Raw genomic sequence first — 57,671 nt, 5'->3', positions numbered from 1 at the left:
GACGTTGCTTACATTATAGCGCGCCGGCCCCCCTGGAGTCAAATAGAGGGGGCCGGCCCCTCACCCCGCGCTGCGCGCTCGCCCCTCCCCCGTTATACCGGGGGAGGGGCCTCATATAACAGAGGAATCGGAAGAGATCAGCCACATCGTCTCTGTGCACCAGCAAAGAAGAACCCCTCTCCCATCACATGGGAGAGGGGTCAGCGCGCTCTGCGCGCGGGGTGAGGGGTCGCGGCCTACGGCCGCGACTTCGACGGCTTCGCGGGCGCAGGGGCGGTCGTCGTGCTCTTATCAGACCCCTCGCCCGCCTGCGGGAGAGGGGTTCCCTGGGGTGAGGGGTTGCGCGATGCTCTTCGAGCATCGCGCAGCCGCACGACGTCGTTGTAGGTGGCGAAGATGAGCACCGAGACGAGGAAGACGAGCCCGATCGAGTTGGCCACGGACATGGCCTTCACCGTGAGCTTGCGGCGGCTGAGGCCCTCCCACACGTAGAGGACCGCGTGCCCGCCGTCGAGCAGGGGGACGGGGAGGAGGTTGAAGAAGCCGATGGCCACCGAGATGAGCCCGATGAGGAAGACGAGGTCCTCGAGGCCCGAGTGCGCGGCCTTCGAGACCATCTGGACGATGCCGACGGGGCCGGCGAGGTCCGGGCGCTCGCGGTGGTGGATCTTCTGCATGAGCGTCTGGACGGTGTAGGCGGTCCAGAACCAGCACTGGTGAGCGGACTCTTTGGCCGCGCGCAAAAGGCCGACGCGCGCGTAGACCATGTTCGGCATGATGCCGATGATGCCGCGCCCGCTGGCGGGATCGCGCTCGGGCTTCATGTTCGCGGAGGCGACCTTGCCCTCGTGCTCGAAGCGGATGGGGATCTCGCGCTCGGGGCTGCGGTGGATGACCGCCGCCATGTCCTTCCAGGTCTTCACCTCGAGGCCGTCGACGGCGATGATGCGGTCGCCGGGCTTGAGGCCCGCCTTCTCGGCCGGCAGGCCGCCGGCGAGCTCGCCGACGACCGGGTCCGTCGAAGGCTCCGGCATGCCGCGCGCGAAGACGACGCCGAAGAAGAGGATGAAGGCGAGGAAGTAGTTCATCGTCGGTCCGGCCGCGACGATGAGCAGGCGCTGCCACGGGGAGCGGCTGAAGTACTCGTCGGGGTGGCCCGTGCAGTCCTCGAGCGACTCGCCGGCGGGCTTCACGTAGCCGCCCAGCGGGATCGCGCAGATGGAGAAGCGGGTGTCGTGCGAGGTGACGCCGAAGATCTCGGGGCCGAAGCCGAAGGAGAAGCGGATGACGCGCACGCCGAGCAGCTTGCAGAGGAGGAAATGTCCGCCCTCGTGCAGGAAGATGACCAGTCCGAAGGTCAGAAGGACGGCGAAAGTGCTCAGGAGCATGAAGACCTCATGGTCGAGTCTATGAATTTTTACCGAGCAGGACAACGAAGTAATAAAAGAGGGGGGCGAGGAGCAGGAAGGAATCCATGCGGTCGAAGATCCCTCCGTGGCCGGGGAGCAGCGCCGAGGAGTCCTTGGCCCCGCAGGCGCGCTTGACCAGCGACTGCGCGGCGTCGGAGAACTGCGCGACGATCCCGGTCATCGCCCCGAGGAGGACCGCGCCCCAGGCGGGCATCATGTCGGGGGTCCAGCGGGAGAGTCCCCATACGACGAGCGTGCAGGCGGCGAAGCCGGCGACGGCGCCCTCCCAGGACTTCTTCGGGCTGAGGATCGGGGCCAGGCGGTGGCGGCCCATCGCGGCGCCGGCGGCGTACGCGGCCGTATCGGTGGCCCAGACGCCGGCGAAGAGGAGGAAGGTCCAGGCCTCGCCGTGCGGGGGGAGCTCGCGCAGGAGCACGAGGTGGCCGAAGGGCCAGCCCACCATGAGGATGCCCAGCAGGGTGAGGCCCGCGCGGTCGAGCGAGTGCTCGCGGCGCAGCAGCTCGCGCAGCATCACGAAGACGAAGAGGGCGCTGAGCGCGAAGGAGGAGAGGCCGACGCCCGGAGCCTGCGCGCGCGGCAGGGCCGGGCCGGAGAGCCCGACGGCCAGGGCCAGGACGGCCGCGCCAGCGGCCGTCGTCCAGGTCTGCACGCCCCGGCCGCTCGCCCACAACATGGTCGCGTACTCGCGGGCGGCCAGGGCCGCCAGAGCGGCGACGAAGAGGAGGAAGGGGAGGCTCCCCAAGTGGACGAGCCCCAGCACGAGCGGTATCCCGACGACCGCCGTTAGTAGTCTTGGCAGCAACATATTAATCGCCCCTCTCCCGCCCCGCCGGGAGAGGGGCGAGCGCGCCCTGCGCGCGGGGTGAGGGGGGGCGGCTGAGATGCGGGCTCCGAGCGCATCTCAGCCGCCCCCCTTCTGCGACTTCTCGCGCTCGCGCGCGGACTCGACTCCGCCGAAGCGGCGCTCGCGGCGGCTGAACTCGAGGATCGCCTCGACGAGGTGCTGCGTCCGGAAATCGGGCCAGAGCACGGGCGTGACGTAGAGCTCCGCGTAGGCGGCCTGCCAGAGGAGGAAGTTGGAGAGCCGCATCTCGCCGGAGGTGCGGATGACCAGGTCGAGTTCGGGGAGCGCCGCCGTGTAGAGCCGGCTCGCGAGGGACTCCTCGGTGAGCTCCCGGGCGCCCTCGCGCAGCAGCGCGTTGGCCGCGTCGACGATCTCGGCGCGGGAGCCGTAGTTGAGGGCCAGGTTGAGCGTGAGGCCGGTGTTGCCGGAGAGCCGCTCGATGGAGAGCGCGAGCCGCTTTCGCACGCCTTCGGGGAGCGCCTCGAGGCGGCCCGAGGCCGTGAGCCGCACGTCGTTGCGCTCGAGCTCGATGGTGTCCTTCTCCAGCACCGCGCCGAGCAGGTTCATGAGGTCGGCGACCTCGGCCTTGGGGCGCAGCCAGTTCTCCGTCGAGAAGGAGTAGAGGGTCAGCGCCTTGACGCCCAGCTCGCCGCATGCGCGCACCGCCTCGCGCACGGACTCGACGCCGGCCGTGTGGCCGGCGAAGCGCGGCAGGCCGCGGGCCGCGGCCCAGCGGCCGTTGCCGTCCATGATGACGGCGATGTGCTTCGGGATCTCGGTTCCGGCGGGGAGTTCGGGCTTCATCCGGTGCGTCCCTGCGAGGCCCCGACCATAAAGCCCCACCCCTGCGGGGGAGGGTTCGGGTGGGGGGGAACCTTCAGCGTTTCGGTCTTCATCAACCCCCCTCTCCTGCCACGCCGGGAGAGGGGTTGGGGGTGAGTGGGCGCGAAGCGCCTCAGATCGTCGTGATCTCTTTCTGCTTGACGGCGACCATCTCGTCGACCTGCTTGACGTAGGAATCGGTGACCTTCTGGATGGCGCCTTCGGCGAGCTTCTGCTCGTCCTCGGAGATCTCCTTGTCCTTGGCGGCCTTCTTGACCTCTTCGAGGGCGTCGCGGCGCTCGTTGCGGACCGCCACGCGGTACTCCTCGGCGATCTTGCCCACGGCGCGCACGATGTCCTTGCGCCGCTCCTCGGTCATCGTGGGCAGCGTCATGCGCACGCACTGGCCGTCGATCTTCGCCATCGCGCCGAGGTCGGCCTTGTTGAGGGCCTTCTCGATCTCGGCGAGCTGCGCCTGGTCCCAGGGCCGGACCTCGAGGGTCCGCGCGTCGGGGGCGGAGACGGCGCCGACCTGCTTGAGCGGGACGAGCTGGCCGTAGTACTCGACGCGGACGCTCTCGAGGAGGTGCGGGCTCGCGCGGCCGGTGCGCACGCGGTTGAGCTCGTCCTTGAGCTTCTCGATGCGGCCCTTCATCTTCGTCTCGGCGTTCGTCTTGAAGTCCATTCGAATCCTCTTTATCTTCCGCTTTCTCTCGGTCCGCCCCTCGCCCGCCCCGCGGGAGAGGGGCAAGCGCGCTCAGCGCGCGGGGTGAGGGGTAGGGGCCTGCGGCCCCTACTCGTGGATCACAGTCCCCACTTTGGCGCCCGAGACCGCCTTCGCGATGTTCCCTCGTCCCGCGAGGTCGAAGACGACGATGGGCATGCGGTTCTCCATGCACAGCGTCAGCGCCGTCGCGTCCATGACGCGCAGGCGCCGGCGCAGGGCCTCCATGAAGGAGACCGAATCGAGCCGACGGGCCCGCTTGTTGCGCTTCGGGTCGTCGGTGTAGACGCCGTCGACGTTGGTGGCCTTGAGCACCGCGTCGCAGCCGACCTCGACGGCGCGCAGGGCGGCCGCGGTGTCGGTCGTGAAGTACGGGTTGCCCGTGCCGCCGGCGAAGATGACGATGCGGCCCTTCTCGAGGTGCCGGATGGCCCGGCGCCGGATGTAGGGCTCGGCGAGCTTGCTGATCTCGATGGCCGTCTGCACCCGGGTGGGCACGCCCATGTCCTCGAGGGAGTCCTGCAGCGCCAGCGCGTTGATGATCGTCGCCAGCATCCCCATGTAGTCGGCGGTGACGCGGTCGATGGCCTCGCCGCGGTCCTTCTGGCCGCGCCAGATGTTGCCCGCGCCGATGACGACCGCGAGCTGGACGCCCTTGCGGTAGGCCAGGCGGATCTCCGCGCTGATGTGGCGCAGCGAGGCGGAGTCGATGCCGTGCGGCTCCTTGCCGAGCAGCGACTCGCCGGAGAGCTTCAGCAGGACGCGTCGGTGTTTCTTGGTCACTCGCCGAGCTGGTAGCGCGCCAGGCGCTTGACCTCGACTTTGCCGCCCGCCTTCTGGCCGGCTTCCTCGACGAGCTTGTTCATCGGGGTCTTGTTGTCGCGCATGCTGGGCTGCTCGAGCAGGCAGAAGGCGCCGTAGAAGAGCTTGTTGAGCTTGCCCTCGACGATCTTCGGGACGGCGGCCTCGGGCTTGCCTTCCTGCCGGATCTGGACGGAGAAGATCTCCTTCTCCTTCTCGACGTCGGCGGGGGGGACCTCGGCGCGGGTGACCCAGCGCGGGCTCATCGCGACGGTCTGCATCGCGAGCTCGCGGCCGAGCTGCGCGACGGCCTCGTGCTTGGCCGCGGCGTCGGAGGCGCAGGAGAGCTCGAGCATCGCGCCCTTCTTGCCGCCGGCGGTGTGGACGTAGTGGACGATGACGCCGGGGCCGGAGAGCTCGAAGCGCTGCAGGCGGCGCAGGACGACGTTCTCCCCGATCTTGGCGACGACGGCGGCCAGGCGCGCGGCGGCGGCCTCGGGGGCGTTCAGGCGGCCCTCGGCGACCTCGCGGGCGAGCTCGTCGGCGAGCTTGCGGAACTCGTCGGTCTTGGCGACGAAGTCGGTCTCGCAGTTGACCTCGACGATGCCGCCCTTCTTCCCGTCGGGCGTCACGGCGCAGGCGACGAGGCCTTCCTTCGTGGTGCGGGTGCTCTTCTTGGCCGCGTCGGAGAGTCCCTTCTTGCGCAGGACCTCGACGGCCTTGTCGTAGTCGCCGGCGGCCTCGGTCAAGGCCTTCTTGCAGTCCATCATGCCGGCGCCGGTCTTCTCGCGGAGCTTGAGGATGACTTCGTTGGGGTTGGTGGCGGTGCTCATGTGTTCTCCTTTAGGAAGCTGGTCCGTGCTGCGCGACGGAGCCCGCCCGTGCACGGGCGGGCTCCGTCCGCGGCGGGCTTACGCCTGAACGGTGCCCGTGGAAGCGGCGGCGGCGGCGGCGGCCTGCTCGGGAGCCTGCTCGGCGCCCTCGGCCGGCTGCTCGGGAGCGACCTCTTCGGCGCCCTCGATGGTCAGGCCCGAGCCGGCGGTCATCTGCTGCTCGGCGCCTTCGACGCTCACCGCGGCCTTCGCCTTCTCGTGGGCCTGCTTGCCCTCGTAGATGGCGTCGGCGACGACGGAGCAGAAGAGCTTGATCGCGCGGGCCGCGTCGTCGTTGCCCGGGATCGGGTGGTCGATGAGGTCGGGGTCGCAGTTCGTGTCGCAGACGGCGACGACGGGGATGCCGAGCTTGCGCGCCTCGGCGACCGCCATCTCCTCCTCGGCCGGGTCCACGACGAAGAGCGCGTCGGGGAGCTTGTTGAGCGAGCGCACGCCGGTGAGCACGCGGCGCAGCCGGGCGAGCTCCTTGACGAGGCGGGAGACCTCTTTCTTCGTCATCACGCGGAAGACGTTGTCGCGCTCGAAGGTCTCGAGCTGCTCGAGGCGGTCGATGGACTTGCGGATGGTCTCGAAGTTGGTCAGCATGCCGCCGAGCCACTTCTCGGAGACGTAGGGCACCCCGATGCGCTCGGCCTCGGCCTTCACGATGTCCTGCGCCTGCTTCTTGGTTCCGACGATGAGGAAAGTCTTGCCCTCGGCCGCGAAGTCGCGCACCCAGGCGTAGGCCTTCTTGAGCTCCTTGACCGTCTTCTGGAGGTCGATGATGTGGATGTTGTTGCGTTCGCCGAAGATGTAGCGAGCCATCTTGGGGTTCCAACGGCGCGTCTGATGCCCGAAATGCACTCCGGCCTCGAGCATCGCCTTCATCGAGATGTTGACCATGGTCTTCCTGTCTCCTTTAGTTACCGCTGTTATGTTTGACGTTCAAACCGCAGGATACGGCGTTCATCAGTGGTCCTGCGGTCCCACTGACCCTTTGAGTATAGCAAATCACCGAACCCTTCCCCACTGTCGCCCCCCTTCGGGGGGCTGTAGGGGGGAGAGCCCCTGCTCTTCCTATATGACAAAGGCGAGATCTCACGGCCATGCCCCACGCCATCATCCCGCCCCAAAGGGAATCGAAGCTGCCCGAAAACTGATAGACTCTTCATCATGCCCCGAGAGCGCAGCGACCTTCATCTCACGGTCTGTGACCGCCACTCGCCGCCCTCCGATCTCGCCTATTGGCTCGCTCAGACGCCCGAGGCGCGCCTCGAAGCCGTCGAGTTCCTGCGCGGACAATGCTTCCTCGCCATGGGGCTCACGCAGACGCCTCGCCTCGTGCGCGAGATCCGCATCGTGGAGCGTCCGGCATGAGCCCGCATCCGGACTTTCACGACTTCCTCGAAGCCCTGAACAAGAACCGCGTCGAGTTCGTCCTTGTCGGCGCCTATGCGCTCGCTTTCCATGGACACCCCCGCGCCACCGGCGACATGGACGTCTGGGTGAAGCCCACCGCCGAGAACGCCCGCCGCGTCCTGGCCGCCCTGCGCGACTTCGGCTTCTCCTCGCTCGCGCTGAAGGAGGGGGATTTCCTCTCAGGGAAAGTCATCCAACTCGGGCACCCGCCCGTCCGCATCGACATCCTTTCCGCGCTCGACGGGGTCAGCCCCGAGCACATATGGACGCATCGTCGCCCCGGCGCCCTCGGGGATATCCCCGTCTCCTTCCTCTCCCGCGAAGACCTCATCGCCACCAAACGCGCCGTCGGCCGCCATCAGGACCTCGCCGACGTCGAATCCCTCGAACAGAAGTAGCGCGGCGAGCGCCAAGCCGCCCGCCGCGCTTTCTGTTTGCAATATTCAGAGCCGCCCGTTATAATCAGCAGTCGATGAAGCTCCTCGCGACGCTTTTGACGGCGATCATGATTTCAACGGCGGCTTCCGCCGCCGACAAGCCGGGCCTCCGCCTCGGCCCCCTCGAACTCCATCCGCGCTTCAAGATCGCCGCCATGTACGATTCGAACATCTACATGGTCCCCTCCGACCTCAACGGCGTCCAGAACGGCGGCGGCGTGCGCCAGGCGTCCATCTCCGAGAACCTCTTCGGCCTCGACTTCAAGCTGCCGCTCTCCGGCATGCACTCCTTCGCAGGCGGCTACGAGATCTCGACCCTCTTCTACTCCACCATGTCGAAGGCCAACGACATGATCAGCCAGAGCGCGAAGCTCAACTACGCCTACAAAGGGCCGATGGGCCTGAGCGCCAAGCTCGGCGACAGCTTCCTCAGCACGATGGACCCCGCTTTCTCCGAGAGCGCGACGCGCGAGCGGCGCTGGCAGAACACCGCGAGCGTCGCGGGAGAATACAGCATCGGCGAAGGCCCGCTCTTCATCGGGCTCTCCGGCGAGCAGGCGACGCACAAGTACCTCACCACCACGATGGGCGCCCTGCTCAACCGCTACGAGCAGACCTTCGGCGGCAAGGTCGGCTACCGGCTCCAGCCCAAGACCCGCGCCTACGTCGTCTACCGACGGAAGATCATCCACTACTCCGTGCACTCGACGGACCAGAAGAACAACAAGGCCCACGAAGCAGGTCTCGGCATCGAAGGACGCTTCTCGCCGAAGATCACCGGCAAGCTCGAGGGCGCGATGACCATGCGCCGCTACGACAACGACGGGGTCCTCAAAACCTCCGAGACCTTCCACCGCGGCATGAGCGTCGACGCCCAGCTCAACTGGAAGCCCGAGGAGCGCTGGGACGTGTCCCTGCGCGCGGGCCGCTCCATGCAGGAATCCACCTTCCAGGCCAACCGCTTCTACACCTCGAACACGCTCGGGCTCACCTACTCGCACACGCTGCCCGAAGGGATGAGCGTCCGTCTCGATGTCGGCTTCACCAGCGACCGCTACCCGCTCGCCGCGACCGTCAACGGGAAGACCGCCAACCGCCGCGACGACATCTACCAGGAGAAGCTGGACCTCGATCAGCCCCTGCGCGAGTGGCTCAGCGTGTTCTGCACCTATCTCCACCGCCAGAAGTTCTCCAACTTCTCCGGCCAGTACAACTACGACGATCACCAAGCGTCAGCCGGAGTGAAGTTGGCGTTATAGTCTCCGTTTCCTCAACTCCTCTCCCTTCGGGGGGAGGCTGGAGGGGGAGAACCCAACGGCCTCCTGCATCATCTGCCGAATAACTTCCGCCCAAAAAACGTCGCCTCTATCTTCATCTTCTCAATCTGATATGTTTGTCTATATAATTTAGCCATTGACTTATCTGCTTTGGCATATCATAATTTAAGGGAGCAGCCGGAGGCTCATCCATCATGAAAAGAACCCGCCTTCCCGTGTCCAGCGAACTTCGACTGGAACAGATCATCGCCTACGGCCGCAGGGCGCCGGCGGGACTGGAGTCCTTGCCCGCCCACGCCCTCATCCGCATGCTGCGCCATGCATTGCGAATGACCCAGGCCCAACTTGCCGCGCGCGCCGGCCTGCCGCAATCGCACCTGGCGGTCATCGAAACGGGGAAAGTAGACCTCCAGCTCGCCACTCTGCGGAGGATCTTCAAGGCGCTGGGCGGCGATCTGATGCTCGTCGCCCGGTTCCGCAAGACCCCTGCGGCCATGCTCGAGGAACGAATCCGACAGGTCGCGCGTAATAAGGTTGCGCGCGTCGCCGGCACCATGGCGCTGGAAAAGCAGCGCCCTGGCGACGCGATGACGCGACGCCTCATAAAGGCCGAAGAGGAACGCATGCGGCGAGAGCCCTCGTCCGATATCTGGGAGGAGTGATGGTCGGCTTCGACACACCCGAAGGAGCGACTCCGATCGAGGATGCCTCAGGCCTGCTGATCGAAGGCGTCCTCACTCACGCCGACCTCAACGCGGCGGAGACGGAGAACATCCTCCGCGCCGTCAACATGCACCTGCGTCCGCGCAAGCGCCGCGCAACCCCCTGGCTGACGGAAGAGTATCTCCGCCGCGTTCACCGCGACATGTTCGACGGAGTATGGGCGTGGGCCGGCCGCTACAGAGACGCCGAACTGAACATCGGCGTCCCGGCGGCCAGTATCCGGGAGGAAGTCGCCAAGCTTTGTCAGGATGTGGCCTATTGGGACGGGCAGAAGACGAACCCGCTCTCTGTACTGGAACGCGCCGCGCGGCTCCACCACCGATTATCCTGGATACATCCTTTCCCGAACGGCAACGGGCGCCACGCGCGCCTTATGTCCGATATCTACCTGCATGTCAACGGCTGCGCTCTGCCGGTCTGGCCCGCTTCCTCGATGAGCGGTCAAGGCGACGTGCGAAAAGCATACCTTCTCGCCCTACGGAGCGCGGACCGCGGAGATTTCGCCCCATTGATCGACTACACGACACGGTTCCTGCCGGCCCCGAAGAGATCCCGCTCCTGAGCGCCCCATCTAGCCTCCTCCGGACACAGCCGAGGAGGGGGAACCCTCGACAAAGGCCCCCGGCACCCCGCCGGAGGCCTTCCGCTTTAATGGAACTTTTCCACCCCCATGTCCGTAACTTCTGAGGGGGGGAGCCGCCTTCCCGATAGGACTAAGGGCCCTTAACGGGCGCCGGGAGGAACTGCTACCATGGAAGACGAGATGAGAAAAGCCGAGCTCGACGCTCCCGTCACGAGGCGCGACGCCCTCGCCTTCGCCACCAAGAAGGACCTCGAGTCCTTCGCCACGAAGAAGGACTTCTCCCGTCTCGCCGCCGCCATCGTCAAACTCCAGACCCAAGTGCGCGCCATCGAGGACCGTCTCCCCACGCGGGCCTACCTCGAAGGACTCCGCGAATTCATGCGACAAGCCCGTCTGAACGATCACGCCGATCGTCTCAAGAAGCTCGACCCCGAAACCCGCCACTGATAGAGGCCGCACATGCCTCTGCCCTTCGCCCTCAAAAGGGGCCTGCGCTTTTTCAGTCGCAGGATGCACTCGCAAGAGGATGCCGACAGAACCAGCTTCCTCGAGCGTTCTGGCTATCGCGTCCTTCGCTTTTGGAATTCAGAAGTCCTCGACGACATCGACGCGGTCCTGACAACCATCGGCCAGGCACTCCATTCCCTCCCGCCCTCATCTCCAATCGACACCCAAAAGCCCTGAGTCAACTGAATGCTGCTTATCAGCCGCCCCTCTCCCGCCACAGCGGGGGAGGGGCAAGCGCGCTCCCGCGCGCGGGGTGGGGGCACAGCGCCTGTGGCGCTGTGCCAAAAGTCACGCCCTACCAATCCCATTAATAGGACTTTTCCGTTTGCTTTATTCCCTGAACATGAATATAATCAACGCGCTCTTATCAATTGCCTTCCGTGAACTTCCAAAGGCAATGCGAGGAAAAATGACCAAGCGCATCGCCGCACTGACCGTGTCGCTGCTCGCCGTGTTCGCCATCGACATTTTCGCGGCTCCGCCGAAGCCCGCCGCGCCGCCGGCTCCCGAGCTGAAGGTCGTCAGCTTCACCGGCAGCATCCAGATCAAATCCCCCGACGGGAAGACCGTCACCATCGAGGCCGGCAAGCCCATGCCGCCCATCCCGGCCGGCTCGCAGATCGAGGTCAAGAGCGGCCAGGCCGTCTTCCAGTCCGGCGGCACCGCCATCTCGGCCAAGGCCGGAGACTCCTTCTCGTTCAACGCCACTCCCGCCGGCGCCGGCGGCCCCCAGGCCGTCCAGATCGCCGCGACGGGCGATAAGACCGAGCTCAAGGTCACCGTCGGAAAGAGCGAGGCCGTGCTCGGCAAGGGAGACGCCATCTCCGTGGCGGCCGCCCCCGCCGGCGGCGCGGGTGCGATGCAGGTCACGGCCGGCGAAGTCTCGGTGACCTCCGGCGGACAGACCACCACCGTCGCGAAGGGCCAGACCGTCGCCGGAACGCCCGCCGGCGCGCCCGCCGCACCGGCGGCCCCTGCCGCCCCCGCGGCTCCCGCAGCGCCGGCCACCGCGCCCAAGGCGCCGGCCGCGCCCGCGGCCCCTGCCGCTCCCGCCGCCCCTGCGGCTCCGGCGGCCGCCGCCGCTCCCGCGCCGACAGGCGCGCCCTCGGCGCCCGACGCGGGCTCGACCTTCGAAGCCCCGCCGACCGTCGAAGCCCCGCCGCCCCCGCCGCCGCCGAGCCCGGTCCAGGACCAGGCCGTATCTCCGACCTGCGATCCGACGGTGTCCCCGTCGGCGCCCGGCTGCCCGTAAGCGCACGATTCCAACGACAAGACCAGGAGAACATCGATAATGAGGACATTGAAAGCCGTCATCGCGCTCGTCGCCCTCATCCCCGCGCTCGCCTTCGCGCAGGGCAAGCCGGGCATCCGCTTCGGCCCGCTCGAACTGCACCCGTACGCGAAGATCGCGGGGACCTATGACTCGAACATCTACATGGTCTCCCCGGACCTCAGCGCGGTCCAGCAGGGCGGCGGCGTGAAGAAGGCCGTCATCTCCGATAACACCTTCGGAGTCAACGCCAAGCTCGCGCTCACCAGCATGCACACCTTCGAGGGCGGCTACGAAGTGGCCGCGCTGTTCTACTCGACGATGCCGAAGGCCAACGACACCATCAACCAGAAAGCGTCATTGAACTACGTCTACAAGGGGCCGATGGGCTTGAGCGCCAAGGTTGGCGACACCTACCTCAACACCATGGACCCCGCCTTCTCCGAGAGCGCGACCCGCGAGCGCCGCTGGCAGAACACGGCGAACCTCACGGGCGAGTACTCCATCCTCGAAGGCCCCGCCTTCGTCGGCGTCAACGCCGAGCAGGTCACTCACAAGTATCTGAGCTCCTCGATGGGCGCCCTCCTCAACCGCTACGAGCAGATCTTCGGGCTCAAGGGCGGCTACAAGGTCCTGCCCAAGACCCGCGTGTACGCCGGCTACCGCCGCCAGATCATCCACTACAGCGTGCACACCGACCTGCCCAAGGACAACAAGTCGCATTTCATCGACCTGGGCGTCGAGGGGAATATCGCCCCCAAGCTCACCGGCAAGATCGAGGCGAGCATGTCCTTGCGCGACTACGACAACAACAACGCCGGCAAGAGCACGGCAACCTACGTGCACAACTGGGCGATGACGACCCAGCTCGTCTGGAAGCCGCTCGAGCGCTGCCAGACGACGCTCGGCGTGACCCGCTCCCTGCAGGAATCGACCTTTGCCGACAACCGCTACTACGAGTCCACCGCCTTCAACCTCGGCCTCACCCACAAGCTCCCCTGGAAGCTCACGGCGACCATCGGAGCCGGCGCGACCTTCGACCGCTACCCGAAGCTCTCCGCCGTCACGGTGACGGGCCCCAACGGCACCTCGGGCACGACGGTCGGGACCCGCAAGGACCACATCTACAGCCAGAACCTCGGCCTCGACTACGAGATGAAGTCCTGGGCGACGATCTTCGCGAGCTACAGCCACAAGCAGAAGTTCTCGAACTTCTCCGGCCAGTACAACTACTGCGACCATCAGGTGTCCGCAGGCGTGAAGCTGGCCCTGTAGACCGTTTCCCTATCTCCCTTCCCTGCGGGGAAGGGCTGGGTAGGGGGGAACAGAAAGGCCCCCGGCTCCAGCCGGGGGCCTTCCCTTTTTAGTGACGCAGGTCACTTTAAGTACGCGCGCGCACGCGCGCGTACTTAGTATAATAAGCTCATGAGCCGAGAACTCCGCCTCCTCCCCATCATTTTCCTCCTTGCCGGCTGTTCGACCCTCTCCCAATCGACATCCGCATCAAATCCGACTCCCTCCGCCGACGCGCCAGCGTCGGCGGACAAGCAGACCGCCGCCGAGGCCGCCGCCATCGCCTCCGTCCTCCAGCAGCTCAAGCAGAAGGGCTCCGACTACAAGATCGGCGCCGCCGACCTCGTCGAGATCACCGTCTACCGCGAGGAGGAGCTCAACCGCACCGCCCGCGTCAGCCAGAACGGCAGCATCTCCCTGCCTCTCGTCGGCGCCGTGCAGGTGGGGGGGAAGACCCCCGCCGAGGCCGAGACCTACATCGCCGGCAAGCTCAAGGACTTCCTCGTCAGCCCGCAAGTCACCATCTTCATCAAAGAGTACGGCAACAAGAAGGTCTTCGTCCTCGGCGAAGTCACGAAACCCGGCTCCTACGAACTTCCACCGGAATCGAAGCTCACCGTCCTCGAAGCCATCTCTCTCGCGGGCGGCTTCACCCAGGTCGCGGCCAAGGACCGTACCAAGGTCATCCGCACGACCTCCGACGGCAGGAGCCAGAATCCGACCGTCGAAGTCTCCGCCATCACGACGCGGGGAGAGAAGAACAAGGATCTTCCTCTTGAGCCGAACGACGTCGTCTACGTCCCGCAGAGCTTCTTCTGACGCACGCGAGGTCCAATGTCCGAACTCGAATCAGAATCCCCTGACATCGAATTGACGCACTACCTCGAGGTGCTCCTTCGCCGGCGTTGGATTGTCCTTGCGACCTTCGCAGTCGTGATGCTGTCCTCCGCCCTCTACACCCTTACAACCCGCCCCACCTACCGCGCCACTGCCCTCCTACTGATCGAGAAGGAGCGCAGCGGGACAGCAGTCTTCACGAACGGCTCAATGATCGAGGCGAGCAACGAAGACTACTATCAGACCCAATACCGCCTCCTCAAAAGCGACACGCTGATCGAGCGCATCTATGACGACCTGCAGCTCGCGACAAGCGCTGACTTCCCCATGCCGGGCGGACCGGAACTTCTCAAGCGAGCCATCACCATCGCGCCCATCATGCGAAGCCGCCTCGTCAACGTCCATGTCGACTCCCATGATTCACGCACCGCAGCCGCCATCGCGAACGCAATATGCGATCGATTCGTCGAACAAAACCTTGCGAATCAGCTCTTCATCTCGAAAGAAGTGCTCCACGCCCTTCAGTTGAGCGGCACCGACGCGGAGACGCGCGCTCTCCATGAAGCATTGCCTTCCGTCGTCAATAACAAGCTGATCCAGGACCTCAAGGCCGACTATGCAAAGCTGCAGTCACAGTACGCCGATCAGTCTAGGCGCTACACCGAAAAGCACCCCGCGCTCGCGTCATTGAGGTCGAACATGGCCGCACTGCGGTCCCAGATTGATTCGGAGACGCTGAAGGTCGTCCAGAGCATGAAAACGGAACTCTCCGGTCAGCTCAAGGGCAACAATGTCAGGGTCGTAGACCCGGCGAAGGTTCCCGTAGCCCCATTCAAGCCGAAAGTCGGGAAGACCTTCCTCATCGGCATCATCCTCGGCGCATTCCTTGCAGCCCTCGCGGCATTTCTTGTCGAGGCGCTCGACCAATCCCTGCGCACGCAAGAGGACGTCGAGTTGAAGCTGAACCAGCCCTTTCTCGGGTCCATCCCGTACTCCCAGGATCTCGCGTTAAAAGCTCGCATCTACCAGCCGCTCGTAGAGAAGGAGAGCTCGCTCACAAGTGAGTCGTTCCGCAATCTGCGAACGATGGTCGACTTCGCCGGCGTCGCAGACCGCGCCCGCCAAATCATGGTCACGAGTACGATGCAGGAGGAGGGCAAGACCTACATCGCCTCCAACCTCGCCGTCGCGATTGCGCAACTCGGGGAGAACGTGCTCCTCATCGATGGGGACCTCCGCCGCCCGAAGCTCCATAGGAACTTCCACGTGACGAGTGAGCGCGGCGTCAGCGACTTCCTCGCTACCGGAGAAAGCATGGAAGAGGCGGAGACCTCCTTGCGCGAAGTCCCGGGAGTCCCGAACCTGCGGATCCTTCCATGCGGGACGCGTCCGCCGAACCCCTCCGAGCTCCTGAACACCCCGAAGCTCGCAGCTCTCGTGACTTGGGCAAAGTCGCGATTCGATCGCGTCATCGTCGACTGCCCACCGATGTTCCCAATCCACGATACCATGCTATGGGGCCGCCACATCCGCGCCGCGGTCTTCGTCGTCCGTTATGGGAAGACCCGCACACCGCTGGTCCGTAATGCCGCACAGCGGCTGAAAGCCGCTGGTGTCAAAGTCCTCGGCGTGAGCGTCAACGCTGCCCGCCCCAGCGGGCTGACATATGCGGCCTACGGCTACCACTATCAGCAATACTACACGGACTATACCACTGCAAAACCCGCGTCCGTCAAAAGCTGATGCAGGGGCTTGGGGAGGGGGAGGACTTTGAAGATGTCCTGCCTCCTTCGACGGTACTCTACTGGGCTGGGGCCCCCATCCTCCTGCTCGTGCTGGGCCCAACGCTCTATGGCTGCGTAGAGCCGTGGGCGCTCGGTTTCTTCTCAGCACTTGCGTTCATCCTGGCCCTCACGGCAATCATCGCCCAACCCACACATGATGTCGCAAAACCTGCGCTCATCGGCATCGGGATGTTCCTGATTCCACCCGTCATCCACTTGCTAACTCTTCCACCGGCATCTATGCGCTCAGGGGGACTGATGACGCAGATGCTCCCCACTCTACCCTGGATGGCGGCCGCCGCATGTGCCATCGTCGCCGCGGGAGCCTTTTCCATCCCCGCGGCGCAGCGTTTCTTCCCGCGAGCCCTCTTCGTTTCTGGAGCGACCCTTGCCGTCGTCGGCATCATCGGGAGAGGGCAGGGGAACCGCTTTTTCTACGAACTTCGGGGATTACCGCCGCATCCCGCCGCTTTCGGACCATTCCACAACCCGAATCACGCAGCAGCCTTCCTTGAACTCTGTTTCTTTGCAGGAATGGGCGTTTTCTTGGCCGACTTGTTCCGCTCGTCAACGACCCCGCACATACGAAGGCACGAACTTCCCGACCTCTGGGCAAAGAGAATCCTAACCTTGTTCCTGCTCACGATCATCGTCTGGGGCATCATCACGACCGGGTCACGAGGAGCCCAATTGACCATCTGCATCGGCCTCGCTCTATGGTCGATATCGGCGCTTCGTTCCGACAAGGGGTGGTCACTGCGTCGCGCCGCATGTGCCATCCTGCTCCCATTAGCCCTCTTCGCGATCTTCCGCGGCCTTTCCTCCCGCTCGTTCCCCATCGCAGATTGGAGACAAGACTGGTCTTTCTCAATACGCCATTCCATCTACCGTTCTGCGGTGCTGATGCTGGAGGACGACCCCCTGCTCGGAGAAGGGCTGGGAACTTTCCAGGACCGATTCCCCGCGGTCAAGGACCTGGAAATCCATGCTCGCGTCGATAACGCCCATGGAGACTGGCTCATGCTCGCGGTCGAAATCGGTCCGCCGGCGGCGCTCATCATGTTCTGTCTCTTCCTTGGCTTCGCCATCCATTTCCTCCATGGGGGGGCCGCCGACATTGAACGCTCTGCGCTCTCGGCCGCTGCGATATCGATATTTCTTCATGGACTCGTTGAGTCCATCCTCTGGGTGCCGGCACTGACTTCAACCATGGCGCTCTGTCTCGCATGGATCGCATCCCCGCGAGAAGCGCACGCCCCCCGCTCTCCGCTGACTTCGAGGCTCTTTCGCCCGGCTGTCCTGGCTCTCTGCCTGATTGGGATATCGTTCTCAACTCGGCCTCTTGCTGCCGCAATCCACACGCTCCAGGCGCGATCATGCCCGATGCCCGCGCGCCCCTACCATCTTCAGCGGGCAGCGGCATGGATGCCCACCTCGTCGAACTTCCTACACCTAGCCGAAGGATATCTCGACATCGCCCGCGTCAACCCCGAAGCCGCACAAATACTCATGCGCGAAGCCCTCGAGTCAATCCGTATCCCTACAAGGATTCATTCAGGAGACACTCACTGCCTTCGTCTTTCTGGAAGTCTTCTTCACTATATCGATCGAATCAGTGACGGCCGTCTCCTCGCACAACGAGCCCGCCTCTTGGACTACGCCGGGAAATGAGCGCTTCAGCCCCCTCTCCGCGCATGCGCCCCTTCGACATGGCGAAGGAGTACTCCCATCATCCTGTCGGTCGTTGCGGCCTGATCTACCCCGGCTACCTAGGGCTTCATCACTCCGTCGTGCGCGGCTTCGAAGCTCATGGCTGGCAGGTTGACTGCTGGGAGCCCTTTTACTGGCACGACCTCGCCCCACTCTCAAAGATCAACTATCGCATCCACCAATGGGTCGGGCGACTCGAGCTCTATCGTATCTCACAGAAGACCGCGTGGTTCAAGCGGAACGCACCGAGACTGCGCGACACCCACTATGATCTCCTCGTAATCCTGAAGGGGGACTGGCTCACCCCGGAAATCATGCGGGCGATCCGCGCGGCCACGCATGCCCCTATCATCGTATGGGCATACGACAGTACGCGTCGATACCCCTCGATCGCCGAGATCTGCCGCTATGCCGACCACACCTTCATATTCGAGCCAGAAGATGCTGCCCACCTCATGGGAACCGGCTGCCGCTCAGTCTCCTATCTCCCCGTTGGGTTCGATGATTCTGCATATCATCCGGCCACATCGGAATCGAAGCAGGACATCGACATATTCTTCTGCGGCAAGACGACACCGGGGTCCCGTAGATACAACTACCTCGCACGCCTCTGTCGCGAGGCACGCACTCGTGGATGGAACGTCCTTCTCGCTCTCCCCGCTTGGAGCCGGATCTTCGGGCTACTCGACTGGATGCGCTACCACTCCGACGGGATGACCGCCTACATCCGCAATGTCGAGCTCCGACCCGACGAGTTGTGCTCCTTCTATCATCGGGCGAAGATCTGCCTGAACATCCACGACGAGCAGTCCGTGCGCGGCTATAATCCCCGCACGTTGGACATCCTTGCGGCCGGATCGCTCCAACTCGTCGACGCGAAAGGCCAGATTCTCCAAGATTTCGTACCCCGCGAAGTCCTCGCGACCTTCGACACCGAAGATGACATGATCAAGCGGATTCAGCATTATCTGGACCACTCAGAGGAAAGGCTCGATATCGCCGCCCGCGCCCGTGCAATGGAGAAATCGCATCTCAGCATGCGGGCCTGTGTGAAGCAGATCATCTCGATGGCGTTCCCAGGATGGGACGATGCCCGCTGACAACGCCCAGGTCGAGACGTCCTCGACGTCATACCTCCTTGCCCGTGACCCCGGGATACCTCAAGCAGCCACGGGCGCTCAATCTTTTTTCAGGGAACTGCTTCCCCGCTGGCTGCTCATAGGGTCGGCGTTCTTCATCACCTGGGGGGACGGACTCCAGAAGACCGCGGAATTCGATTTCTCTAAGATATTCGTCGCATGCTCCACGGGGCTCATCCTCCACTGGGCGATCTTCTCATCCTTCTCAATGAGAAAGGCCCCGAAAGCCCTGAAATGGCTCCTCATCTACGGAGCGCTCCACACGCTCTTCGCCCTGTTCCTCTCGGAATCAGGATTCGCAAGTTGGCAGCCTTTCTACTTCGAGCAAGAGCTTCTCAACGAATTCATCCGCATCAATGAATCCCTCTCGCTGAACGTCATCCGCTATTTCTACTTCGTCCTCTTCGCCTTCGCCGTTGCGCACAGTCTAAAATCCGCAGCCCAACTGCGCGAGCTCTGCGTCGCCATGAGCCTTGGACTCCTGACCGTGATCGGCCTCGGCGGATATTCATATGAATCCAAATCCAACGAACTCATCCACGCGATGGGCTACCTCGACCCGAATTCCTGCGGCCGCGTCGCGGTCTTCGCGTTCTTTATTGGCCTCATGCATCTCGTCGATAAGAGCAAGAATCTTATTGCTCGGATACTGTTCGCGCTCTTCGCCATCACAGCGCTCTGCGTCACGCTCATGACGAGTTCCCGCGGGGCCTTCATGGGACTCCTCGCCGGCAGCGTCATTGCCATCCTCTACAGCCCTCGACTGCGAGGGAAATTCGTCATATCGCTCGTACTTCTCGCCTGCGGCGCCATCGTCGCCTATCTTCTGCCGGACAACGTCTACTACACGCGAAGCCGTTTCGCCCGCATCTCCGAAGACCGGGGCTCAAACCGCCTTGAGACTTGGGAAGTGTACCTCTCTCAAATCGACGAGTATGTGCTCACGGGTGTCGGAGTCTCGAATTCTGGGAAAATCGTCGAAGACAGCACCGTCGCCTCTGGAGCCCCCCACAACACCTACCTCCTCATGCTCGTCGAGCAAGGCATCATCGGGTTCTCCCTATTCCTGATCTTCCTCCACACTCTCTGGCGACGTTTAAGCGTCCTCACGAGACAGGCCACAAGATCGCAGTCCGCCGTTATGCTCGGCATGCTCGCTGCTTATCTGGCGAATTTCGTCTTCCTCGACAGCTTTCAAAGCCGCGACTTCTGTATGGCAGCCGGCATCATCATCGCGGCCACAGCCAAAGACTGGCGCCCAGTCGAGCCTCCCGGGGACTTGCCATGATCGACCTCAAGCTGAGCATCATGCGTGCATGCAAGAAGAACACCCTTCTTTTTCGCATGCTCCGAACGATCAACCGTCACTACGTGCATCGCTCTGGCCGCTTCAAATCCTTCTTTCGCCGGATTCGGAAGCCTCCATACGACATCCACGCTCTGATCCATGTCGACCCACTCAAAATCACACGCTACTGCCATTACTCGAGCAACAAGTTTCTTGACGCTGGAAAGATTCTCGACGGCGATTGGGATAGGGCTCTTTGGGATTTCGCTCAGTATCACGGGATCGGGCCGGCGTATGAGGCCCATTTCAGGCAGGGGATCCCATGGGAGAAGACGGAGTATTTCGCCTATCTTCTGAAGAAGATCACTGCCGGATACATCCATGTCGGAGCGAAGTCTCCCGATGAACTGCGTCGCAGATTCAGCCGTCAAGACGAGATTTACGACGACATCCGGCGCAACGGATATCGACTCCAGCGGGAGATACCGAATCCTGATGGAGGTCCGCTCCATGAAGGAGATGAGGTCGCCGTCCATGTCGGACGCGACGGGGATTTGCTTCTCGCTGACGGCGTCCATCGACTCATGATGACAAGGCTCTTGGGTCTTCGAAGCATCCCTGTCAGGGTCTCGATCCGCCACGCACACTGGGTGCGCTTTGTCGAAGAAATTCTGGATGTCGCGCGCTACAACGGGGACGGTCACATCTACCATCAGCTGACGCACCCGGATCTCGCCGCGATCCCCGCATCCCACGACGACACGCGTATGAGGATCATCCGCCAACATCTCCCGAATGGCGAGAAGCTGCGCGTCCTGGACATCGGGGCGCATTGGGGCCATTTCTGTCACCATCTCGAGGCGCTCGGACACGATTGCGTCGCCGTCGAATCCGACCCCCAACACATCTACTTCCTACGCAAGCTCCGCCTGGCGGAGAACCGCCATTTCGCCGTCATCGGCAAGTCAATCTTCGACCTGCCGCCCCTCGGGCACTTCGATGTGGTCCTCGCACTCAACATCTTCTATCACTTCCTCAAAACGCGTTCATCCTTCGAGAAGATGACGAGATTCCTCTCCGAACTAGAGGCCGATCACATCTTTTTCCAGCCCCATCTCACAGGAGAACTGCTCCCGGGAGAATCCTTTAAGGATTTCACACCGACGGCATTCGTTGATTTCGTCGCGCAAACAAGCGGGCTCCGCAAACAGACTCTCATCGGCGCGGATACGGACCAGCGCCCCATATATCTGCTATCCAAATGATCTCTCCAATGGCTTCGCAAAGCTCTCTTGACATCATCATCATCGGCTACAATGAAGGGACTCTTCTGCGAGACTGCATCCACTCAGCCAAACTCGCCGCTGCCGAGCTCAGAGATCGGACGGGCATTCCCGCTCTCATCACCTACGTCGACAGCGATTCGACAGATTCTTCCGTTGCTCTCGCACGCGCGGAGGGACTCCCTGTCCTGCGCGCCCCCCCTGGCTATCGGACGCCTGCCAACGCGCGCAACACGGGAATGTTCCTCACGCATGGAGACTTCGTGCAGTTCCTCGACGGAGACATGACCCTTGAGCTGGGCTGGCTCCCCGCGGGGATCGCCTTCCTCTCCTCCCGCTCGGACGTAGCGGGCGTGGCGGGATATCGCGACGACATCCGGCCGACAGCGCTCGGGCCGCTGCACATCAAGAACTACTATAAGAGTCCAGCCCACGCGCTCCCCGCAGGAGATTCCCTCGGCGGAGCGTTCCTCTTCCATCGCAGGGCGCTCGAAGCCATCCGGGGGTTCAACCCCGCATGCCATGAGGAGGAGCTCTACGCAAAGATGGCTTTCGCCGATCTCCGCCTCGGGCTTTATCGGATCCCGCATCCGATGATCGTGCATCACGACGAGAAAATCGCCACCTTTCGGCAGAAGATGGAGAACGCCTTCGGAGTGCGGAGCCGTTCCCAGGGGCAGATGTTGCGACACGCGTTCAAGTCCCTCGCTCGGCTCCGCTGCATCCTCTACGCGTACCGATGGATATTTCTTCATCTCTCCGTCCTCTTTGTTTTGGGACTCGGGGGCGCTGTCTGGAAATTCTCCACCCACGCGGGGAACGAATTGCCGTTCGCACTGGCCGCGATCGCGAGCATCTATACCCTCTGGCTCATCTACCAGCGAGAGGGGATATATCGTGGCGGCTTCGCCTGGCTCGCGCTCAGCGTCGAAGCCATCAATCTCGTAATCTACGCATTCCTTCCTATTCGCGACTTCTCAGAGAATACTGAGGCCAACACGGATTACCTCGCGAAGATTGAGGCCCTCAACAGGATGAAGAGCACCCCGCCGAGGAACCCATCTTGACTCCTCAGGCCCCGACGTCTTCGCCGGAGATCTCAGTCCTAGTGGTATGCCGTAACGAGGAGCCGCATATCCGACGTTGCCTAGAGAGCATCCTCGCACAACGATATCCACCAGAGCAGATGGAGCTTATCATCGTCGACGGATGCTCCACTGACCGGACGAAGGACATCGCAGAAGAGCTTCTCCGCACCAACTGCCGTTGCCTGTGGCGGTCGTTCATCAACCCACGGAAGACCCTCGCCTCGGGCTGGAACATCGCGATACGCGCCTCGAAGGGCCGTCACATCATCCGGATCGAAGCACATGGCGCTATCCCGGAGGATTTCATCACTGCGAACCTCCGCGCCCTACAGGCCTGCCCGACTGCAGCCGCCGTCGGAGGCATCCTCCGCACCCCGCCGCAAGAGGGATTCCGGCTCGCCCTATCCAAGGTCATGACCTCCCGTTTTGGCGTTGGGAACTCGGGGTTTCGGACGGGCACAGGCGGAGGGGAGACCGACAGCCTTTGGCAGGCTCTCTATCGGCGAGAAGTCTTCGACGTCCTTGGGGGGTTCGACGAGTCTCTTCCGCGGCATCAGGACAACGAGTTTCATACCCGAATGCGCAAGGCTGGCATGAAGCTCCATCTCGACCCCTCAATCCACTCGACGTACTACGGCCGCGATACGCTTAATCAGACCCTGCGTCAGATGTTCTCGAACGGACGGGTCTGGGGGGAGATGATCGTCCGGGGCAAACATCAGGCCCTCTCCCCTCGGCATCTCGTCCCGTTCGTCTTTCTATCCATCCTGTTCCTCCTGCTGGGTGCGGCTACGTTCTCTACGCACGCCCGCCTCGGTCTCATCCTGGTTCTCACGGCACATATGATGGGGGGGACCGCCGCCGCCCTGCGGGACCGCGGAGGATTGCCCCTGCGATGGGTCGTGCTCTTCCCTCCGATATTCCTTTCCGTCCATCTCAGCTACGGCCTTGGGACCCTCGCAGGACTTCTGACTCCCCTGCATGAGTTCGTTGCTGGCCGGGAGCCCGCGTTGTGATTCCAAACAGGCTCGCCATCGAAGGAGGCCGACCGTCGAGGGCACGCCTCCTCCCCTACCATAAGCCCGCTATCACCGCCAAAGAAATAAACGAGGTGTGCCGCACCCTGCGTTCCGGCTGGCTCACCTCGGGGAAAGTCGTCGCCCGCCTGGAGCGGGACTTCGCCGCATATCTAGGGGCCAAGCATGCCGTCGCCGTATGCTCGGGCACTGCCGCTCTCCACCTTGCGCTGGAAGCCATCGGTCTCAAGCCGGCCGATGAGGTCGTCGTGCCGACGTTTACCTTCACTGCGACTGCGGAGGTTGTCACCTATTTCGGCGCTCGCCCTGTACTGATCGATTCCCGCGCAGAGGACTTCAACCTCGACCCCGCCGCCTTCGAAGCCGCGATAACGAAGAAGACCAAGGCCGTCATCCCGGTTCATATCGGCGGATTGCCATGCCGCATGGACGCAATCCGCAGAATCGCCCGCCGCCATGACATCGCGGTCATCGAAGACGCCGCACACTGCGTACCTGGGAAGTTCCGCGGCCGTCCGGTCGGGCTCCTCGGCGACGCCGCAGCCTTCAGTCTTTACGCCAACAAGAATATTACCTCGGCGGAGGGGGGGGTTTTGGTTACTCAATCCTCCAGGATCGCCGACCGCGCACGTGTGATGCGTCTTCATGGGATGGACCGGGACGCCTGGAGGCGCTACGCTCCCGGAGGATCCTGGCGTTACGACATCGTTGCGGCGGGATTCAAGTACAACCTCACCGACGTCCACGCCTCCATCGCCGTTCATCAATTGGACAGAGCCGATGCGCTATGGCGCGATCGAGCCGCCATCGCACGCGCGTATGACGCAGCGTTCTCCCTCGTCCCGGAGCTCAAAACCCCCCCGAGAAGCAACGACAGCGAGCACGCCTGGCATCTCTATTCCCTTCGGATCATACCCGAGAAGCTGCGCGTTGGTCGCGATGCCTTTTTTAATGCGCTAAGAGCGGAGAATATCGGTCTGAGCGTGCATTTCATCCCGCTTCACCTCATGTCCTACTATCGGACGAATTGCATTCTCGCCGGGGCGCGCTTCCCCAACGCCGACCGACATTTCGAATCCCTCGTATCGCTTCCGATCTATTCCGGGATGAGCCGCCGGGACGTCAGCGATGTCATCACGGCCGTACAGAAGGTCGTCACCGCCTACCGAAGATGATCGAATCGAAACGAATCTTCGACCTCTGCGTTTCCATCCTCCTGATCTCCTTTCTTTGGCCGCTGCTGTTGATTATCGCGCTCATCGTGAAGCTCTCTTCGTCGGGACCGATCCTCTTTATCCAAGAACGAATGGGCAGGCACGGAAAGCCCTTTCGCATCATGAAGTTCCGCACGATGATTTCGAATGCAGACTCCCCCGGGCTGAGCCTGACACCCTTCAAGGACCCCAGGATCACCACATTTGGACGATTTCTCCGCTACACCAAGGCCGACGAATTGCCGCAGCTTTTCAATGTCCTGCGGGGTGAGATGTCTCTCGTCGGCCCCAGACCGGAACTCCCGAGATTCACGACGCACTACAGCTCCGAGGAGAAGCGCATCCTCTCCATCCGGCCCGGAATGACGGATTGGGCCTCGCTTAAATACATCGACGAAGACCGGCTCTTGGCGGATGCCGCGGATGTCGAAGCCATGTACCTTAAGACGATCATGCCAGACAAACTGAAGATCAACCTTGAATACCTGAAGAATCGTACGATGCTCTTGGACCTCCAGATTCTCCTGCACACAGGTCTTCGTCTGTTCGCCCGCAATCCTCTCCCAATGCCATGAGCGACCAGGTACGTCACCAATGACGTCGAAGCTGCCGCGAAGAATCGGCTTCTACACGTTGAGCATGGCCTTCTCCCATGCCTGCTATCTCCTTCAGGGTCTGTTCATCATGAGACTCTCGGACCCACTGACCCTTGGTCTGTGGTCCAGTCTCCTCCTCATCCAGAACTATGGGATGCAGGCCCACTGCGGGCTGCTACCGGCGATGAACCAGCAAGTCCCCTATCACGCGGGGAAAGGCTCTCCAGCAGCCATCCAGCGCATACAGGGAACGGTTCGCGGCAACTATTCCATCATCAATGCACTCTTCCTCGTCCCCATCATCACCGCAGCATTCATCCCGCGGATGGAGAGCTCCCTCAAGCTCGGGTTGATCTCCATCGGGATATCGACCATCTTCGCCTTCAACCTCGACTTCTACAACGTCCTTTTTCGCTCGACCGACCGTTTTGAGAAGGCCGGCAGCGTTTCCGTCACGAATTCCGTTCTCATGACCCTGGGGTTGCCCCTCGTCTACTTCTGGCAGTTCCACGGGCTCTGTGCGCGCGCGGTCATCGTGGGGGCCCTATCGCTCGCGTTCGCCTCGCTCCGGAATGATCTGAACATCGGACTCAGATTCGACAAAGAAGAGACGCTCCGCCTCCTCCGCATCGGCGTCCCCATGGTCGTCCTCAACTATGCGCTTGTGCTTCTATACACTGCCGACCGAATCGCAATCATCCGTTTCCTCGGATCGGAAGCACTAGGCTACTATCAAATCTGCCTGGCGATTTCGGGATCGATTGCCGTCCTTCCGACCGCCATCTCACAGTTCTACTACCAAAGCATGTCGTCGACCTATGGAGGGAGCGGGACGGCCTCCGCGGTGACTCCCATCGCGGTCAAGGCCGCGCTCCTCAGCGGTGCCGCCGTGACGCTCCTTTCCATTCCACTATACTTCGCCCTCCCGTGGCTCACCGAAGCCCTGCTCCCCAAGTATCTCCCCGGACTTCCCGCCGCAAGAATCGCGCTTTTCTCCTACGTCATCCGCTCGTTCTCCGTAAGTCCGGGATATTTCATGGTCGCCACGGCGAACAAACGCCAGCAAGGATTGCTCTGCCTGCTTTCTGCAGCGATTATCTTCGCCCTATGTGGTCTGTTCACACGTCTCGGCATGGGACTCCGAGGAGTCTCTTTCGCCGTTCTCGCAGGGAGCATCACCTACACCCTTGGGATATGGGCCATCCTCGTCCAGATATCATCGCGGACGCCCCCCGGACAGGATCCCCAAGATTCGCCGGAATACTTATGATGCGCGGCCGCCACGAGTCAGTCATACACCGCTACACTCAGATACCGAATGGAGTCTTCTGCCGATGAAATTTTCAATATTCATGCTCCTTCTCATCTCCACCATCGCACAAATCGCAGGTCAGCTCCTCCTAAAGCGCGCGTCGCAAAGTCTGTCGTTGGACTTCTCACGGCCGCTGGCAACGTCCGCTGCGCTGGTCACGAGCTTCTCAGTCTGGTCCTGGTTCGTCTTCGCGGTCCTAAGCACCGTCCTCTGGATGCGGGTCCTCCGAGACGTCAATATCAACATCGCCTTCCCCGTCTCCCAGAGCCTGGCATACCTCATGCTCATTTTTGCAGCCCAATATTATTTCGACGAACACCTGAACCGTACCCAGGTACTTGGACTGATCGTCATCTTGGCTGGCATCGCCCTGTCCGCCATCCCCAACTCGAGCCCCATCTCCCGATGACTGCGCAATGCGCTCCACTGAACGACGCCCGGATCAGCATCATCCTCACCTGCTACAACGAGGCAAAATACCTCGAACGCGCCGTCCGCAGAATCCGCGCATTGTTCGCCCACCTGAACCACGTCCATGAAATCATCGTTGTCGACGACGGGAGCAGTGAGCAAGAGTTTTCCCTGCTGACCGAGCTCCAAAGACGGGAGAACATCATCCTCCTCCGCAATCCGGAGAACTCCGGGCGGGGGGCATCCGTCATCAAAGGGTTCCAGTCGGCTTCTGCGCCGATCGTCGGCTACATCGACACCGATCTCGAAATCCCCGAAATTGGCATAGCGCCGCTCGTCATCGCCCTCTCTCAAGGCGCGTGTGATGCCGCCATCGGAGTGAGGATCGACGTCAGCCCCTGGTCCATGAGCACCGCCTTCAGGAGAATGCTCACCGCAGGGTACAAAGCCATCGTCAACACCCTCCTGCAGGCGCAAGGGTACGACACGACCTGCGGGCTGAAGTTCTTCAAGCGTAGCGCCATCCTTCCCGTCCTCGCCGAAGTCGAAGACATGCGCTGGTTCTTCGACACGGAACTGATCGTCCGGGCGATTCAGAAAGGCCTCGTCGTCCGGCAATTTCCCGTCATCCTTGAGAGAGATACCTCAAAAAAATCCTCAATGAGCCTCGCGCATGCAGCCATCTTCGAGCATCTGCGGCCCATCCTCCGATTCTGGTGGAGCGGTCTCGCGCGGCGCCGAGCAGAGCCCCTCCCAAAATGAACGTCCTTTCCTCCTGCGAGAAGCGCATCGCAGCCCTCGCGACCGGTCTTTTCGCGCTCGTCCCAGGACTCAACTACGCCATTGGAGATCAAAGCGCGTACATCCTTCCGGCGATCAGGCGACTACATCCCGATATGCTCGCTTTGGATTGGTACACAACGAAGGTGACGCACCACCACGGGGCATTCAGCTGGCTCGTATTCCTTTCCGGCAAGGCGCTGCCGCTTTCCTTCATACTCCCTGCATTGAACATAGCCGCCTATGCCGCCATCGGGGTGCTCGCGTACCGCTTTATCTGCCTTTTCTATAGACGCCCTTTCCCGATCTTTCTCTGCGCGCTCGTCACACTCGAGCTCATAACGAATCACCCTGTCCTCAGTGCTCCGTTCATGGCGGAATCTCTGACTCCTGCTTCGATCTCGAACGTGCTGTTCCTCCTAGGCTGGTACTTCTTCCTGGCTGCGCGCCCCTGGCACGCCGGCATCGCGCTCGGTTTCTGCGGACTCATGCACGCGAATTTCCTCGTGCTGAACGGCGGACTTGTCCTGCTAGTTCTCGCATTCAGCGCGGAATCGCGTTCGCCCAAAACCCTCATTGCCCTGCTCGTCCCCTTCTCATTCATCTCCCTCCCGACGACGCTCTCCTTGGTGCAGGATTTTCTCGGCGACGTGGCCACGAACACCATCCTTTACTCGATTCGCTCCCCACATCACTACGCCCCGACCCGATGGCCCCTTCAAGTCTACGTCGAGTTCCTGGCGACGATCGCGGCCGGCGCTGTCGGCCTCCGTCTCAGGCCGCTCGAGTCGGGCCCGCGCGCGCTTCTGGGGAAGCTGTTGCTGTCCATGTCGCTCATCACCGTCGGCTGGCTCTTCATCACCATCATCGCGCCGGTCCCGACGATCACCGCCCTCTTCGGTGTCCGACTAGCTCCTTTCCTGAGCATGTCGGCGTGCATCGCGTTCGCCGCAGGATTGGCGCAGACCATCGACCCGGACGTTTCCGCTGAAGAAAGAAGGAAGGGCCTCACCCTGCTCCCGGTGCTCGCTCTGCTCGCGTTCGGGGTCTCCCGACCATCGGACTACATTCTGCTCGCGTATCTCGGGACTCTCACAGCCATCATTGCGCTGCTTCCTGCCCTTGGAACGGGGGAACGCCTGAGCTCACAAGTGGCCTCGCCCATGCTCGCCCGAGGGACACTCATTATCCTCACTGCACATGCCGCCTGGGCTCTGTGCACGCGTTCGGTCGCCTTCTCCGAAGCGCCGGACACGGAGAAAGCCGCCGTATACGCCTTCGCACGCGAACGCACGCCAATTGACGCCGTTTTCGTCGTACCGCCGAACGTCTCCACCTTCCGCCTCTGGGCCAAGCGAAGCATCGTCGTCGACTGGATCTCCGAACCTTTCCGCTCCTCCCAGCTCGAGGAATGGCAGACCCGACTGCTTGCGGAGTCTGGCCTTGCCGAGATTTCGGACCTCCCACAGGCAATGGCCGGTTATCGCGAGATGGACTACGCACGCGCGACTTCCCTGAGGCACGCCTATGGGGCGACGCACATTCTGGTGGAATCGACGAAGCATCACGGGCGGCTCTCCCCGGCACGCCTCCTCTATCGGGATGCGAACTTCTCCATCTACGCGCTAGGAGGGGGACCCCCGTGACATCTGAGCTTTCGTCGTTGCTCAACCAGGATGCGGTACGCCGTTTCTTCGATTCGACGAGCTCGACCTACGACGAAAGGAGGTTTGGCTTCCTCCAGTGCCGCCGCGAGGCCCTAATCAAGGAACGGATCGTTGGGGGCCAGACCCTCGACATTGGATGCAACTGCGGCGCCCTGATGCGGCGCTACGGACAGGGCCTGCGCTGCATCGGTATCGATCTCTCATTCGCCTGCCTTGCACGCGCGAATAATCTGCGCGCATCCCAGCGACACTCTTTCGTACAGACGGCGGCATCCCACCTACCCTTCAAGGACGCCGCGTTCGACACTGTCGTATGTTCCGAAACCCTTTACTATCTCGATTCTCCCACCTCATGCCTGCTCGAGGCGCAGAGGACCTTGCGTCCCGGGGGGACCATCATCGTCATTTCGAGCAATCCGTTGTTCTATCGCCTCGGGAGGACAATCGGCGTATGGATGAGATTGACGCCGAGGGACATCAACCCACGGCCACATTCGGCTCATGAGCTTGTCTCCTTGCTGACTGAGTCAGGGTTCTCAACAATCGAAGTGCTCCACTACGACCCCATACCGATGCGTGGATTCGGGTTCCTCAACAGAGTCCCGCTACTCCGAAAGCTAGGCTTCCTCATAATCGTCGTCGGGCGAAAGGACTCCGAGGAAGTCCGCCCATGCTGAATCCGCGCCCCGCGCCTCCGGCAATCCAATGACTGACACTCCCGACGCGCCCGTTCTCCTCATCCGCCCTCATCCGGCGATGCTCGACGAGCATTTTTCTGATGGAACCGCGCTCATGGTCTACTCGAGACAAGTCTACCCACCGCTGGGCCTATGTTATCTGGCCAGCTCTCTCAAACGCGCCGGAGTCTCCTCGAGAATCATGGACTTCTGGACGCCTGCCGCCAACCTCAGCGCTCTCAGGAACACACTGCTGAAGTCCGCGCCCAAACTGGTCGGCATCTACACCCTTTCCTTCGATATCCAAACAATCAGCCGTCTGATCAAGCTTATCCGCGGATGCTGCGAATGCCGGATCGTCCTCGGCGGACCGCATATCACCCATCATCCCCAGTCCGTCGGCCTCCTAGGCGCGGACTTCGGCATCCGAGGAGATGCGGAAGATAGCCTCGTTGCCCTGTCAGAGCATATTCTGCTCGGGAAGGGAGCGCTCGACGAGATCGCCGGCCTCGTATTCTCACGAAACGGGCAGTGGACGAGCAAGGAACCTGTGATACTCAAGGACCTCGACTCGATCCCATTCCCCGACTTCAGCGTCCTGGGAGATCCCGCACAGTACCGCTTTCTAATGCTGGACGGGGCGGCCACATCGATGGTCTCCTCGCGCGGATGCCCATTCGACTGCGTCTTCTGCGGCATCACATTGAAGCGCCGCTTCTTCGCACGTAGTCCGGAAAACATCGTCGAAGAGATGGCCCACCTCGCGAACGCCGGCTATCGCTATATCGACTTCAAGGATGACTGTTTCTCCGCAAACAAGGAGCGTGCGAAGTCGATCTGCAGGATGCTCATCGATCGGAAGATCAGCATCCTCTGGGGTTGCGAGACACGAATCGACCGCACCGACAACGAGCTCCTTGAGCTCATGGCCCGTGCCGGCTGCCACAACATCCGCTTCGGCGTCGAATCAGTCGTCCCGCGCGTACGTGCGGTGATCGGGAAAGATTTCACATTGACGGGCCTCTCGGACATCCTCCGCTCATGCCGCCGGCTCGGAATCATCACCGTCGGGTTCTTCCTCGTCGGCCATCCCACGGAGAGCCTCGAAGAAATGCGGGCAACTGCCGATTTCGCCGTGGCATCTTCGTTTGATATCATCGAGTTCAATCTCGTGGTCCCCATCCCGGGCTCTCGCCTCTATGAGATTGCGAAGTCGGAGGGGACCTTGCCCGAGAATATTTGGGAAGACGTCATCGCAGGCCATTCGATGCCGACGTATGTCCCGAATGGTCTGACGTTGGTCGATATGGAATGCCTGAAGCGTCATGCCATGCTGAGGTTCTACCTAAAATTCAGCACGATACTCCGCTTCCTCCGACGGATCCGCTCGCTCGCAGATCTCCGCGTGCAGCTATCTACGGCGAAGGAGCTCCTCCTTTGGAATCTTTCCAGCAGGACAACGACATGACCACGCGCCCAAGGACTCCCATGAGAACGCCTAGCGTCTTCTACTCTCGATGCCCTTCAAGCGACAAGGTGGTGGCATGAACTTCTGGAGCGATTTTGAATACAACAAACTCAAGCTTCTCTTAAACCCCAAAAAGGTTCAGACCATCCTGGATGTCTACAACCGCACCGCAGACTACGATTCGCTCCCTCCCATCAGCATCGAGCTGCATCTCACCAACGTTTGCAACCTCAACTGCTCCTGGTGCACAGACCGACGGATCCGAGACAACCAGACCTCTCAACGCAAGGAGGACTTGCTCAGGCTGTTCACATATTGCGCCAAGAACAACGTCGGGGTCACGATTGAAGGCGGCGGAGAGCCCACACTGCACCCTGATTTCCTGGAGCTTCTCGCGCATGCGGCGACCCAAGGTCTCCATCTCGGGATGTTGACCAACGGTGTCAAGGACGTCTCTCAATTCGCCGGCCAGTTCGACTGGATCCGCTTCTCGCTCGATGCCGGCAGCAGAAAGGAGTTCCTAGTCGAAAAGGGCGCCGACATGTTCGACCAGGTCCTCACGAATCTCGGCCGGCTCGCCTCCGCCCGGGACCCTCAGAAGACCCACGTCGGCGTCGGGTACGTCCTGACCAACAGGAACATCGCGGCGATCTCGGAGCTCCTCGTCGTGCTCGACCGCATCGGCGTCGATTACATCTACTTCCGACCCATTGAGGAGACCCCAGAACTCCTCCCGTCGACCGCGAACCTCCTCGACCTCAAGAAGGCACTCATCGCATTTTCAGACATCTCGCGAATCCGGCCGCTCCTGACGATCAATGAGCGTCTGATCGCAAGTAACGATCATCTGCCCTGCGTCGCACATTCACTCGCATGCATCATTCATGCCGACGGGGACGTCGTCCTGTGTGAAAAGCGTCGTCATGACCCGATCACACTCGGCAACCTCCGGACGTCCTCATTCGAAGACATCTGGCACTCAGACATTCGGAGGAGCGCGACCCGCAAGCTTCTCCATGCGGAGAACCAATCCGGCTGCAGCGTATGCCGGATAACCTCGTTCAACAGAGTTTTCTGCGACGTCAACTCCGTCCATACGCGTCATTTCATTTAGCATCCGGCGACAAGACTTCCCTTCAAAATGATTTCGGGACATTACTGAATGTGCTCCATGGAAATGAACGACCTCCTCCGCGGGACCGTACTCAACATCGCCGACATCGGCGCATCTGGAGGTCTGCACCCGCGATGGGGGGACCTCACCAGCTGTCTGCATGCGATTCTCGTTGAACCGGACTCCCGCGCATCGCTTCCGCACGCGGATGGAGACGATTCGCATATCCTGAGGGTGGCGCTGACCCGCGCTTCAGGAAATGTTCGACTCTTCCAATGCCGCAAGCAGCAAGTCTCCTCGCTTCACGAGCCGCATTCCCCCTTCCTCCGCCTCTTCCATGCCCCGGAGCGTTATGAAATCGTCAACACCATCGATCTCACTGGAGACAACCTCGACAGACAGCTGAATCTCATTGGACGTGAAGACCTGGATTTCATGAAGTTAGACGTCCAAGGACATGAGTCCGCTGTCCTGGAGGGCGCCTCACGCACCCTCACCAACATCATCGGCGTCGAGAGCGAAGCTCGGTTGGCGCCCATCTATGGAGGCGGATGCTCGTTCGGAGAGATCCACGAGCGCCTGACCTCACACGGACTTCAACTCATCGATCTTCGTCGGCATTACTGGACCCGCGCGGACCTCCCGGCGAATCTCCGCAGCGCCGGGCAACTGACGGAGGTCGACGCCCTCTATTTCCTCCCGCCGGAAGTCGTGCTGAAGCGGTTCGCGTCGAACCCATTAAAGATCCTACGCGCCTTCGCGTGCTACCTCGCATACCGCTACTGGGATTTCGCCTTCCTGTTGACCCGTCAGGCCGAGAGTGAGCAGCGGCTCCCGGCGACTAAAACCGAGCATATGAGACGGATCCTGCGCGCATCGGGCAGTCTCCCACCCGCCGGCCTCCCCAGAAGCGAACGACTGAGCCGGTTGTTCCGCAGATGCGCCGCCTTCATCTCACCGCTCGATCCGGGATACCATCACGACCCGGATTGGGATGCACTCGACAACCTATGAAGCCTTCCGGAACGAACGCTACTCCGGGAGCAGACGTCGCGCAGGATGCCTTTCCATGCCGGATTTGCGGGAATGCCACCGGGAACGAATCGTTCTCAATCCATGAAATGTTCTTCGGAGGAAGAGAACCTTACACGTATGCCCTCTGCGGAGGCTGCGGGACGATGCAGCGCGCGGAGATTCAACTCCGTCCAGGAATCGCATACCCCGCGGAATACTACTCCTTCGACTCCACTCCGATGGGCCCACTGCATCCTCCGGGCTTCTTCGAGACATTCGCCCGCCGATGCCGTTCATGCTTCTGTCTTGGTGACGGATCCCTACCCAAGCGGATGCTGGGGGCGTTGATCATCGCCTGGCAAGGCTACCCCGAGCATTATCGGTGGCTCGAGTGGGCCGGTGCAGGCCGCAGCTCCCGCATCCTCGACGTCGGATGCGGGGGAGGTGGACTACTCCAGTCCCTCTACCGAGATGGGTTCTCGCATCTGCGCGGCATCGACCCATTCCTGCCGCCGACTGGGGCCTCCAGCGATGACGGCAGACTCGTGCTCCGCAGGAGCGCTCTCCCGGAATCCGCAGAGCGGTTCGATCTCATCCTGATGAACCATTCCCTCGAGCATGTGCCGGAGCCAGAGACGACCCTGATTGCGCTCTCGAGGTGTCTTGCCGACGAAGGGAAGATCCTAATTCGAACACCCATCCTCCCCAACTACTGTTGGGAGATCTATGGCCCGTCCTGGGTGCAGCTCGACGCACCGCGCCACTGCTTCATCTTCACGCGGAAGGCTCTCGAGCTGTTGGCGTCCCACGCAGGGCTCCGCATCGAGAGGTGGGGATGGGACTCGACGCAGTTCCAATTCATAGGCAGCGAGCAATATCGCCGAGACATACCCCTGATGTCCGATCGATCCCACATAAAGTCTCCGCGCAACAGCATCTTCACGAAGGAGGAACTGCGAAGATTCCGGTCGAATGCGCGCCAGCTCAACGAGGAGGGGAGAGGGGACCAGGTTTTCGTCGTCCTCGCCAAGGCGCTGCCCTCCGTCCCCCCAGAGAAACCATACGCGCGGGCATCCGCCCGATGAGACGCTACGAGCACGCGGCACCCTGCAGGGATTCCCGTCGAGAATATCTCCTCTACCGCAAGGTCCGCACCATACTGGATCGACAGGTCGACGCCGGCGTCGCGTATGGCGCTGCCCTCTCATATCACATCTGGACGACGATACATGCGGAATGGGGAGCACTCAGGACGATTCTCTTCCTCTGCTCGGGCCTGCTCCGTCTCCTGGCGTTTTCTCCCAAGCTCCGTTGGCTGAGACGGACGCCGTCGAAGAGCCCCCGCGTCATCCTCGTTCACGGGGAATTCCTTCGCTCCGATCTCGAGGAGACCTTCCGCAAGATACAGGCCCTCTCCGACGATGCCGACGTCCTCGACCTTCGGGGCTGGGAGGCATCCGCAAGCCCAGCGGGACTGCACTATCTCCTCACACAGCTGCTCCCGACCGCCCTCACGCTTCCGGCCGAACTTCGTCTCGACCAACGCCTCTACCTGTCATGCCTCCTTGGACAGCATGTGAAGTTCGCCGCCACTCTTCCCCGCGCGATATCTTTCAAGCGCTACCGCCTTGCCCTCGCCTTCAGCGACGCCCTCCCATGGCCGAATGTCCTGATGCAAGTGGCGAAAGCCCAGGGATGCCGCACCGCCGCGCTACAGCATGGTCAGATCATCGTCTACGATGAGAGCGACCCACACATCAACATGATTAATTACGAGTCTTTCGTCTCGGATGCGTTTCTGATCTGGGGAGAGTTCACTCGCCGTGAGCTGTGCAAGCGCATCCCCGCCGAGCGGTTGTTCATCATGGGACATCCCCGCTACCTGGATTTCGACCATGCGGCGGTGAAGGCCGCGCGAGCCGCACGACCGCCCTCCGGGGTCTTCGGCATCGCTTTCGAGCAGGAGATCTACAAAGGCAGCAACCGCCGGATGCTCTCCATCGCGGAGAAGGTCGCGGAGGTTCTCGATCTCCGATATGTCGTCAAGATGCACCCCTTGAACGTGCGCGCAGATTATCCGGAGGCTGAGGTGCTGCATCGTTGCGTCGGGATGGGGTCGCTCGATCTGGCGATGGACGACTTCGCCTCTCGAATCGATTTCTGCGTCGCACGGACATCGACCGTTTACAATGAGATGCTCGTCCGCGCCGTACCCGTCTTCCGATACAAGGATGCGGGCTATTACAGCATGGCGGACCATCCGGACGAATTCGAGGATGCAAGGGGGCTCCTGGGACTCTGGAACAAAGCGCGCGCGGCTCCGCAGAAGGAGGCGGCGGCCCTGTCGGAACTCGCGCAATTCTTCTTCTTCGGGCTGGGGGGGGAATCCCAGAAGCGTTACCGTACCCTTTTGAAGACGGGAGAGTTCCCGCCAGCGAAGACATGATGATCCGAGAGCCTTCCCGCGACTTCGAGGACGAAGAAGCGCGGATACGCGCGTCGTATAAGCGCCGAGAGAAAGCCGATGTACACGCCCGCTATTCCGACGACAATCCGGCGCACATCCTCATGACCCGTGAACGAAACGAAGCCGTCCTGCATGCGTTGCAGCGCATCGGCCTGCCCGAATTCCCCGGGATGCACGTTCTCGAGCTCGGGTGCGGCGAAGGAACCTGGCTGCTCGAGTTCATTCGATGGGGCGTGCGGCCGGAGAATCTCATCGGCATCGAACTCATCGAAGCGCGCGCCCGCGAGGCCCTCTACCGCACCGGCGGGAGCGTCCGCATCCTCTGCAGGAACGCCGCCCGGACTGGACTCCCCGACGCAGCATTCGACATCGTACTCCAAAGCACGATGTTCACCTCGATCGCGGACTCCGCATTAAAGGCCGAAATTGCTCGGGAGATGGTCCGCGTCCTTGCTCCAAATGGGACGATCGTATGGTACGACTTCCGCATCGACAACCCTTTCAACCGCGATGTCCACGGGATTTCTCGCGCCGAGATCTTCAGCCTCTTCCCCGATTCCACTATAGAACTGATTCCGATCACCCTGGCCCCGCCCATCACGCGAGCCCTTGCCCCGTACTCGCCGGCCGTCTGTGCGCTCTTGAGTCGCGTGCCGTTCCTGTGCACCCATTATCTTGCATTCATCCGTCCGCCATCGTCATGACTCTATCTGAACTGCCCGAGGGATGCCCCATTGGGCTGGTGCGCCGGGCCTCCTCGCTGGGAGGAATCGAAGGGCAGGTCCACCGCTGGGCCATCCATCTGCGCGACCGTCTGCACTGTCGCCCACTCCTCCTGACGGGAAGGGATGGGCCTCTAGCCCGGAAGTTCACCGAGACGGGCCTCGGCGTGCATGTGATACCCGAACTGATGTTCCGGCGCCCGTGGCCAGCGGCGGCACGCATCCTCGAACTCACCCGCCGCGAAGGCATCCGTCTCCTCCAATCGAACGCCTTTCGCGAGAGCATCGTCTGCCGCTTGGTCAGGCGGAGTTCCCCGGGGGTGCGTCATATCTTCCGCATGCACACAAGCCTCGACTGGTCCGACCGGCCAGCGTCCGTGTTGTGGGCATACCACCAGCTCGACCGTCTCACCCAGACGCATGTGGACGCCTACGCGGTGAACGGCGAATACCTCCGAGATGAGCTCATCCAGCGTTCCAGGATTTCCCCGACGAAGATCGCGTGCATCTACGACGGGCGTCCTCCTCTGGCGGAGCCAGACATCGTCCGCGCCGACGGAGAACCTCTCCCTCCGATATTAGCGGTCGTCAGCCGCATCACCGTACGGAAGGGCTTCGAGACTCTCCTGCGCGCGCTGGCATTGATCCGACGACGCGGACCCCCGCTGTCGGTCGTCGTTTATGGTTCCCACGAATCCGCCACGGACGGCGGGGGAGGCCTCTACTTCGACGCTCTCTGCCGCATGGCCGTCGCTGAGGGAGTCCGCGATTGGATACACTTCAAGGGTCACATCGAGGATGTCGCCGCCGCGCTCAAGACCGCGGACGTCGTCGCACTCCCATCGGAAAGCGAAGGCATCCCGAACAGCATCCTCGAGGCGCTGTGTCTGAAGAAACTTGTCGTAGCCACTGCCGTAGGGGGAGTCCCGGAAATAATCCAGGACGAGACCAACGGGTTCCTCATCCCGCCGAACGATCCCTCTGTCCTGGCGGATCGCCTTCTTCGAATCTTCGCCGCGCCGTCAGCCTCTCTCGCCGCCTTGCGGGAAGCCGGGTACCGGACCTGGAGCGAGAAGTTCAGCATGGCCCGATATGTCGAGAAGATGGGTGCATTGTATTGCGAGACCTTGGCAGGACGATGTCTTGAATCGGGACATCCGAGTATCCTCTCGATGCCGTCGAACTCCCACGCACCCGGCGCGTGAGTTGACGGCATGCCGCCCGTTCTCTCTTACCTTATAGCTGCATCAAACTGAGTCGGACGGGATTGCCTCATCGAAGAGGCAATTTTGTACGATTTCACGAACAGCATGGAGCATCCGGCGAGGCGGGAGGACCGATGAATATCGTCTCATTCCCCGATTGTCTTGTGGCCTCATACCTGCGCAAGGCCGAGGAGCTTTTTAAGACAGGCAAGGTCGCGGAAGGACACTTCTATCAGGAATCCTCCCGAGAGTTCCTTCCGGGGAAGGACTCGGTCCCCGTTTGTTCTGGAGGGGCCGCGATTTTCTGCCTGTTGGCATACTACAAATATGCCTGCTCGAAGACTCACGTCATCATCCAATCGAACACGATGCGAGCGCTCTACACGGTCCCGAAGCTGTTGGGGATGGAGGTCCTCGTCGCCGATTCCGCCACAAAAGACTTCCTGGCGATGACTCCCGAATCTCTTGCCTCGACGGTCGCTGCCCTCCCGGACCCACGCGCCGCCGTAGTCGTCTACTCGGTGATCGGAGGATTCCTATCACCCTCATACCGCGAGATCGAATCCTACTGCGAGAAGAACCGAATACCTCTCATCGTGGATGCCGCCCACGCACACTACCTCGAGGGAGTTCTCGGATCGGCGTATGCCGACCTCGCGTTCTCATTCTATGCTACGAAGATCCTCCCATCGGGAGAGGGAGGCCTCGTTTCCACACGGCGAGCGGACGTCTATTCCTGGGTCCGACGCTTCCTAATCTACGACAAGCATGACATGACGCTCTCATACGGACTGAATCTCCGTGCGAATGAACTGACTGCCTGCCTGATTCACATGCTGATGACGGGCCCTGAACTCCGTGAATACTACCGGGACAAACGGGTCGAGATCGCCTCCGCGTACAGGAGGCTTTGTGAAGCGCATGGGGTCGCGTATCTCGATTTCAAGAAGGCAGACGATTACAATGGCTACAAGTTCGTCATCCTTGACAAGTTCGAGGACGTCGCCGCCAAGAACACGCTTCTAACGCGATTCGGGAAGACCACGCCGGTGTTCGAGACGGACGTCCGCGGGGGGGATGGCACGCTCCCTCATTGGTGCCCCCCGACATATGTCGCACTCCATCACGAGATCTGCACTGCGGAGAGCCCGGCGAAGGGCTGACTACGCTAGAGCGAATCCCTCCATGCCAAACGGGAAGATGACGGTGCGCACGAAAGGCCACTGCGGCAGCGCCGCTCACCGTGTCATTCGCCTTGAAAACCCCCGAATGCACGCCGACATCCTTCCGGATTTCGGCGCGAAGATTTGGAGTTTGGTCGACAAGGCCACGGGAACCGAATGGATCTGGCGGAACCCGCACGTCGGCCTGCAGCGCCCGCACGAAAGCGCCGGATACGACGACCATTGGTCCGGCGGCTGGGAAGAGCTTTTCCCGAATGACGCGGAATGCTCGTTTCAGGGCCGAAGATTACCGGATCATGGGGAATGGTGGTCGCGGGCATGGGATTGCGAGGAGACAGAGCGTTGCGCTCAGATGACCCTGAGGACAGCCTCCGTCCCCGCCTACTGCGAGAAGACCGTCTCCATGGACCCGGAAGCGGCACGGATGGACATCCGCTACCGGATCCGCAATCTCGATGACAAACCCTTGCGCTTTCTCTTCAAACAGCACCTCCCCATCGCGGTGACACCTCATCATCGTCTAGAGCTCCCTGGAGGGACTGTCCTCCCCATCGAAGAAGGCTTCGGGACTCGAATCGTCTCTGGCGGGGGTTTCACTTGGCCGCTCGCCCCAGGCCCAGAAGGGCGCCGAGTAAACCTCGAAGAGCTGCCCTCTCCCGAGCATAAGCACCGCGATTTCCTCTGCGTCCGAGACCTCCCAGCGGGCTGGTGCGGAGTCAGGGATTCGCGTACGGGACGCCGCATCCGCCTGCACTTTCCTCTTCACGTATTTCCCTTCACTTGGCTATTCATGACCTTCGGAGGCTGGCGGGACCTTTACACCGTGGTCCTCGAACCTTGCACGAACATGCCGAAGGATCTGGGCGCGGCGCTCAAGAACGGCACTTGCGCGGAACTTCTCCCGGGAGGCACACTCGAATGCCAGGTCTCCGTCGAGCTGAGTTGAACCGCACGGATGCGGAGGTCCTCTGCGTCATCCCCGCGAGGATGGCATCGACCCGCTTCCCGGGGAAGCCGCTCGCCCGCATCGCCGGCCTGCCGATGATCGAGCATGTATGGAGGAGAGTCCGGCGCTGTCCGATGATCTCCAGAGTCCTCATCGCGACCTGCGACAAGGAGATCGCCCGCGCCGCCGCCGCCTTCGGTGCCCAGGCCGTGATGACCTCTCCCTCCCACCAGCGAGCCACCGACCGCGTCGCGGAGATAGCGCGGTCGCGCAAGGAGACGATCATCCTTATGGTCCAGGGCGACGAGCCGCTCATCACCACGCGGATGCTGGAGCAAGCGCTCCTCCCCATGCGGGAGGACCCGAAGGTCCAATGCGTAAACCTGATGGCCCCCATCGATGACGAGCGCGACTTCTCAGACCCCAACACGATCAAGGTCGTGACCGACGAGAGGGGGGACGCCCTCTACTTCTCCAGGGAGCCCATCCCGACGACGGCGCGCGTGAACTTCCGCGATCTGCGGGTCTTCAAGCAGGTATGCGTCATCCCATTCCGCCGGGATGCGCTCCTTGCTTTCGAAAGACTCGAGCCGACCGCCCTCGAAAAGGCAGAATCCATCGACATGCTCCGCTTCGTGGGACACGGGATCCCCGTCCGCATGATTCGCACAAAGGAACGGACACAGTCGGTTGACACGCCGTCCGACCTGCGTCGAGCGGAACGACTGATGCGCAGCGACCCCGCCTTCGCGCAGTACCGTCGAGAGGCATTCCGATGAAGTCTCGCGTCTTAATCTCCGCGCCGTACGTCATGCCCGTCCTCGACATCTACCGTAGGCGCCTCGAGGAGGCCGGTTGCGAGCTTGTCATCGCCAGAGTCCGCGAGCGCCTGACGGAAGGAGAGCTTCTCGAGCTGATCAAGGACGTCGACGGAATCATCTGCGGAGACGACCAGATCACCGCAAAGGTCCTGGACGCCGCTCCGCGACTCAAGGTCATCTCGAAATGGGGAACAGGCATCGATTCGATCGACAAGGTCGCGGCGGCGGCTCGCGGAATCCCCGTTAGAAACACACCCGATGCTTTCACTGAGCCCGTCGCAGACACTGTCCTTGGATACATGCTCCTCTTTGCGCGCGGTCTCGCCCGCATGGATCAGGATATGCGCAATGGCCTTTGGGAGAAGCCCCAACTCTTCGCACTCAAGGAAAAGACCTTGGGAATCATCGGGGTGGGAAACATCGGCCGGGCAGTAGGCCGCCGCGCGGCGGCATTCGGCATGCGCATCCTCGGCTGCGACCCTGTCATCCCGGAAAGAGGTTATCTGGACGCCGTCGGGATGTCGATTGTGAACCGGGAACGACTCCTCGAAGAGTCGGACTTCGTCTCCCTCCACCCCGACCTCAACGAGACCAGCCGCAGTCTCATCGACGCCGCGGCCTTGAAGAGGATGCGCTCTTCGGGGTACCTCATCAACACTTCGAGAGGCCCGGTCGTCGTGGAGTCCGCGCTGGCGCAAGCGCTCGACGAGAGACGACTTGCCGGAGCCGCACTCGATGTCTACGAGCGAGAACCGCTTCCGGCGGACAGCCCGTTGCGCCGCCACAGCAACTGCCTGCTTTCCCCGCACAACGCGAACAGCAGTCCATCCTCCGCGGCAAGGGTCCACGAGAATACGATCCTGAACCTCCTCCGCGTACTCGCTCCGGCCGCCGTCGGGCCCACCGATGCCTGAGACATCGATCATCATCCGCGCATTCAACGAAGAGCGGCATCTGCCGGTCCTGCTCGACGGCCTTGCCGCGCAAAGCTACAGAGACTTTGAGATCATCGTCGTGGATTCCGGCTCCTTCGACCACACCCGGCAAATCGCCTCGGAACGGACGCATCGCCTCGTTCGCCTGACCCGTCACGACTTCACCTTCGGGCACTCCCTCAACGTGGGGATCCAAGCGTCCGAGGGGCGCTTCCTCGCCATCGTCTCCGCACACACCGTTCCCGCGGGCATGCATTGGCTTGAAGAACTGATAAAGCCCCTCCGCGACGGGCGCACCGCGATGGTCTACGGGCGGCAATCCGGCGACGATCGCTCGAAGTTTTCCGAGCAGCTCGACTTCCAGCGCACGTTCGGCGTCGCAGACCGAATCCTGACACCTCCGGACTTCTTCGCCAACAACGCGAACTCGGCGATCCGCCGGGACCTCTGGGAGAAACACCCCTTCGACGAGACCCTGCCGGGGCTCGAGGACATCGAATGGGCGAAGCACTGGATGGAGCAAGGCTTCGTCGTCGTCTACGCCGCCAAGGCCGACATTCGTCATATCCATGACGAGAACTGGAGCCAGGTACGTCGCAGATTCTATCGCGAAGGGCAGGCCGCCAAGTGGATAGGCGTCTTGAACCGCCGGGATCTGCCGGTCGCGTTGGTCCAGGAAGCCCGCCGTACTGCGGGCGACCTTCGCAGGGCAGCGAGAGAAGGGAAACTCCTCACCAAGACCCCGGAGATCCTTCGTTTTCGCTGGGAGAAGCTCCGCGGGACCTGCGCAGGAGTCCTCGACGGCGCCGCGATGGACAACCCCCTCAAGCGCGAGCGCCTTTTCTTCGACCGTCGTTCGCGGGCCGTCGTCGTCCGCGGGCCGCGTGACGCGGCGTACGTCGACATCGAACTGCCAGAGATCCGCCCCGGAGACGTGCTCATCCGCGTCGCCTTCGAGGGCGTCTGCGGAACTGACCTCGACATCTACCACGGCTCCCTCGGATACTATAGGACCGGCCTTGCCCGTTATCCCATCGTCCCTGGGCATGAGTTCTCCGGCACCGTGGTCGCAGCGGGGCCGCGCGTCGAGAACGTCGCGGAAGGAGACCTCGTCGTCGCTGAGTGCATCCAGGGCTGCGGCGATTGCGGACCCTGCCAGCGCGGGAACGCCATTGGCTGTTCTCAAAGGGCTGAAGTGGGTGTGATGGGACGCGACGGCGGGTATTCCGAATACGTCGTCGTGCCGGGGCGATTCGTCCATCGCATCCCTCCAGAGGTTTCGCTTCGAGCGGCCTGTCTATGCGAGCCCACGGCGGTTGTCTTGAAGGCCCTGCGTCGCCTCGATGCTTCGACACACGGCGCTCGTGGAGTACTTCGCCATGCAGTCATCGGCGCCGGCCCCATCGGGCATCTCGCCGCGAAAGTCCTGTCACTGCGCGGCGAATCCGTGACGACCTTCGACCGCAACGAAGGACGCCTAAGCGTCCTCAAGGAGGCGGGAATCGCCGTATCGACAGACCTCGCAGCCCTTGCGGATTTCGACATCCTCATCGAGGCGACAGGAGATGTCGGCGCATTGCACTCGGCGCTATCGAAGAGCCGCGCGGGCGCCACCCTGCTCCTCCTGGGCTTTCCCTACGCAGAGGTCCCCTTCAATTTCGAGTCCATCGTCGGCAGTGACAAGTCCGTCATCGGCTCCGTTGGAAGCAGCGGGGAAGACTTCGAGGAGGCCCTGAAGATCCTAGCACGACTCTCCCCGGAATCTATGCTTTCCGAACCCCTCCCGCTAGCGGAGTTCTCGCGCGCATGGGAACTGTCGGAGTCCGGGGCTGGAGTGAAGACCCTGCTCCGCGTCGACAGCACCGCCCGGTGAATACTCCTCTATCCGCCGGATATGCTCACCCGAGCCGAACGGCTCGGCACCCGAGATACCTCGAGTTCTGCGACCATGTATAAGAGACTCATTGCATTCAGCCGCCCCTTAGTCCTCTTCGCGGACATCTCGGCTTTCCTCGTCTCCTACGCTCTTGCATTCCTTCTCCGATTCGACTTCCAGGTGCCCGGGCATGAGTTGAGCATCTGCGCGTCGACGATCGGGATCGTCGTCCTTCTCCGCACCGGAGCCTTCGCGTACTTCGGAGCCTACGCCGGCGTCTGGCGCTATGCGAGCATGTCGGACTTGAACGCCCTGTTCAAGGCCGTCAGCTCCAGCCAGATCTTCATCATCGCCTCGCTCATGCTCATCCAGCACCCGCGATTCCCGAGATCGGTGCTCTTCATCGACCCGCTCCTTACCCTCATCCTGGTCGGCTCGATCCGGTTCGCCATCCGGCTCACGCGCGAATGGCGCTATCAGCAGGACACTTCGAGCCTACCCAGAGTGCTCATCTTCGGCGCCGGAGACCTGGGGGAAAGCATCGTGCGCGACATGCAACGCCGAGACTACAAGACGCACAGGGTCATCGGCTTCATCGATGACGATCCTGCCAAGCTCCACCGGAGCATCCATGGAATCGCCATCCTCGGCTGCCGTCAAGATCTGCCGAGGATCATCGCCCAGAAGCAGATCGATGAGATCGTCGTGGCCGTGAACCACTCTCGCGGCCCGCTGATCAAGAGTCTTATGGAAATCTGCCCCCACTCAGACGGCTTCAAAGTCCAGTTCAAGACAGTCCCCACCCTCGAGGAAACCCTGCGCAAGGACAACTCTCAGCCCCGCGGCATGCGCAAGATCGAGCTCGCCGACCTCCTCCCTCGCAAGTCTGTGAAGACCGACCTCGCCTCGGTCCGAGGCATCCTTCAGGGCAAGACCGTACTGGTGACCGGCGCGGGGGGGACCATCGGCTCGGAGCTCGCTAGGCAGATTATGCGATTCGGTCCCTCGAAGCTCCTGCTTCTGGAGAAGCACAACACCGACTTGTTCTACATCGACCGGGAGCTTTCCGCCATGAACTCCGTCGTCACGCGCCTCGCCATCGCGGGCGACGTCGGAGACGCCGACCTGCTGGAAAACCTCTTCGTCACACACAGGCCACAACTGGTCTTCCATGCCGCCGCGCATAAGCACGTCCCGCTCATGGAATCGAATCCCCAGGAAGCGGTCAAGAACAACACCCTCTGCACCCATCTCCTCGCCGAGAAGTGCGCCCGGCACGGCGTCGAGCGCTTCCTCTTCATATCGACGGACAAGGCCGTCCGCCCCACCAGTGTCATGGGCGTCTCGAAGCGCATGGCGGAAATGATCATCCGGGCGTTCTCCGGGACGTCTTCGACGAAGTTCATATCGGTCCGATTCGGCAACGTCTTGGGGAGTTCCGGCAGCGCGATCAACATCTTCAAGGAGCAGATCGCCCAGGGAGGTCCGGTCACGGTCACGCATCCTGATGTGACCCGCTACTTCATGACCACGGAAGAGGCCGTCCAGCTCATCCTTCATGCAGCCTTCCTGGGCAGAGGCGGGGAGATCTTCGTGCTGAACATGGGCGAACCCGTCAAAGTGTTGGACGTCGCACGCAACCTCATCCTTCTCTCGGGATTCGAACCCGATCGCGACATCAAGATCGTCTTCACAGGGATGCGTCCCGGAGAGAAGATGTACGAGGAGCTGTTTCGTCCACACGATGTGCGCATGGACACCGGGCACCCCGACATCTTCGCCGCCGTCCCCGAAGAGGCCGACCTCTCGATCTTGCGCGACCAGATCAGCGAACTTAAGCGCTTGTGCTCGCTTGCGGACTCTGCGCCCATCCGGAACATGATGAAAGACTTGGTCCCTGCATACCAGCCCGCAGCACCCACCCGGTCGCCGTGAAGAGACTCTTCATCGGACTTCTCATCATAACCTGCGGCTGCTCTCGAAAACCGTCCGCCCCGGGGCAATGGTTCCCGCTCGGCCTATTTGGGGTCGACGACCCGGCTGCCGTCGCGCTACTGAGCAGGGAAGGTTTCAACGCGCTCCAGAGTTATTCGCGGGAGCCCTCGACCCTCCACGCGATTGCATCGGCGGCTCGGAAGGAGCGGATGCGGATTCTCGTCCATCCACACGAACTTCTGACCTCCACCGTCTCGACGAAAGGGTTCCCACTCGCCGCCTGGTATCTCCAGGACGAACCCGACGTCGCCAGGACCCCTCCGGAAGAGCTCGCCGCCTTCGAGCGTAAAGTGAAGGGCTGGTCCCACGGAGCGCCCACGGCCTTCGTCGTCGGTCGGGGAGCTTCCGCCGAGCGCTACTCGGCCAGCGGCGACGCCCTGATGGTGGATTGGTACCCAGTGCCCCATCGGCCCCTCGAATCACTAGGTGAACAGGTGAGGATGACCGTCGCCGCAGCAAATGGGAAGCCGGTATGGGCGGTTCTGCAAGCGATGGATTGGCGCGATTATCTAAAACCCCCGTCGGGGAAACCGGCCATCGGCCGCTTCCCTGACATTCTTGAGCTCCGGTTCATGAGTTATCACGCCATTCTCGAAGGGGCAAAGGGCCTTTGGTTCTACACCTACCGCCGGCCGAATGGAGCGGTACTCTCCGACGCTCCCGCGCTATGGTTCGCCCTGACCTGGGTGGTCCGGGAACTCGCCGTTATGCGGCCGATCCTCGAGAAAGGAACTCCGAAGCCGCCTCCGTTTGCAAACCTCGCCGCTGGCCTCAAGGCGAAAGCCTGGCGCTACCGCCTGCGCGACTACATCGTCATCGCGAATACCACCAGCCGCTACATCGAATGCCCGCAGGCACTCTTCGATCGGCACTGGATCCCGCTCTTCGAGCCGCGCCGCTACCTGCCGGAACTCCTGATCGAGATGGGCGGGCGCCATCTTATGCGCCCCTATCAGATCCTCGTATTCCGAAGCCGCATCTTCTAGCGATGCAACGCGAAAAGGATGCGCGTTCATTCTTACAAGGGCATCTCCCGACTTTGGATGGATGGAGAGGCGTCGCTATACTCCTCGTCTTGGTCGCCCATGCCAGCGCAGCCATGCCGACCCCACCCGGCAGAGTCCTCTCCTGGATTTTCGATAATATCCTGCGCAACGGCAGTTGCGGGGTGGACCTTTTTTTTACGCTCAGTGGTTTTCTCATCACGAACAGACTGATACGCGATAAACGGAAAATCGGAGATTTCGCCCTTCTGCCTTTTTATCTCCGTCGAGCATTCCGAATCATCCCCGCATACGCGTTATTCCTATTCATTTTGGCGGTTATCTCGATACTCTTTGGAGTGAATGTCTCTCGCGGAGAATGGATGACTTGTCTTCTCCACATTCGCAACCTGCTCACATATGCGCCGGGACACGGATGGTACACCGCGCACATATGGTCGCTATCCATCGAAGAACAGTTCTACTTGCTTTGGCCTGTATGTCTCGCGATGCTGGGCATACGGAATGGAAGGACCGCTCTCGTTCTTGCCGTACTCATTCTCCCGATCTGGAGGAATCTCGATGGGCAATTCGGGATCGTCGATGCGTTTATACCCGGCCTCAACCGCTCCGCACGGACGGATCTGAGGTTCGACGGCCTGCTTTGGGGATGCCTCACCGCGATTCTATTCGAGTATCCCACGTGGCTAGCACGCTCCCGACGCGTCCTTTCCCCATCGAAGTTCCCACTCCTTTTCTTCGGCTTCTTTGCGATCGTCATCTTTCGTCCTCCGCTCATGACGATGCTCCTTGGGATATCCGCTGCCGCGCTGGTCGCATGCACGATGCTGAATCCCCACACCTTGGCAGGTCGCATGCTGGAATTGCCGTGGCTGCGCTGGGTAGGGAGAATCTCTTACGGCCTCTACCTCTGGCAACAGATATTCCTCGTAAGCGGGTCGGAGCTCGCAGGACGGCCGCTGGGTCTCGCACAGGCATTCCCTTTGAACGTCCTTGCGGCGTTCATCTGCGCCACAATCAGTTTCTATCTGCTTGAGCGGCCGATGCTTCGACGCGGACATGAGCTAGCACTATTGCATGAGCAGAAATCAAAGCCCTCGACGCTCCCATGCCATCGGGATGAAGAGATGCTCCTGTAATTTGTAGGATGCACCGTCCTTCCGCGCACATCCGACTCTCGCTCCAAACGGAGAGAGACAACAGAGAAATGTGCCTATGCCCTCTTCCCGCTGGGAACGCGTATTATACCGTCGCAAATTCATCGGGAAGGTCACGCGCGACGGTGTCGTCTACAAGAAGTACATGAAGGTGCGGCGCTTCCACGCCACGCAACTCCGACTTATCCTCATCCTGCTCGCCGGGCTCATCGCTGCAAAATTCGTAGCGCGTTTCCTCGCCGGTTTAGACTCCCCGCCTGCCACTATCGATTCGCTTCCACTCGAGTAGCTCCTCGGACGAAAACTGCTAGAATCGCGGACGACATGGCAACGAAAAAGGCGCTGATCACGGGCATCACGGGGCAGGACGGGTCCTATCTGGCGGAGCTCCTGCTGGAGAAGGGCTACGAGGTGCACGGGGTCATCCGGCGCTCGAGCTCGTTCAACACCGAGCGCATCGACCACATCTTCCGCGACCCGCACACCGAGGGCGTGAAGCTCTTCCTGCACTACGGGGACTTGAGCGACTCCTCGGGCCTGAACCACATCCTGCGCAAGCTCGTGCCCGACGAGATCTACCACCTGGGCGCCCAGAGCCACGTGCGCGTGAGCTTCGACACTCCCGAGTACACCGGCGACGTGACGGGCCTGAGCACGACCCGCCTCCTCGACGCCATCCGCGACACGGGCATCCCGACGCGCTTCTACCAGGCCTCGAGCTCCGAGATGTTCGGCAAGGCGCAGCAGGTGCCGCAGACGGAGGCCACGCCCTTCTACCCGCGCAGCCCCTACGCCTGCGCCAAGGTCTACGCCTACTGGACCACGGTGAACTACCGCGAGGCGTACGGCATCTACGCCGCCAACGGCATCCTCTTCAACCACGAGTCCCCGCGCCGCGGCGGGACCTTCGTGACCCGCAAGATCACGATGGCGCTGGCCAACATCCTGGCCAAGAAGCAGGAACACCTGCACCTGGGGAACCTCGACTCCAAGCGCGACTGGGGCTACGCCAAGGACTTCGTCGAGGCGATGTGGCTCATGCTCCAGCAGCCCAAGGCCGACGACTTCGTCATCGCCACCGGCGAGACCCACACCGTGCGCGAGTTCCTCGACGAGGCCTTCGGGCTCGTCGAGCTCGACCCGAAGGACTTCGTCCGCTACGACCCGCGCTACCTGCGCCCGACCGAGGTGGACCTCCTCATCGGCGACGCCTCCAAGGCGCGCAAGGCCCTGGGCTGGAAGCCGAAGGTGGGCTTCAAGGAGCTCGTGCGCCTCATGGTGCGCGAGGACCTCAAACTCGCCGGCCTCGACCCCGACAAGCTCATAAAGAAATGACCGCCTCTCGACCAAGAAAAGCCGCGGCCTCTTCTGCGCGTCCCCGCAAGTCGGCAAGGCAGAAGATGGCGCATTTCTGGGAGAATCGTTCGAAGATCGCCTTCGAGCTGGACCTGAAGAGCTCGCGCTCCCGCTAGGGAGCATCAGCTTTCATCCCTTCTCCCGTCCGGCCGCGCTTCCCTCAATGGAACTATTCGCACCTCTCAATCGTAACTTGGGCAGACCCGGGCAAGTATGGGACCTTGGGCCCTTATCCGAAAAGAGGGGAACTGCTACCATGGAAGACGACATGAAGAGCGCCGAACTCAACGCTCCCGCCACCAAACGCGATCTGCAAGCACTCTCCACCGCGTCCAAGCGCGATCTGCAAGCGCTCTCCACCGCGACCAAGCGCGATCTGCAAGCACTCTCCACCGCGACCAAGCGCGATCTGCAAGCACTCTCCACCGCGACCAAGCGCGATCTGCAAGCACTCTCCACCGCGTCCAAGCGCGATCTGCAAGCGCTGGCCATCGCGACCAAGAATGACATCCAGCAGCTTGGCATCGCCATGAAGCGGGACATCGCAGACATGGCGACGAAGACTGAACTTGCGCCCATGAAAGCCGACATCAGCACCCTGAAAGCCGATGTCAGCACGCTGAAGACCGATGTCAGCTGGCTGAGGGCCGATGGGGAAAGCCACAAGGCCATCACCAACCGCATCGCTGGGATGGTCGTCTCCCTTCAAAAAGAATTGAAGGCGATGCGCACGGAGTTCACCACGAAGAAGGACTTCGCGGAGCTCAAGGACTACATCCGCGTCGCCCTCCAGCGGATGGCGAGCAACGACGAGAAGACCATCATGAACGACCACATCCTCTCCGAGCACGGGAAGACGATCCGAAGCCACGATGCGCGCCTGACGAAGCTCGAAGGACCTCCCAAACCGCCCCTTCACTGACAATATAGGCCCGGAGGCCCTGTATCGGGAGGCCCGCGCGGCCCTGCCCCCTGGACCTCTCCGGAGCAAGAGTATGCCATGCCCTTCGGAGAGGTCTCCTGGAGGCGCAAAGCGGCGGCCGGACTGGGCGGCCTGCTGGCGGGGCTCTCGTTCGCCCTGCTCCTGCTCCCCGAAAACGACCTGCCGCCCTTCCTGAGCGATTGCCGGACATTGAGCGCGCTGCGTTCGCTGCTGCCGGGCGCTCCGCCGAGGAAGGGCGCGGTGCCAAACCCGCCCCGTCCGGAGGCGTCGTCGCCTACTCCCGAGCGGGTGGAAGCCTTCTACCGCGAGGACCTGACTCGGCTCGAGCGGGCGCTCGCCCGGCTCTCAGAGCACAGCTCGGCCCGGGCCCGCGCGACGGACTCCGCCCGTCCGCGCGAAGGAGAAGCTCTGCGCGACGCCGTGGGCGCGGGGGCCTTCTCGGACCTGTCGGCCCGCGCATCCCGGGCGGGGGAATGGACGCGCGCCAACGATGCGGATGCCCCCGCGCAAGCGGGGGGGGACTCCCACGCTTCAGGAGGAGCCTCCTCCGAGCGCGTGCGCGGACAGAGAGCTGGACACCGCCGCAACGGCGGCTCCACGCACGGGACCGACATCGACGATTGGCGCGAAGTCGAAGCGGTCGAGGCCCGCGCGGACTTCGAGGGCCGGATGGCGCCGCTGCCGGAGCCCCTGCTCGCGGCCCTGCGCGCCCCGAAGAAGGCCGCGTCGAAGCCTGCGAAGAAGAGTCGTCCCTTCGAGTTCCGGCCGCCGACCCTCAAGCACTGGCTGGGGAAGGACCCCTTCGACCCGCCGACGGGGAAGCTCGCCGCGCCGAGCTTCGCCCACCTCAGGGCGCTCACCCCGGCGGCCCTGCCCGACGGGACGCCGGTACGCGCGAGCGTCCCGCCGCCGGCCTTCATCGAGCGCCTCGAGCCGCCGGACGCCGAACCGGCCTATGCGGCCTGGCGCGCCGCCGACGGCGGCGCGCGCAAGCCGCACTGGCACGCGGGGAAGAACGCCGCGTGGCTGCACGCGGGCGCGGCCTGGGGCGCTGGCCGGGAGGGCCGCTGGGCCTGGCTCATCCGCAAGGGCGCGCGCTGGTGGACGCCGACGAGCGGAAGTCCTCGGATGGTGCGCCATCAGGACCGCTGGTGGTGGCGCACGCGCGACGGCTGGTTCGTGCTCCACGACGGGGAGCCCTGGCTGCGCCGGCGCTTCGCCGAGTGGGCCCGCGAGGGGCTCATCCACCCGGCCACCGGCACGCGCATCGTCTACAGCGCCGACGGCCTGCGCGTGGCCGTCGTCACCCCCGGCGAGGGCTGGGCGGTGTTCGATGCACGCACGGGCGAGTTACTGGCTGCTGGCCAGTAACGAGCCGTATGCTAGAATCCCCACCAATGGAAGCCCTCGCCGCCGTCGTCCTCGCAACCTCCACGCTCCTTTCGACCGCCGCCCCGATCACCCTGACGCCGCCCGAAGGCTACAAGGCCAGCGACGCCCGGCTCGGCGCGCCGATCGTCGCCGTCTTCTCCAAGCGGCTGCACGACGGGGAGGCCGCGCTCATCGTCGAGCGCTACGCGGCGGAGGACCCCGACGGCGACCCCGCCGTCTTCGCGCGCAACCTCGGCGCCGGCGCGCGCCGCGCCGTCCGGAAGATCGGGGGCCGCGCCTTCGAGCTCTACGAGGGCATCGACGTCGAGACCTTCACCCGCCAGGTCCAGCAGGGCGATCCGTACGCGGAGACGCTGGGCACCTCGCCCTCGCCTCCCCGCCTGAGCTTCTTCGAATCCCGCCGCTTCCCCAAAGGCGGCGACGCCTACCGGCTCTACCGCTGCATCGAGCTCGACGCCTGGCGCACCCTGCGCCGCTACCGGAGCCTCAAGGCCGGCGAGGGGGACCTCGCGGAGTTCCGCTCCCGCCTGAGTCCCGTGCAGCGGCAGGTAGTCTCCACCTGCTTCGGGACCGGCATCCTGATGGCGATGGCCGAGGGCGAGCAGGTCCCGGACATCCCGAAGCCGAGCATGTACCGCCTGCGCATCATGGCCCGCGACGAGTGGCAGTACGGCTCGACCCGCAAGGTGGAGCGCGAGAGCGTCCACCTGCGCCCCATCCGCGGCGGAGGCTTCTACGCGCTGCGCCTGCGCGCCCCCCGCGAGGCCTTCTCCGGAGAGAAGGACGCCTTCGACGCCTTCCTCACGGCCTTCGCCCCGCCCGACGCGGCGCCGTGATGTCCTCCCGCGGAGTTTGTTAGAATCCGGTCATGATCCTCCGCCTCCTCGCGCTCCTCGCCGTCCTCGCCGCGCCCTGCGCCGCCGAGACCGGCTACGTCGGGATGGACGACGGGCGGCCCCAAGCCCGCGGCGTCGACGGGACGCTCTACACGGTGGGGGACGTCGTCGCCGGAAACCCGAAGACCGCCGAACCGCGGCGCTCCTCTTCGAACATCTTCCCGGTCTACGCGTTCGACGGGCGCTGGCTGCTCCTCGACCGGAGCGCGGGAAAGGGCCGCATCGCCAAGGGCAGCCGCCTCCTCGTCATCGGCAGCGCGGGCATCGAGGAGTTCACGGCCGCGAAGTCGAGCGCCAACTGGGGAGCCGCGTGCACGGACCGCAAGCCCTCCCGCGTGCGCGCCTGGTGGCTCAAGGGGGAGAGCCGGGAGGCCTTCGCGACGGTCGGGACCCCCGTCGTCGCCATCCTCCTCAAGGAGAACGCGGCGTTCGACCTCTCCAAGGCGCACTTCTACGCCCTCAAGAACGAGGTCCGCGAGAGCATCTACCAGCGCCTCGACTTCGCCATCCGCAAGGCGAACGTGGAGGACCTCAAGACCGGCTCCTTCGCCGTGAAGCCGGGCGACGACGAGGGCCGGAACTTCGCGGCCGACCCCGACCCTCTGCGCCTGCAGATGAAGATCGACTTCGGCTCGCGCCTGCGCGTGAAGGGGCTCAAGGACGCTTTCCTCCTCGTCGAGGGCACGCAGGTCTCCCAGACCTACCGCCGCTGCATGCGGCTCTTCGAAGGGAAAGACATGCTCGGGGGCTGCGTCGCGATGCCCAACGTCCTCATGGCGGAGACCCGCGCGCTCGAGTTCGTGGCCTACGACCCCACCCGGGGAGGCAGCCCCTTCGTCCTCGCCTACACGACGAAGGAGCCGCTCTGGGGCCACGAGCGCTGGGGCTTCCGAGTCACCCCGCAGGGCCCTTTGCCGTTCCTCATGGACGCGCTCGACCCCCGCTGCAGGGAAAACTTCTAGACCCGTCGTCTCCTCCCGGACAAAGAGGGAAGCCCTTCGTGCCAAGGGCTTCCCTGTTGCGTCAGCGGTTCAACGACTGAAGACCGAGTCGAGGATGGCCAGCGCGAGGATGGTCGGCGCGAGCACGATGAGAAGGCGGTCGAAGACGCGCAGGGCGTTGAAGGACCAGGGCTCCAGGAAGAGGCGCATGCGCCGCCGGGCGAGGTAGCCCGGGTCCCGGAGCTCCACGCCGCAGCGCCAGCCCAGATGGTGGGGGGCGAGCCAGCGGACGACCGCGACTCCGTCCACGGGTCCTGCGGGGAGGTCCATGCGGAAGGCGATCTTCTGTCCGACCTTCAGGGGCTCGGAGAGCTGGAACCCCAGGCCGCCCATGCTGATATCGATGACATGGAGGACGCTGCAGGGGTTCTGGCCCCGCAGCTGTACGCTGACTTCCTGGTCGTATCGGTGATGCCGGCGCCGATCCGTTTCCGCCATGGCGCGCCCTCCCGTCAGGGATAGCGTGCCCCGAACGGCCCATGACGACATGGGACTAAAGGCCTATATGGGTCCCAAACGCGACAATCACGTTTCGGGCGCTCTTACGACCGGAAAGAGGCCCAGAGCCCGGCGAGGCAGCCGCCGAAGATGAGGACGTAGGGGAGGGCTCCGACGACGGAGGAGCGCACGGCGTCGCTGCCGGCCATGAGGTCGGCGAAGACCAGGACGAGGACGATGCTCGCGCCGGCCTGCAGGAACAGCCCCACGCGGTCGACTTCGGGCGCCGGCTCGAGCAGAGAGGCGATGCCTGCCCGGTCGCGTCGGGCGAGCCCCTCGAACTCGAGACCGTAGGAGTTGAGGAAGCCCTCCGAACGCGTCCAGCGCACCGTGCACGAGGCGTCGATGCGCCGGCCGCCCGCGAGCGCGAGTTGGACGCCCAGCTTGTCGCCCACGGAGAAGGGGAGGTCCGTGCGCAGGCCGAGGCCGGAGCGGCTCATGTCGGTGAGGAACGCCGGGCGGGGGACGGAGCGGCGGGAACCGTCCAGCAGCGAGAGCTTGAAGTCGCAGAAGTGGCGATGGTCGCGGCGGTTCTCCGCCTTCCCGCCCGCCCGTGTGCGCGGCCACAGCGTGAGGCCCATGTCCTCAGGATAGCCGGCGATGCGCCCGGGATGAAGGGTCGGGAGGCCTTGCGCAAGGTGGGCCCAAGGGCCCCCGGGGACCCGTCGGAACGCCCCGCCGTTAAACTACCTCCCCTCTACCGCCACGCGGGCGACCGGACTACAGGTTCCGCAAGCGTCCGGTCTGCGGCACTATCAGCGTCGGGGTGCCGGCGAGGGGGCGGGGGTGAGGGGAGTGAGCGGGGCCCGTCGGAACGCCCCGCTCACTCCTCGGCGGCGGCCGACGTCACGGTGCGGATGACCATCGAGCGCAGGAGTTCGTTGAAGGTCCGCAAGTGGCGCTCATAGTCGCCCTTGGGTACGCGCAGGCGGGCGACGATGATCCCTTCGGGGTCCGGCACGAGCACGAAGTCCGTGAAGGTGACGCGGGAACTCGCGCCGAGCAGGTACTCGGGGTCGTATTCGTAGCTCGTGAAGGCGACGCGGTAGGCGCTCGCGGTGGAGACCCGAACGGGGACGACGGTGTGCGTGTCCTCGACCGAGCCCCAGGCGGCCATGTCCCGGCGGAGCTCCGCGACGGGCCGCCAGCCCTTCGCGTTCTCGGCGTGGAAGGCCACCTCGATGGTCGACGCGCCGTCCTTCGAGCGATAGCGCGTCCCGCCGGCGACGGGCTCGGGGCCCGTCCAGGAGCGGCGGATCTCGAAGGAGAAGACCGGGCTGTCGAGGTACGGCTTGAAGGGGGGACGGTAGAGCGTCCTCAGCACGGGGGTCTTCTTCACGAAGTTCGGCGGGTTCGCGCAGGCGAGCACGGGGAGCGCCGCCGCCAGCAGGAGGAGCCGCCGCAGGGACCCGGTCATGATGGCTACATGATACTTTTTTGTATATTACAGGCGATGGACGCTGAAAACGCCTACGATTTCGAGAAGCTCTCCCGGGAGATCGTCGTCTCCCAGTTCAAGGGCGTCCCGGACGCCCCCGACAAGACGGCGGACCTCGTCAAACGCACCATCGTGGCGGCCATCAAGGGTACCCGCGACGCGAAGCAGGCCCCCGACGAGATCGTGCGCCAGGTCGTCGCCGGCTCTCTGGCCGGGATCCTCCTCATCGAGCGCGAGCTGCCGATGTCCGCGGTCTTCATCCTCCGCCGCACCGCCGACGCCGCCCAGGACGTCGGCATCGACCCCCAGGAGATGCTCACCTGGGGCCTGCAGGGCGTCGCGCGGGTCATGAAGATGGTCCAGCCGCCCGTCATCGTCGCCGTCCAGAACGAGATCGAGTCGGCCTTCATGGGCGCGGGCGGGATCTTCGCCGACCTCTGCCGCGAACTGCGCGGATGAAGGTCGCGCTCGCCCAGCTCGACACCACCGTCGGAGACATCCGAGGGAACCGCGACCGCATCCTGCACGCCTACGCCGAGGCCGAGCGCCGCGGGGCCGGACTCGTGCTCTTCCCCGAGCTGTGCATCCCCGGCTACCCCTCGGGGGACCTGCTCTACCAGCCCGACTTCGTGCGCGCGAACCTCAAGGCCCTCGGGGAGCTCGCCCGCGCCTCCCGCCGGACCGCGATGCTCGTAGGCTACGCCGAGCCCAACCGCGGCCGCGGCAAGGCCCTCTTCAACGCCGCCGCCCTCCTGCACCGCGGGAAGGTCGCCGCCCGGCGCTTCAAGACCCTCATCCCGACCTACGACGTCTTCGACGAGGGCCGCTACTTCGAGCCCTCCCCGCGCAACGAACCCATCCCCTTCGAAGGCCGCCGCCTCGGCGTCACCGTCTGCGAGGACGCCTGGAACGACCGCTCCTTCTGGGAGAAGCCGCTCTATGACCGCGACCCGGTCGCGGCGCTCGCCCGGGCCAAGGCGGACCTCCTCCTCAACCTCTCCGCCTCGCCCTACTACCGCGGCAAGCGCGGCTTCCGCCTGAAGATGCTGCGCAGCCAGGCCCGGCGCCACCGCCTCCCGTTCCTCTACTGCAACCTCGTCGGCGGCAACGACGAGCTCGTCTTCGACGGCGCGAGCATGGCGCTCGACGCGAAGGGACGCCTCGTCGCGCTCGCCCGCGGCTTCGGGGAGGACCTCGTCCTCGTCGACCCGGACGCCGCCGCGCCGGCCATCGCCCTGCGCGCGGAGGGAGAGACCGAGGAGATCTACAAAGCCCTGCTGCTCGGCCTGCGCGACTACGCGCGCAAGTGCGGCTTCACCCGCGCCGTCGTGGGTTTGAGCGGCGGCATCGACTCGGCTCTCGTCTGCACGCTCGCGGCCGACGCCCTCGGCCCGGGCAACGTGCTCGGCGTCCTCATGCCCTCGAAGTACTCCAGCAAAGGGAGCGTCGACGACGCGCTCGCCCTCGCGCGCAACCTCGGCGTCGAGACGGTGATGCTCCCCATCAACCCCATCCACCAGGCCGCGCTCGGGGCGCTCGGAGAGACCGCCGCGCCGGGCTCGCTCGTCGAGCAGAACGTCCAGGCGCGCCTGCGCGGGATGCTCCTCATGGCGCTGAGCAACCAGCGCGGGGCGCTGCTGCTCTCGACGGGGAACAAGTCGGAGTGCTCGGTGGGCTACTGCACGCTCTACGGCGACATGGCGGGGGGGCTCTCCCTCATCTCGGACGTGCCCAAGACCACGGTCTACGAGCTCGCGCGCTTCATCAACCGCGGAGGGGAGCGCATCCCCGAGAGCTCCATCCGCAAGGCCCCCTCGGCCGAGCTCAAGCCGGGACAGAAGGACCAGGACGACCTCCCCGACTACGAGGTCCTCGACGACATCATGCGCGCCTACGTCGAGGAGGGCCGCACGCTCGACGCCATCGTCCGCCGGGGACACCGCAAGGCCCTCGTCCTCGACGTGCTCGACCGCATCGACCGCACCGAGTACAAGCGCCGCCAGGCCGCTCCCGGAGTGAAGATCACCGGAAAGGCCTTCGGCATCGGCCGGCGCATGCCCGTCGCCCGCGGCAAGTACCGCTGACCCTCCACCTCCCGCCCCCGCATCGCCCTCTTCACCGACACCCCGACCCATAGCGTCAGGACCGTACGCGGGGAGGAAAGAGCCCCCTTCCCCTGCCCCTTCGGCGGCACCCCATCCCTGATAGTGCCGCGATCGCACGCAATGAGGAGTCCGATAGTGCGAACTCGCAGGAAGGGGAGATATGGAACTTTCACTGAGGTGATCCTGATGGGGTCAGACGTCAACTTTTGCAACTTTCGAGACTTGCGCTCACGCAGCCGCTAGGAGTCCGTCCGAGTAATAGCGTGTTCTCCGGTCGCGCGCTGTTGGAGCGAGCCGAGGCGCGAGGAG

56 protein-coding genes and 1 pseudogene are annotated in these 57,671 nt (G+C 63.1%); 47 read left to right on the top strand and 10 right to left on the bottom strand.

All coding sequences use genetic code 11. The annotated features are described in order from the left end of the window. Positions 1-236: 236 nt before the first annotated feature. The 7 genes and pseudogenes from rseP to rpsB all read right to left on the bottom strand — a co-directional run bounded on the left by rseP (position 237) and on the right by rpsB (position 6,396). Entirely contained in the window at positions 237-1,388 is a 1,152-nt protein-coding gene (gene rseP, locus WC969_03120) for an RIP metalloprotease RseP (protein ID MFA6028828.1), read from the bottom strand. 19 nt (positions 1,389-1,407) lie between these two features. Continuing rightward, positions 1,408-2,235, bottom strand: a complete 828-nt coding sequence (locus WC969_03115; GenBank protein ID MFA6028827.1) for a phosphatidate cytidylyltransferase — start codon at positions 2,233-2,235, stop codon at positions 1,408-1,410. A gap of 96 nt (positions 2,236-2,331) precedes the next feature. Next, positions 2,332-3,078, bottom strand: a complete 747-nt coding sequence (uppS, locus tag WC969_03110; GenBank protein MFA6028826.1) for a polyprenyl diphosphate synthase — start codon at positions 3,076-3,078, stop codon at positions 2,332-2,334. A gap of 151 nt (positions 3,079-3,229) precedes the next feature. After that, positions 3,230-3,781 carry a ribosome recycling factor gene (gene frr, locus WC969_03105; GenBank protein ID MFA6028825.1) on the bottom strand — a complete coding sequence of 184 codons (552 nt, stop codon included), beginning with the start codon at positions 3,779-3,781 and terminating at the stop codon, positions 3,230-3,232. A gap of 108 nt (positions 3,782-3,889) precedes the next feature. After that, positions 3,890-4,603, bottom strand: coding sequence for a UMP kinase (gene pyrH / locus WC969_03100; protein ID MFA6028824.1), 714 nt, complete (start codon positions 4,601-4,603; stop codon positions 3,890-3,892). Further along, positions 4,600-5,454, bottom strand: coding sequence for a translation elongation factor Ts (gene tsf, locus WC969_03095; protein ID MFA6028823.1), 855 nt, complete (start codon positions 5,452-5,454; stop codon positions 4,600-4,602). The genes pyrH and tsf overlap by 4 nt, the downstream gene beginning before the upstream one ends. 246 nt (positions 5,455-5,700) lie before the next feature. Continuing rightward, positions 5,701-6,396, bottom strand: a pseudogene (gene rpsB / locus WC969_03090) (30S ribosomal protein S2). A 270-nt stretch (positions 6,397-6,666) separates the two neighbouring features. On the opposite strand from rpsB, the gene WC969_03085 reads away from it, so the two are divergent. From WC969_03085 to WC969_02865, 45 genes are all read left to right on the top strand, one after another. Continuing rightward, positions 6,667-6,870 carry a hypothetical protein gene (locus WC969_03085; protein ID MFA6028822.1) on the top strand — a complete coding sequence of 68 codons (204 nt, stop codon included), beginning with the start codon at positions 6,667-6,669 and terminating at the stop codon, positions 6,868-6,870. Then, positions 6,867-7,310, top strand: coding sequence for a hypothetical protein (locus tag WC969_03080; GenBank protein MFA6028821.1), 444 nt, complete (start codon positions 6,867-6,869; stop codon positions 7,308-7,310). Before WC969_03085 ends, WC969_03080 begins: the two co-directional genes overlap by 4 nt. A 74-nt stretch (positions 7,311-7,384) precedes the next feature. Next, entirely contained in the window at positions 7,385-8,608 is a 1,224-nt protein-coding gene (locus tag WC969_03075) for an outer membrane beta-barrel protein (protein MFA6028820.1), read from the top strand. Positions 8,609-8,820: 212 nt separating this feature from the next. Beyond that, entirely contained in the window at positions 8,821-9,288 is a 468-nt protein-coding gene (locus WC969_03070; GenBank protein MFA6028819.1) for a helix-turn-helix domain-containing protein, read from the top strand. Beyond that, positions 9,288-9,911, top strand: a complete 624-nt coding sequence (locus WC969_03065; protein MFA6028818.1) for a mobile mystery protein B — start codon at positions 9,288-9,290, stop codon at positions 9,909-9,911. The genes WC969_03070 and WC969_03065 overlap by 1 nt, the downstream gene beginning before the upstream one ends. A 201-nt stretch (positions 9,912-10,112) precedes the next feature. Then, entirely contained in the window at positions 10,113-10,379 is a 267-nt protein-coding gene (locus WC969_03060) for a hypothetical protein (GenBank protein ID MFA6028817.1), read from the top strand. A gap of 12 nt (positions 10,380-10,391) precedes the next feature. Continuing rightward, complete coding sequence (locus WC969_03055; protein ID MFA6028816.1) at positions 10,392-10,616, top strand: DUF559 domain-containing protein; 225 nt, start codon at positions 10,392-10,394, stop codon at positions 10,614-10,616. A 232-nt stretch (positions 10,617-10,848) separates the two neighbouring features. Further along, on the top strand, positions 10,849-11,691 hold the full coding sequence (locus WC969_03050; protein ID MFA6028815.1) for a hypothetical protein: 843 nt from the start codon (positions 10,849-10,851) through the stop codon (positions 11,689-11,691). Positions 11,692-11,730: 39 nt separating this feature from the next. Further along, the gene (locus tag WC969_03045) at positions 11,731-12,984 is read left to right on the top strand and encodes an outer membrane beta-barrel protein (GenBank protein MFA6028814.1); all 1,254 of its coding nucleotides are present in this window, start codon (positions 11,731-11,733) and stop codon (positions 12,982-12,984) included. A gap of 150 nt (positions 12,985-13,134) precedes the next feature. Continuing rightward, positions 13,135-13,821: a polysaccharide biosynthesis/export family protein gene (locus WC969_03040; GenBank protein MFA6028813.1), complete on the top strand. Its 687-nt coding sequence runs from the start codon at positions 13,135-13,137 to the stop codon at positions 13,819-13,821. Positions 13,822-13,836: 15 nt separating this feature from the next. Then, positions 13,837-15,582 (top strand): polysaccharide biosynthesis tyrosine autokinase, encoded by a 1,746-nt coding sequence (locus tag WC969_03035; protein MFA6028812.1) that lies wholly within the window; start codon positions 13,837-13,839, stop codon positions 15,580-15,582. Between the two features lie 299 nt (positions 15,583-15,881). After that, positions 15,882-17,294 carry an O-antigen ligase family protein gene (locus tag WC969_03030; GenBank protein ID MFA6028811.1) on the top strand — a complete coding sequence of 471 codons (1,413 nt, stop codon included), beginning with the start codon at positions 15,882-15,884 and terminating at the stop codon, positions 17,292-17,294. Further along, positions 17,291-18,433 carry a glycosyltransferase gene (locus tag WC969_03025; protein MFA6028810.1) on the top strand — a complete coding sequence of 381 codons (1,143 nt, stop codon included), beginning with the start codon at positions 17,291-17,293 and terminating at the stop codon, positions 18,431-18,433. Before WC969_03030 ends, WC969_03025 begins: the two co-directional genes overlap by 4 nt. After that, the gene (locus WC969_03020) at positions 18,423-19,760 is read left to right on the top strand and encodes an O-antigen ligase family protein (GenBank protein ID MFA6028809.1); all 1,338 of its coding nucleotides are present in this window, start codon (positions 18,423-18,425) and stop codon (positions 19,758-19,760) included. The genes WC969_03025 and WC969_03020 overlap by 11 nt, the downstream gene beginning before the upstream one ends. Continuing rightward, positions 19,757-21,025: a class I SAM-dependent methyltransferase gene (locus tag WC969_03015; protein MFA6028808.1), complete on the top strand. Its 1,269-nt coding sequence runs from the start codon at positions 19,757-19,759 to the stop codon at positions 21,023-21,025. The genes WC969_03020 and WC969_03015 overlap by 4 nt, the downstream gene beginning before the upstream one ends. Continuing rightward, positions 21,022-22,110: a glycosyltransferase gene (locus WC969_03010; protein MFA6028807.1), complete on the top strand. Its 1,089-nt coding sequence runs from the start codon at positions 21,022-21,024 to the stop codon at positions 22,108-22,110. Before WC969_03015 ends, WC969_03010 begins: the two co-directional genes overlap by 4 nt. Next, the gene (locus tag WC969_03005; GenBank protein MFA6028806.1) at positions 22,107-23,147 is read left to right on the top strand and encodes a glycosyltransferase family 2 protein; all 1,041 of its coding nucleotides are present in this window, start codon (positions 22,107-22,109) and stop codon (positions 23,145-23,147) included. The genes WC969_03010 and WC969_03005 overlap by 4 nt, the downstream gene beginning before the upstream one ends. Further along, complete coding sequence (locus WC969_03000; protein ID MFA6028805.1) at positions 23,144-24,343, top strand: DegT/DnrJ/EryC1/StrS family aminotransferase; 1,200 nt, start codon at positions 23,144-23,146, stop codon at positions 24,341-24,343. The genes WC969_03005 and WC969_03000 overlap by 4 nt, the downstream gene beginning before the upstream one ends. Continuing rightward, positions 24,340-24,957 carry a sugar transferase gene (locus WC969_02995; GenBank protein MFA6028804.1) on the top strand — a complete coding sequence of 206 codons (618 nt, stop codon included), beginning with the start codon at positions 24,340-24,342 and terminating at the stop codon, positions 24,955-24,957. Before WC969_03000 ends, WC969_02995 begins: the two co-directional genes overlap by 4 nt. Before the next feature lie 64 nt (positions 24,958-25,021). Next, positions 25,022-26,248: an oligosaccharide flippase family protein gene (locus WC969_02990; GenBank protein MFA6028803.1), complete on the top strand. Its 1,227-nt coding sequence runs from the start codon at positions 25,022-25,024 to the stop codon at positions 26,246-26,248. Between the two features lie 82 nt (positions 26,249-26,330). Beyond that, on the top strand, positions 26,331-26,699 hold the full coding sequence (locus tag WC969_02985) for a hypothetical protein (GenBank protein MFA6028802.1): 369 nt from the start codon (positions 26,331-26,333) through the stop codon (positions 26,697-26,699). Next, positions 26,696-27,463, top strand: a complete 768-nt coding sequence (locus WC969_02980; GenBank protein ID MFA6028801.1) for a glycosyltransferase — start codon at positions 26,696-26,698, stop codon at positions 27,461-27,463. Before WC969_02985 ends, WC969_02980 begins: the two co-directional genes overlap by 4 nt. Further along, the gene (locus WC969_02975) at positions 27,460-29,127 is read left to right on the top strand and encodes a DUF6798 domain-containing protein (protein ID MFA6028800.1); all 1,668 of its coding nucleotides are present in this window, start codon (positions 27,460-27,462) and stop codon (positions 29,125-29,127) included. The genes WC969_02980 and WC969_02975 overlap by 4 nt, the downstream gene beginning before the upstream one ends. Next, a complete protein-coding gene (locus WC969_02970; protein ID MFA6028799.1) occupies positions 29,124-29,825 on the top strand; it encodes a class I SAM-dependent methyltransferase in 702 nt (233 codons plus the stop codon). The genes WC969_02975 and WC969_02970 overlap by 4 nt, the downstream gene beginning before the upstream one ends. 79 nt (positions 29,826-29,904) lie before the next feature. Beyond that, positions 29,905-31,293 carry a radical SAM protein gene (locus tag WC969_02965; GenBank protein ID MFA6028798.1) on the top strand — a complete coding sequence of 463 codons (1,389 nt, stop codon included), beginning with the start codon at positions 29,905-29,907 and terminating at the stop codon, positions 31,291-31,293. 76 nt (positions 31,294-31,369) lie between these two features. After that, positions 31,370-32,407, top strand: coding sequence for a radical SAM protein (locus tag WC969_02960; GenBank protein ID MFA6028797.1), 1,038 nt, complete (start codon positions 31,370-31,372; stop codon positions 32,405-32,407). A 63-nt stretch (positions 32,408-32,470) separates the two neighbouring features. Beyond that, positions 32,471-33,421, top strand: a complete 951-nt coding sequence (locus WC969_02955; protein MFA6028796.1) for an FkbM family methyltransferase — start codon at positions 32,471-32,473, stop codon at positions 33,419-33,421. A 344-nt stretch (positions 33,422-33,765) separates the two neighbouring features. After that, positions 33,766-34,506 carry a class I SAM-dependent methyltransferase gene (locus WC969_02950; protein ID MFA6028795.1) on the top strand — a complete coding sequence of 247 codons (741 nt, stop codon included), beginning with the start codon at positions 33,766-33,768 and terminating at the stop codon, positions 34,504-34,506. Beyond that, positions 34,503-35,867: a hypothetical protein gene (locus tag WC969_02945; GenBank protein MFA6028794.1), complete on the top strand. Its 1,365-nt coding sequence runs from the start codon at positions 34,503-34,505 to the stop codon at positions 35,865-35,867. Before WC969_02950 ends, WC969_02945 begins: the two co-directional genes overlap by 4 nt. Further along, a complete protein-coding gene (locus WC969_02940; protein MFA6028793.1) occupies positions 35,864-36,592 on the top strand; it encodes a class I SAM-dependent methyltransferase in 729 nt (242 codons plus the stop codon). The genes WC969_02945 and WC969_02940 overlap by 4 nt, the downstream gene beginning before the upstream one ends. Continuing rightward, positions 36,589-37,815 (top strand): glycosyltransferase family 4 protein, encoded by a 1,227-nt coding sequence (locus WC969_02935; protein MFA6028792.1) that lies wholly within the window; start codon positions 36,589-36,591, stop codon positions 37,813-37,815. The genes WC969_02940 and WC969_02935 overlap by 4 nt, the downstream gene beginning before the upstream one ends. A 134-nt stretch (positions 37,816-37,949) precedes the next feature. Further along, positions 37,950-38,978 carry a DegT/DnrJ/EryC1/StrS family aminotransferase gene (locus WC969_02930; protein MFA6028791.1) on the top strand — a complete coding sequence of 343 codons (1,029 nt, stop codon included), beginning with the start codon at positions 37,950-37,952 and terminating at the stop codon, positions 38,976-38,978. Continuing rightward, positions 38,893-39,945, top strand: a complete 1,053-nt coding sequence (locus WC969_02925; protein MFA6028790.1) for a DUF5107 domain-containing protein — start codon at positions 38,893-38,895, stop codon at positions 39,943-39,945. The genes WC969_02930 and WC969_02925 overlap by 86 nt, the downstream gene beginning before the upstream one ends. Next, positions 39,918-40,724, top strand: coding sequence for a 3-deoxy-manno-octulosonate cytidylyltransferase (gene kdsB / locus WC969_02920; protein MFA6028789.1), 807 nt, complete (start codon positions 39,918-39,920; stop codon positions 40,722-40,724). Before WC969_02925 ends, kdsB begins: the two co-directional genes overlap by 28 nt. Continuing rightward, positions 40,721-41,680, top strand: a complete 960-nt coding sequence (locus tag WC969_02915; protein ID MFA6028788.1) for a phosphoglycerate dehydrogenase — start codon at positions 40,721-40,723, stop codon at positions 41,678-41,680. Before kdsB ends, WC969_02915 begins: the two co-directional genes overlap by 4 nt. Next, entirely contained in the window at positions 41,673-43,574 is a 1,902-nt protein-coding gene (locus WC969_02910; GenBank protein ID MFA6028787.1) for an alcohol dehydrogenase catalytic domain-containing protein, read from the top strand. The genes WC969_02915 and WC969_02910 overlap by 8 nt, the downstream gene beginning before the upstream one ends. A 21-nt stretch (positions 43,575-43,595) precedes the next feature. Beyond that, positions 43,596-45,512 (top strand): nucleoside-diphosphate sugar epimerase/dehydratase, encoded by a 1,917-nt coding sequence (locus tag WC969_02905; protein ID MFA6028786.1) that lies wholly within the window; start codon positions 43,596-43,598, stop codon positions 45,510-45,512. Then, complete coding sequence (locus tag WC969_02900; GenBank protein ID MFA6028785.1) at positions 45,509-46,558, top strand: hypothetical protein; 1,050 nt, start codon at positions 45,509-45,511, stop codon at positions 46,556-46,558. The genes WC969_02905 and WC969_02900 overlap by 4 nt, the downstream gene beginning before the upstream one ends. A gap of 2 nt (positions 46,559-46,560) precedes the next feature. After that, complete coding sequence (locus WC969_02895; protein ID MFA6028784.1) at positions 46,561-47,715, top strand: acyltransferase; 1,155 nt, start codon at positions 46,561-46,563, stop codon at positions 47,713-47,715. A 76-nt stretch (positions 47,716-47,791) separates the two neighbouring features. Next, positions 47,792-48,022, top strand: coding sequence for a hypothetical protein (locus WC969_02890; protein ID MFA6028783.1), 231 nt, complete (start codon positions 47,792-47,794; stop codon positions 48,020-48,022). Between the two features lie 35 nt (positions 48,023-48,057). Continuing rightward, complete coding sequence (gene gmd / locus WC969_02885) at positions 48,058-49,068, top strand: GDP-mannose 4,6-dehydratase (GenBank protein ID MFA6028782.1); 1,011 nt, start codon at positions 48,058-48,060, stop codon at positions 49,066-49,068. A gap of 277 nt (positions 49,069-49,345) precedes the next feature. Continuing rightward, complete coding sequence (locus tag WC969_02880) at positions 49,346-50,011, top strand: hypothetical protein (protein ID MFA6028781.1); 666 nt, start codon at positions 49,346-49,348, stop codon at positions 50,009-50,011. 78 nt (positions 50,012-50,089) lie between these two features. After that, a complete protein-coding gene (locus tag WC969_02875) occupies positions 50,090-51,403 on the top strand; it encodes a hypothetical protein (protein MFA6028780.1) in 1,314 nt (437 codons plus the stop codon). Between the two features lie 26 nt (positions 51,404-51,429). Next, positions 51,430-52,260 carry a hypothetical protein gene (locus WC969_02870; protein ID MFA6028779.1) on the top strand — a complete coding sequence of 277 codons (831 nt, stop codon included), beginning with the start codon at positions 51,430-51,432 and terminating at the stop codon, positions 52,258-52,260. Between the two features lie 32 nt (positions 52,261-52,292). Further along, the gene (locus WC969_02865; GenBank protein MFA6028778.1) at positions 52,293-53,282 is read left to right on the top strand and encodes a hypothetical protein; all 990 of its coding nucleotides are present in this window, start codon (positions 52,293-52,295) and stop codon (positions 53,280-53,282) included. Between the two features lie 69 nt (positions 53,283-53,351). Here the strand turns inward: WC969_02865 and WC969_02860 are convergent, their stop codons facing one another. From WC969_02860 to WC969_02850, 3 genes are all read right to left on the bottom strand, one after another. Then, positions 53,352-53,759 carry a PilZ domain-containing protein gene (locus WC969_02860; GenBank protein MFA6028777.1) on the bottom strand — a complete coding sequence of 136 codons (408 nt, stop codon included), beginning with the start codon at positions 53,757-53,759 and terminating at the stop codon, positions 53,352-53,354. Between the two features lie 104 nt (positions 53,760-53,863). Further along, complete coding sequence (locus tag WC969_02855; protein ID MFA6028776.1) at positions 53,864-54,400, bottom strand: PilZ domain-containing protein; 537 nt, start codon at positions 54,398-54,400, stop codon at positions 53,864-53,866. Between the two features lie 242 nt (positions 54,401-54,642). After that, complete coding sequence (locus WC969_02850) at positions 54,643-55,236, bottom strand: hypothetical protein (GenBank protein ID MFA6028775.1); 594 nt, start codon at positions 55,234-55,236, stop codon at positions 54,643-54,645. 36 nt (positions 55,237-55,272) lie between these two features. On the opposite strand from WC969_02850, the gene WC969_02845 reads away from it, so the two are divergent. Together WC969_02845 and WC969_02840 are read left to right on the top strand one after the other, a co-directional pair. Then, complete coding sequence (locus WC969_02845; protein MFA6028774.1) at positions 55,273-55,716, top strand: hypothetical protein; 444 nt, start codon at positions 55,273-55,275, stop codon at positions 55,714-55,716. After that, entirely contained in the window at positions 55,713-57,341 is a 1,629-nt protein-coding gene (locus WC969_02840; GenBank protein MFA6028773.1) for an NAD+ synthase, read from the top strand. Before WC969_02845 ends, WC969_02840 begins: the two co-directional genes overlap by 4 nt. Positions 57,342-57,671: the final 330 nt, after the last annotated feature.

This window comes from Elusimicrobiota bacterium (assembly GCA_041660925.1).
Lineage (GTDB): Bacteria > Elusimicrobiota > Elusimicrobia > UBA1565 > UBA1565 > JBAZUV01.
This window is presented reverse-complemented; position numbering and strand designations above follow the sequence as displayed.

Bases quoted from the DNA above. Each gene is read 5' to 3' on its own strand.
- WC969_03045 (MFA6028814.1), top strand. From the start codon at position 11,731: ATGAGGACATTGAAAGCCGTCATCGCGCTCGTCGCCCTCATCCCCGCG.
- WC969_02895 (MFA6028784.1), top strand. From the start codon at position 46,561: ATGCAACGCGAAAAGGATGCGCGTTCATTCTTACAAGGGCATCTCCCG.
- WC969_03015 (MFA6028808.1), top strand. From the start codon at position 19,757: ATGATCGACCTCAAGCTGAGCATCATGCGTGCATGCAAGAAGAACACC.
- WC969_03020 (MFA6028809.1), top strand. From the start codon at position 18,423: ATGCCCGCTGACAACGCCCAGGTCGAGACGTCCTCGACGTCATACCTC.
- gmd (MFA6028782.1), top strand. From the start codon at position 48,058: ATGGCAACGAAAAAGGCGCTGATCACGGGCATCACGGGGCAGGACGGG.
- WC969_02965 (MFA6028798.1), top strand. From the start codon at position 29,905: ATGCTCGACGAGCATTTTTCTGATGGAACCGCGCTCATGGTCTACTCG.
- WC969_02855 (MFA6028776.1), bottom strand. From the start codon at position 54,400: ATGGGCCTCACGCTGTGGCCGCGCACACGGGCGGGCGGGAAGGCGGAG.
- frr (MFA6028825.1), bottom strand. From the start codon at position 3,781: ATGGACTTCAAGACGAACGCCGAGACGAAGATGAAGGGCCGCATCGAG.
- WC969_02840 (MFA6028773.1), top strand. From the start codon at position 55,713: ATGAAGGTCGCGCTCGCCCAGCTCGACACCACCGTCGGAGACATCCGA.
- WC969_02880 (MFA6028781.1), top strand. From the start codon at position 49,346: ATGGAAGACGACATGAAGAGCGCCGAACTCAACGCTCCCGCCACCAAA.
- WC969_02945 (MFA6028794.1), top strand. From the start codon at position 34,503: ATGAGACGCTACGAGCACGCGGCACCCTGCAGGGATTCCCGTCGAGAA.
- WC969_03060 (MFA6028817.1), top strand. From the start codon at position 10,113: ATGAGAAAAGCCGAGCTCGACGCTCCCGTCACGAGGCGCGACGCCCTC.
- tsf (MFA6028823.1), bottom strand. From the start codon at position 5,454: ATGAGCACCGCCACCAACCCCAACGAAGTCATCCTCAAGCTCCGCGAG.
- WC969_02905 (MFA6028786.1), top strand. From the start codon at position 43,596: ATGCTCACCCGAGCCGAACGGCTCGGCACCCGAGATACCTCGAGTTCT.
- WC969_03070 (MFA6028819.1), top strand. From the start codon at position 8,821: ATGAAAAGAACCCGCCTTCCCGTGTCCAGCGAACTTCGACTGGAACAG.
- rseP (MFA6028828.1), bottom strand. From the start codon at position 1,388: ATGCTCCTGAGCACTTTCGCCGTCCTTCTGACCTTCGGACTGGTCATC.
- WC969_03050 (MFA6028815.1), top strand. From the start codon at position 10,849: ATGACCAAGCGCATCGCCGCACTGACCGTGTCGCTGCTCGCCGTGTTC.
- WC969_02890 (MFA6028783.1), top strand. From the start codon at position 47,792: ATGCCCTCTTCCCGCTGGGAACGCGTATTATACCGTCGCAAATTCATC.
- WC969_02995 (MFA6028804.1), top strand. From the start codon at position 24,340: ATGATCGAATCGAAACGAATCTTCGACCTCTGCGTTTCCATCCTCCTG.
- kdsB (MFA6028789.1), top strand. From the start codon at position 39,918: ATGCCAGGTCTCCGTCGAGCTGAGTTGAACCGCACGGATGCGGAGGTC.
- WC969_03055 (MFA6028816.1), top strand. From the start codon at position 10,392: ATGCCTCTGCCCTTCGCCCTCAAAAGGGGCCTGCGCTTTTTCAGTCGC.
- WC969_02935 (MFA6028792.1), top strand. From the start codon at position 36,589: ATGACTCTATCTGAACTGCCCGAGGGATGCCCCATTGGGCTGGTGCGC.
- WC969_02865 (MFA6028778.1), top strand. From the start codon at position 52,293: ATGATCCTCCGCCTCCTCGCGCTCCTCGCCGTCCTCGCCGCGCCCTGC.
- WC969_03080 (MFA6028821.1), top strand. From the start codon at position 6,867: ATGAGCCCGCATCCGGACTTTCACGACTTCCTCGAAGCCCTGAACAAG.
- WC969_02845 (MFA6028774.1), top strand. From the start codon at position 55,273: ATGGACGCTGAAAACGCCTACGATTTCGAGAAGCTCTCCCGGGAGATC.
- WC969_03115 (MFA6028827.1), bottom strand. From the start codon at position 2,235: ATGTTGCTGCCAAGACTACTAACGGCGGTCGTCGGGATACCGCTCGTG.
- WC969_02960 (MFA6028797.1), top strand. From the start codon at position 31,370: ATGAACTTCTGGAGCGATTTTGAATACAACAAACTCAAGCTTCTCTTA.
- WC969_02940 (MFA6028793.1), top strand. From the start codon at position 35,864: ATGATGATCCGAGAGCCTTCCCGCGACTTCGAGGACGAAGAAGCGCGG.
- WC969_02955 (MFA6028796.1), top strand. From the start codon at position 32,471: ATGAACGACCTCCTCCGCGGGACCGTACTCAACATCGCCGACATCGGC.
- WC969_03030 (MFA6028811.1), top strand. From the start codon at position 15,882: ATGACGCAGATGCTCCCCACTCTACCCTGGATGGCGGCCGCCGCATGT.
- WC969_03040 (MFA6028813.1), top strand. From the start codon at position 13,135: ATGAGCCGAGAACTCCGCCTCCTCCCCATCATTTTCCTCCTTGCCGGC.
- WC969_03085 (MFA6028822.1), top strand. From the start codon at position 6,667: ATGCCCCGAGAGCGCAGCGACCTTCATCTCACGGTCTGTGACCGCCAC.
- WC969_02925 (MFA6028790.1), top strand. From the start codon at position 38,893: ATGGCACGCTCCCTCATTGGTGCCCCCCGACATATGTCGCACTCCATC.
- WC969_02850 (MFA6028775.1), bottom strand. From the start codon at position 55,236: ATGACCGGGTCCCTGCGGCGGCTCCTCCTGCTGGCGGCGGCGCTCCCC.
- WC969_02870 (MFA6028779.1), top strand. From the start codon at position 51,430: ATGGAAGCCCTCGCCGCCGTCGTCCTCGCAACCTCCACGCTCCTTTCG.
- WC969_02910 (MFA6028787.1), top strand. From the start codon at position 41,673: ATGCCTGAGACATCGATCATCATCCGCGCATTCAACGAAGAGCGGCAT.
- WC969_02930 (MFA6028791.1), top strand. From the start codon at position 37,950: ATGAATATCGTCTCATTCCCCGATTGTCTTGTGGCCTCATACCTGCGC.
- WC969_02980 (MFA6028801.1), top strand. From the start codon at position 26,696: ATGACTGCGCAATGCGCTCCACTGAACGACGCCCGGATCAGCATCATC.
- WC969_03035 (MFA6028812.1), top strand. From the start codon at position 13,837: ATGTCCGAACTCGAATCAGAATCCCCTGACATCGAATTGACGCACTAC.
- WC969_03025 (MFA6028810.1), top strand. From the start codon at position 17,291: ATGAGCGCTTCAGCCCCCTCTCCGCGCATGCGCCCCTTCGACATGGCG.
- WC969_02985 (MFA6028802.1), top strand. From the start codon at position 26,331: ATGCTCCTTCTCATCTCCACCATCGCACAAATCGCAGGTCAGCTCCTC.
- WC969_03065 (MFA6028818.1), top strand. From the start codon at position 9,288: ATGGTCGGCTTCGACACACCCGAAGGAGCGACTCCGATCGAGGATGCC.
- WC969_02875 (MFA6028780.1), top strand. From the start codon at position 50,090: ATGCCCTTCGGAGAGGTCTCCTGGAGGCGCAAAGCGGCGGCCGGACTG.
- uppS (MFA6028826.1), bottom strand. From the start codon at position 3,078: ATGAAGCCCGAACTCCCCGCCGGAACCGAGATCCCGAAGCACATCGCC.
- WC969_02990 (MFA6028803.1), top strand. From the start codon at position 25,022: ATGGCCTTCTCCCATGCCTGCTATCTCCTTCAGGGTCTGTTCATCATG.
- WC969_02860 (MFA6028777.1), bottom strand. From the start codon at position 53,759: ATGGCGGAAACGGATCGGCGCCGGCATCACCGATACGACCAGGAAGTC.
- WC969_03075 (MFA6028820.1), top strand. From the start codon at position 7,385: ATGAAGCTCCTCGCGACGCTTTTGACGGCGATCATGATTTCAACGGCG.
- WC969_03010 (MFA6028807.1), top strand. From the start codon at position 21,022: ATGATCTCTCCAATGGCTTCGCAAAGCTCTCTTGACATCATCATCATC.
- WC969_02975 (MFA6028800.1), top strand. From the start codon at position 27,460: ATGAACGTCCTTTCCTCCTGCGAGAAGCGCATCGCAGCCCTCGCGACC.
- WC969_02915 (MFA6028788.1), top strand. From the start codon at position 40,721: ATGAAGTCTCGCGTCTTAATCTCCGCGCCGTACGTCATGCCCGTCCTC.